Below are 57,671 nucleotides of genomic sequence, written 5' to 3' on the forward strand. Positions count from 1 at the left end.
CCTCGGTAGTCCGCAGCAACTGCCATTGACCGGACGATGCGAGAGGGGCAGGGCGCTCACCAGCGCCCACGGCGACGAAGACGGCTCCGGCCAGCGCGACAACGACAACGACAACGGTCGTGCGGATCTTTTTCATCAGAAGGCCCTGTAGTAATTCAAATCGAATCGGCGGAACATGCGGTAAGCGGTTACCGATGTTGCGATGGCAAACACGGCGCAACCGATCACCATTCCAGTTATTGGACCCAGCGTCGGGTTCCACGCCCGCGAGAGGCTGAGCCCTGATGCGAGGGAAGCTGCTGCCCCGATCCACACGAAGACCGCGGGCATGCGCGCCCTCCCCAGGCTGAACAATTGCCCAGCATTGAAGGCTCCGATCCCTAGCAGTATGTAACCGGTCAAGGCGCAAGTATAGACATCTCGGGCCGTATCGAGGCCCGCGGTGAGCAGGCTGGCGGTTGCGAGCCAATCTGTGGCAGCCAAGAGGACAGCTCCACTCACCAGTCCAACGGCCAAAGTGATCGCCAGCTGACGACAGTAAAAGTTGAGCAGTACCCTATTTATCAGCTCGTGTGCGGAGACACGGTTCCGAGTCATCGCACGCCGCACAGTCGCGGGCAACAGGTGACTGGCAGCGATCGCGTAAGTGAGCGTCGGGATGAGGACGAGCAGACCCGTGCCAACGCCGACCTGGTATACCCCGTTGTAATTGTAGAAACCGCGCCACAAACCTCCGGCGACCAGCTGATCCACCACAAGCAGGGCAAAGAAACCCGTTCCGTAGGCCCAGTAGGCACGCACGGAGCGCACCACAGGGCCGAGCCGGGGTGCGAGGACACACCGATTGTCCGCTGTGAAGTCGCCAACCGCGTCGACCGGTGGCGCGGCAAGCCTCTTCAGGACACGAACATCGAACAGCACGGCCACGATTATCACGGTCCAAATCGCCGCGACTTGAATAGATTGGGCGGCGTAGAGGTTGATGTAATTCCCCTCCGTGATCCACGATGCGCCCACCACGGCAACCAGCCCGCCGGCGCAGGCTGCGACCACCACTTCACCTAGCGCTCTGGCGAGGTACAGCGGGGAGAAGGCCAGCAGCAGGACGCCGACAGAGATCCCGAAGAGCAGGAACGACCTGTTCGAGGCTGGAGTGTAGGCCTGCAGCACGAACTCGAGGATCACATAGCCCGCACCTATCACCACGAGCACGACTGCAAGGCCTGCTCCCAGCGTCCGCCGCAGCGTCCAACGAAGCAAGGGTGCATTGTGCTGCAGGGCATAGAACAACCCCCTCCGGGCGAACGCTTGCATGAACCCCCCGGTCACGACCAACGCAGCGAACAATGCGAGGCTGGTGGCGCTGGAAAACGGTAGTGCAGTAAACGTGGACCAGAATGACACCCGAGCGACGACCAGGGCGACAACCGCGACGACCCATGGAGCCGAGTAGAGCATCGACTGTAAGAGCAGACCCAGGGACATCCGATCCGGTCCGGGCGGTCGTTGTGAAACGTGGGCTCCGGTGCCAACGGGAGGCTCGTCCGCTGGCCCGTCGAAGAGCGGCAGGAGTGGTTCTACCTTCTCCGAGAGATCGAAGACATCCCGGCAACCCAAGTCGCGCGCTCGCTGGTCGGTATACCCTAAGGTTCCGAGGATCACGGCCACCTCGAAAGCGTCCTGTGCATGGCGGGTGCGGCCGGCAACTGATCGTGCCTCGGCGTGAAGATCTGGTCCCCATTCGTCGAGCTCGGTGACAAAATCGGCAAGGACAGCGTCCTCAGGCAGCTGGCTCATGGACGACTCCCATGTAGAGGGACCGGTACTCCTCGAGGAAGCGCTGTTGGGAAAACAGCCGGACTGCGCGCTCCCGGAGATCCTCGCCGATGGCAGCGCGCTCGGCTGAGGTCTGCCGGAAGAGTGCGATGACGGCATTGGCCAGCGCCTGTGGGTTCTGTGGCTCGACGAGCAGCTGTGGAAGGTTCAATGCCTCCGGAACACCGCCCACCGCAGTCGCTACGACGGGACGACCGCTACACATCGCCTCCACTACGGTGTAAGGAAAGCCCTCGGACACGGAGCAGAGCACAACAACGTCCGAGTCTTGGTAGGCTTGCGCCGGGTCGCTCGTGGTCCCCTCGAATACCACATTCCGCTCCAGTCCCAACGCCCCGACGGTGGCGCGGCAGCGTTCGCCGTAGTGGGGGTCATCGACCGGGCCATAAATCCGACAGAGGATGTCAGGGAGCGCAAGACGGACGCGAGCGACGGCGGCGATGAGCCCCAGCACGTCTTAAGCGGCTCGATACGGCCGACATAGGCGATGGTTGGTCTGTTCAGCTCGACCACCCGCGGGAGGAACTCGTTCGGATCAACGCCGTTGTACACGACCCGGAGGCGGCTGGGATCGGCCTCCAGCCGATACTCCCACCTGGTGTTGTATTCACAAACCGGCAGGACGGTGTCGGCGTATGCGTAAGCACAACGGGCTACCGCTCCATAAAGATTGCCGAGCAGCGTCTTGCGTAGCAACGGAGTGTCGTCTCGAACCAGTTGAAGGACACGTTCGCGCACATAAACTCCGTGCTCTGTCAGGAGCATTGGGGTGCCCTTGCGAAATTTGGCGGCGATCGCCGGTAGAGCGCAGAGCGCAGCACCCGATGCATGGGCCAGATCAACGGCAGGGAGGGGAACGGCTAGAGGCGTCAGGTAGCGATAAAGGGAACGCGCGAAGTCAATGGCGTCGGCCATCGAGATGTCCCCAAGGACCGGGTGTGCACTGAACCGGGCGCGCACCAGCTGCCAACATCTGGGATCACGCAACGCGTCCCGCAGATCATTGTTCTCGCAGTACTCTGCGATGTGGGCAAGGGCAACCCCGAGCATTCGCGGTTGGCGGTGTTCCAACAGGTTACCGATCACCTCATCGTAGGCCGGCAGCAGCAGGTCGACGAAGGCCTTCTCCCGTGAGCGTCTCCCTAGCGCACCCCGTCGGATATGCCCTTGAGGCCGGACATACTCGTGGACCGTCTCGGTCCCCCAGAGGGGGATGGTCAATACTTGCGTGTTGGCTGGAACGTCGAAGGAAGGAACCACATGCGGATTGCCAACCACTGCCCCCACTACGAACTCGTGCTCGGGCATGCCGGTCACCAACGCGTGCGCCCACGTGGACACGCCCCCGTGAAAATAGGGGTACGTGCTCTCCGTCGTAAGCAGAATCTTCATGACGCCGCCCGGAGAGGGTCGGGATGAGGGGCGGTGCCTGGCTCGACGCGTCGAGCTTCCTCGATGCACGCTGCCGCCCGGTCCAGCTGCCGCAGCTGGAGGAAGCACTTGGCCGCCGAGATCCATGCCTGTTGGGCTGTGCCCGGGTTGAGCTGGTTGCGCTCGGCTGCATGGGTGTAGGCGACAGCAGCGCAGTCAAGCAACTGCTCGGCCTGCTCCGTTCGTCCCTGTAGCTGGGCCTGTTCCGCGGCCGTCCGGAACGCTATAGCCGCGCGGCCGTGGCTACCTTCGGCGGTCCGTGCCTCCGCTTCGCGGAGTAGACAGGTGATGGCTTTTTCGTGGTCTCCTGAACAGGCGGCCAGACGCCCCTCGTCCCACATGTCCTCTACCTGGCTCGTCAGTGGGGTGCTCTGATTAGTACCGGAAACGGGTGTCGCGGCACTCCCACCCCCGTTCCCCGATAGGCCCCGACCGGAGCGGCGGGAATCGTCTTCAAACCGCACTGTTGCGGCGTGGCGGGCCCTTCGATTCTCAGACAGCTGTGTCATTTGATTTCCCTATCTCATAGGAGATCGTCGTCATTGGCTTGGGGATCGGCGATTCCACACCAGAGGGGGTGCAAGCCGAGTTGCAACTAAAAATTGGGTTTGGGATTTGGGCGAGGCCCTGGGTCAAAAGCCTCTGCCGACGGCGGCGCCTGCTGCAAAACGCCAAAGCAAAATCAGGACAATCGGTCCGCCCCAGTTTGAGCTGGATATCCAACGATTTCAGAGGCATTGACCTGTCGCCTGCAGATATCATGGACTTTGAGTGCGCTCCAGAATGCTGTTTTAGCGTGGTTCTTGGAGTCACCGACCGCTGCCTGTGACCGCCGGGCTCCATCGCCCGCGGGAATAATCAACTCCACATCAACTCCCGATCGCCGTAAGGTTAGCGCCTGAAAACCTGCACGGATGTGGGAGAAACATTGATTGTGGTAATTGACGCTATGTGGGAGAGCCATTTCGGGCCTCCTCCGATTGAGGGACCATTCGGAATAGGTGTTCCAATCTACGGCTTCGTGCTAGTCAGTGACACGAGTAGTTTGTACTCGAATAAGGTGCGAGTAGCAAGAAGTCAAGGCCTCTGACTACCTGTTTTTGCTTTCACTTTGCTCACACGGATCACGCTAAAATCATTCCTAACAACGACTACTCAGTTTCCGTTTGTATCCTAATAATTTCAGCACTTGTTATGCGCCCACAGGCAATACTGCAAACAGCCGGAGCAGCGCGCAAGAGCTCCGCGGCCAAGCGCCTCGCCCGCAGGGAAGCGCGAACTAACACCTAAGCCCCCGCGGCCCGGCCACAACTGTCCGTTCGCGCTCGGCGGGGCCTAGCCGCTCAGGGGGCCGAGTCCTCGCGGTCGTAGTCGCGCGGCACAACCACCATCGGTACCGGCAGGGCCCGCAGCACTTTGTTGGCCGTGCTGCCCAGGAACATGCGGTTCCTCTCGGCCAGGCGTGAGGAGCCCACGATGAGTATCTCGCCGTCGTCCCATTCGAGTCCGTCGATGGCTTCCTCGATGGTGCGGCCATGTGCCACCGCGACGCCGACCTCGTGACCGGCGGGCACCTTCCCCGATGCGGCCGTCAGGACGGTGTTCGCGTGGATGTGCGCGGCATTGATGGCCTCCCCTGCGTCACCGGCGGCATCGAGCTCCACCAGTGACACCAACCGCAGCGGCACACCGCGCCGCTTCGCCGCCCTGATGGCGGTCTCGATTGCCGCCTCGGCCCCGGCACGCTGCCCCACGGCCAGCGTCAGGCGGGTAACGGGTGCCGTCCGCTGGTAGCCGCGCGGCGCGAGTGCCACGGGGACCGTTGAGGCGTGCAGCAGCGCGTTGGCCACGGACCCCACGGTGTAGCGCTTGAACAGGCCTGCGCTGGCGGCGCCCACCGCGATGAGTCCGGCTTCGAACTCCGCCGCCGCGTCGATGAGCCCGCCGGCGAAGGAATCGGCCTCCCGCACATGGAATTTCGCGGGCAACCCCCTCCGGAACGAGGGCCAGGCCCTGCCGTTCTGCCGTCAGCACCTGCTGCTCCGCGGCGCTGACCCGGCTGCCCTCCGGGTTCAGGGCCACGTACGGCGTGCCCGGCTTCACCACGTAGACCAGGTCCAGTTCCGCGCCCTGGGCCAGGGCCAGTGACGTGGCCAGGGCGACGGCGTCCGCGCCGCGCTCGGTGGGTGTGTAGCCGACTACGTATCGCATGCGAAACCCCTCTTTGGGTAGTGCAGACCGGCGCCCGGATCGCGGCGGCGCCCACCGGTCTGCGGCGTGAAGTGCAGTGGTGAGGATGACTCTACCTCGGCGACCGTGCCGGCGGGCGGGAACGCAACAGTGCGGAGGGAACGCAACGGGGAGGCGGGAACACAACGGTGAGTACGACGGCGGCGAGAACGACGGCGGGCCGGGCACCTTTTGGTACCCGGCCCGCCGTCGTCGTACGTCCCCGCGCGAACTGGCAGCTAATGCCCTGTTGCTAGAGGTTTGAAGGCATCAGCTGCCAGTTCGCGCTAAAAGGCTAAAAGAAGGAGGGAACTATGCGTTGGCCTTGATGGCCGCGGCGAGTACCTCCAGGCCGTCCAGCAGCAGCTCGTCGCTGATCACCAGCGGCGGCAGCAGGCGGATGACGTTTCCGTAGGTTCCGCAGGTCAGGATGATGAGGCCTTCCTTGAGGCAGGCGGCGGCAACGGCCTTGGTGAGCTCCGGGTTCGGCTCCTTCGAACCAGCCTGGACCAGCTCGATAGCCAGCATGGCGCCGCGGCCCCGGATGTCACCGATCACGGAAACTTCTTCGGCGAGCTCGCGCAGCTTGCCGAAGGACAGATCCTCGATGTGCTTGGCGCGGGCGTTGAGGTCGTACTCCTGCATGGAGCCGATGGAGGCCAGTGCGGCGGCGCAGGCCACCGGGTTGCCGCCGTAGGTGCCGCCGAGGCCGCCCGGGTGGACGGCGTCGAGCAGGTCGGCGCGGCCGGTGATGGCGGACAGCGGCATGCCGCCGGCAATGCCCTTGGCCATGGTGATGATGTCCGGAACGATGCCTTCGTGGTCCACGGCGAACCATTCGCCGGTGCGGCAGAAGCCGGACTGGACCTCGTCGGCGATGAAGACGATGCCCTTTTCCTTGGCCCATGCGGACAGCGCCGGCAGGAAGCCTTCGGCCGGGACGATGAAGCCACCCTCGCCCTGGATGGGCTCGATGATGATGGCGGCCACCTGGTCTCCGCCGATCTGCTTCTCGATCGCGGTGATGGCGCGCTTGGCGGCCTCGGCACCGGTGATCTCCGGGTTTTCCTCGCGGAACGGGTAGCTCATGGGCATGCGGTAGACCTCGGGCGCGAACGGGCCGAAGTTGGTCTTGTACGGCATGGCCTTGGCGGTCAGCGCCATGGTCAGGTTGGTGCGGCCGTGGTAGGCGTGGTCAAACGCGACGACGGCGTCCCGGCCGGTGGCCAGGCGGGCCACCTTGATGGCGTTTTCCACGGCCTCGGCGCCCGAGTTGAAGAGCACGGTGCGCTTCTCGTGCGTGCCCGGGGTGAGCTTGTTCAGCTGCTCGGCCACCGCGACGTAGCCCTCGTAGGGGGTGACCATGAAGCAGGTGTGGGTGAAGTGCTCCACGGCTTCCTTCACGGCACCGACGACGGCGGGATCGGACGCGCCGACGCTGGTCACGGCGATGCCGGAGCCGAGGTCGATGAAGGAGTTGCCGTCGACGTCGTGGATGATGCCGCCGTCGGCGTCTGCGACGAAAACGGGAACGCTGGAGGCGACGCCGGCGGCGACCACTGCCTTGCGGCGTTCGGTCAGGGCCACGGACTTGGGGCCCGGGAAGTCGGCCTGGACGCGGCGCTTCTGCTCAAGGCGGTAGGTGATTTCGTTGGCGGTGGTAGTCATGATGTTTCTTTCTTTGCTGCGGAGGGGGTGCCGGTGGTGGGCCCACGCCGGCAGGGTTCCTTGGCCGAGCGGAGCGAGGTGAGGGTGCCGGTGGTGGGCCCACGCCGGCAGGGTTCCCTGGCCGAGCGGAGCGAGGTGAGGGTGCCGGTGGGGACTATGCGTCGAGTGCGGACATGACGTGCTTGATGCGCGTGTAGTCCTCGACGCCGTACATGGAGAGGTCCTTGCCGTAGCCGGACTGTTTGAAGCCGCCGTGGGGCATTTCGGCGGTGAGGAGAATGTGCGTGTTGATCCAGACAGCACCGAAGTCAAGATCGCGGCTGAGGCGCATGGCCGTGCCGTGGTCGCTGGTCCAGACGCTGGAGGCCAGGGCGTATTCGACGTCGTTGGCCAGCTCCACGGCTTCGGCCTCCGTGCTGAACTTCTGCACGGTGATGACGGGGCCGAAGGTTTCCTTCTGCACGATGTCGTCCGTCTGCTTGGCGCCGGTGATGATGGTGGGCTCGAAGAAGAACCCCTTCTCGCCGGCGCGGTGGCCGCCGGTTTCGATCCGGCAGTGCACCGGCAGCGAATCGACGACGGAGCTGACCGCCTTGAAGTGGTTGACGTTGTTCAGCGGACCGAAGTAGTTGTCCTCGTCGTTCTGGGAGCCGGTGTGCAGGGTCTTGGTGTGTTCCACCATGGCCGCCACGACGTCGTCGTGCACGGAGTCCTCCACCAGGACACGGGTGATGGCCGTGCAGTCTTGGCCGGCGTTGAAGAACGCGAACTCGGCGATGGCCGCCGCGCTCTTCTTGATGTCGGCGTCCTTGAAGACGATGGCCGGGGCCTTGCCGCCCAGTTCAAGGTGGGCGCGCTTGAGGCCCTTCGCGGCGCCCGAGGCGACGGCGATGCCGGCGCGGACCGATCCGGTGATGGACACGAGGCCCGGGACCTTGTGCTCCACCATCAGCGCGCCGGTTTCGCCGGTGCCGAGGATGACGTTCAGGACGCCGGCCGGCAGGATGTCCGCGGCCAGGCGCGCCAGGACCAGGGTGGACTCGGGCGTCGTGTCGGAGGGCTTGAGGACCACCGTATTGCCGGCTGCGAGCGCGGGGCCGATCTTCCAGATGGCCATCAGGAACGGGTAGTTCCACGGCGCCACCTGGGCCACCACGCCGATCGGCTCGCGGCGGACGAAGGAGGTGTGGCCCTCGAAGTACTCGCCGGCGGACTTGCCTTCGAGGATGCGGGCGGCTCCGGCGAAGAAGCGCAGCTGGTCGGCGCCGGCCGCCACTTCTTCGGATGCGATCAGGGAGCGGACCTGCCCGGTGTTGCGGTGCTGGGCATCGACGAGTTCGTCGCTGTTGGCCTCGATGGCATCCGCGAGCTTGAGCAGCATGAGCTGCCGCTGCCCGGGGGTTACGTGCTTCCAGGTCTTGAAGGCGTCTTTGGCGGCGGCCATGGCGGCGTCGACGTCGGCCCCCACGGACACGGGCGACTTGGCCACGACGTCACCGGTCACGGGGTTCACGATGTCGATCAGGCCCGTGCCGGCAGGCGCGACGAACTCTCCGTTGATGAAGTTCTGCAAGGTTTGAACCACGGTGTACAACCTCTTTCGTCCTGAATAGTGTGATGCGGCTGACTCGAGCCTATTCCAGCCCGACACCGCGGGGAATAGCCACCTGCACACCCTCGGGCGGGCGCTTTAGTGCGATCGGCCAGCCTCCCGCTACCCTTGATCCATGGCAATTTCCCTCGCGGCGCTGCTGGCCGTGCAGTCTCTGGGACTCAAGAAATCCAGCCTCGCCGAGACCACGTCGCACCAGGACATCCGCTGGGTTGCGGTCACCGAACTGGAGGACCCGCAGCGCTTCCTCAACGGCGGTGAGCTGGTGCTGACCACCGGTCTGCGGATGAAAAGTGCGCCCGAACAGCGCCGCTTCGTCCGCCAGGTCCAGCGCGCCGGCGCCGTGGGGATCGGGTTCGGCGTGGGACTCTCGCACGACGCCGTTCCTCCGGCTCTGATCGCGGAAGCGAACCGCTGGGGGCTGCCGGTGGTCGAAGTGCCGTACGGCACTCCGTTTATTGCCATCAGCAAGCTTGTGGCGGACGCTCAGTCCGCTGACCACTACTCCAAGCTTGAGCGGCTGATCGCCGGGCACCAGATCCTGGCCCGCGCCCTGCTGACGGGCGGCGGCCTGGCCGAACTCCTACGCCATCTCGGCGGCATGCTCCGCACCGAGATTGCGCTGACCCAGTTCACCGCCCAGCTGTACAACAGCGGCAGCGAGCCGCCATCCGCCGATTCCTGGACCACGTACCCGATCCCCACGGGGCGCCGCGATGCGTGCACGCTCTGGGTGAAGCAGCCGTTCGAGGATTCCGGCATCATCGGCTACGCGCAGAACCTCATCAGCGTGGAGCTCAACAATATGGTCAAGCAGCGCCAGGCCGAGCGGGCTCTCTGCGGGCAGGTGCTCGAGGACGTGATCCACGGGACCCTGGACCCCAGCGAGGCACAGCGCCGTCTTGCCGGGACGGGCATCAACAGCACGCGCAAGAATGTGGTGATCCTGGCCGGCTCCGAAGCGCACCACAAGCAGCTGGTCAGCTCCTCCCTGCCGCAGGCGCTGGAGACGGCCGTGACCGCCGTCGTCGGAAAGGATCTGGTCACCGTGGTGCCCGACGACGGACGCGGCGCCACGGCCATGGCCATGAGCCTCAGCGACCACCTCGCCGAGGCCGGGATCCACGCCACCGTCGGCATCGGCGGCGCGTACACCAAGCCGAACGGCCTGCGCTGGAGCTACTTCGAGGCCCGCGACGCCGCCAGCCACGGGCTACCGGTAAATGAACCCGAGCGGCTCAGCCTGACCTCCCTGCTCCTGGCCAGCGAGGACGTTCCGCTCGCGGACATGGCCAACGAGTCACTCGACCCGCTCCGCAGCTTCGACGCCGCCCACGGCTCGGAGCTGATGGCCACGCTAGAGAGCTACCTGAACAGCAACGGCTCCGTTGCCGCCGTCGCTGAAGCCCTCACCCTCCACCGCAACACGGTCCGCTACCGGCTGGCGCAGATCACCGAACTCACCGGCTACGACCCCTCCATCACGGCTGACCGGGTGCAGCTCTGGCTGGCGCTGGCGGTCGCCCGGCTCGGGGCGCGGCACGCCGGCTGAGCCGGAACACCGGGCCACGTCACCGGTGCACCTAGACAGGTCAATTCGCTCCGCGCGCGTAGCCGTCCAGCCGTCTGGCGAGCTCGACCGGGTTGCTCAGGGCGACCAGGTGTCCGCCCGGGATTTCGTCAATCCCCAGGCCCAGCCGGGTGCGGACCACGCGGCGTTGAAAGTCCAGCGGGAAGAAGCGGTCGTCGCGTCCGACCAGCACCTTGGTGGGCACGTCTGGCCAGCGGTCCATCCCGCAGGGTTGCCCGAAGGGCGTGCCGGACGGGGCGCGCTGCTCGGCGGCGCCCGCGGCGACTACCTCCGGCGGAACGTCGTGCAGAAAGTGCACGCGCTCGTCGAATTCACCGCTGCGCCCGTTCCGCCGGTCATTGAGTTCCAGGGCCTGTGGCTGGCCGGTGGCCTCCCACCACTCACCGGGCGTCTCCCCCGGCAGAGGAACCATCGGATTCAGCAGGACAATGAGCTCCAGCGGCACCCGTGCCGCGACAACCGGCACCGTGAAGGCGCCCAGGGACTGGCCCACGAGGACCACATCGCGGTGATCACCGGCAGCCGCGACGACAGTGTCGGCGTAGTCCTGCAGTCCCAGGCGGGGGTCGTCCTCGCGGATGTCCACAGCAATGGCCTTGTGCCCCAGCCGTTCCAGCTCCGGCACCAGCCGGTGCCAGTACCAGCCCATTCCCCCGGCGCCCGGGACAAGGACGAAAGTGCTCACTGGTTCCTCCTGCCTTTCCCGCCGGCGCTGACACGCCTAGTCGAACCGCACGGCATCCCAGTCGAGGATCCGCGGGTCCGCCAGCCCCTCGGTGATGAACGGGTCGCCGGCGATGAAGCGTTCGGCGTCCTCGCGCGACGTGAAGATGCCCATCGATGAGCCGGCCGGGTCCGGGGCCTGGAACGGGCCGAGCGCGACGAGCCCGCCGCCACCGGCGCGGAACTCCTCGTAGTAGGCCCTGTGGCGGGGAAAGGTCTCAAGAAGGCGCGAGCGGTCGGCGCCCTCACGCAGGCTGTACAGCACGACGAATTCCATGGACGCGATCCTACCGGCCGCCGTCGGAAGCGCGGGAGAGGTCCACCACGACCGTCCCGGCTGCCCCATCCACGGTGACGGTGTCCCCGGTGCGAATCCGCGTGGTTGCGTCGGGGACTCCGACGACGGCGGGAATCCCGTATTCGCGGGCCACCACCGCTCCGTGGGAGATGGGTCCGCCCATTTCCATGACCAATGCCCCGGCGGTCATGAATAGCGGAGTCCACCCCGGGTCCGTCGACGGGGCGACGAGGATTTCGCCCGGCTCCAGGTGCGCCCCGCCCGGGTCGAGGATGACCCTGGCTTTGCCAGTGACGGTGCCGGCCGAGGCCGGCGCCCCGGCCAGGGTTCCCGGCCGCACCCGACCGTCGGCGGACGACACCGCCTGGGCCGCGGCCATGGCCGCTTCGACGTCGGTGCCATCGGACAGCAGCAGGCGGGGGATGCGCCGGCGCCGCATTTCACGGTGGTAGTTCTGGCGGCGTTCGGCGACAGGTCCGCGCAAGTCGGCGCCGCGCAGACCCACGCGGGCTTCGGTGAGGTCAAGGAAAAAGACGTCGTCCGGGACCTGAATCCGGCCCGCGCCTGCGAGTTCCTCACCCACCTGCTGGAGCTGGCGGCGGAGGACGGCGAACGCCACAGTGAGCCGGAACTTGGGGTACTCGCGCATGCCCGCGGTTGCCCGTGCGCGCCGCAGGCTGTGGGCAACAAGCCTGCCGACCAGCCTGCCCCTGGACCGGGCGGCGCGTGCGGCCAACTCGGCCACCTTGGCTTCCGCGTTTTCTGCGGCCCGCTGGAAGACGCGGTCCGGTGCGAGTTCCGGGTCCGCCGGCTTCAGGTAGTTGGCCAGGACGTTGATGATGTGGGCGGGGTCCTCACCCCAGCGGGGAACGCCGAGGTCAATTTCTGCCACGGCGCGGTGTCCGTACCTGGCGAGGAAGCCACGCAGCGCGCCCTGGCAGGCGGCAGGCAACGTCCCTTCCGCGTAGCGGCTGGCGAGTATCTCCGGATCCTCCCCGGTCAGGGCGCGGACCGACTCCGGGTCCTCCCGGATTGAAGTGGCGGTCCGCCAGAGCTCCAGATCCATCTCTGTGGTCACATTGTGCGGCAAGCCGCGCAGCACTGCCTGCAGCTCGCCGGCCTGCGCCAGCCGGCCCAGCAGCAGCCGGGCCAGCCCGAGCCAGACATACCCGGCAGCGGCAGGCGGCAGTACCCCCATCACGGCGGGCGTGATCTCCTTGGTGAGGAGGCCTTCTACGAAGTCCAGCCGCCGGACGCCAGAGGCCGGCTCCCGCAACACCAGCATCCGGTCCAACTCATCGTCCGCTTCCCTGACCCGCTTGAGCGCGGCGGGGGGATTGACCAGCGCGCGCAGGACCTGCCCAACCAGGCCAAAGGGCGGCGATGCCCGGAGCCCCGCCTTCAGAGACGCCAGCTTTGGCGCCCTGGTGAGGGCGAAGCGGGGGTCGGCCGCCAGATAGGCCAGCACATCCACCGACCTTGCATCGGCCACCTTCATGGCCCTCGTCAGGCCGCGCCTCCCGCCCTTGCTCCGCAGCAGGGGCGTGACATCCACGTACATGCGCATCCCGATCCGGGCGGAACGGTATGGCGCCGGTCCGTTGCCTGACGACCGGGCGCTGTCGCTCATCAGGGTGAAGGATGCCAGTCCCATGGGGGTCAGCGGCCGGGTCAGCCCCTGCAGCAGGCTGGCGCACAGGTAGGCGCGGGCGCCGCCGTCGTGGTTGTCAGGCTCAGGCAGGGGAAACAGCGTGGTGATCGGACGGGATTGCACCACCTGGATCCCGCCGTCCGGCGCGATGGCCCACTCCAGATCCTGCGGCTCGCCGTAGAGTTCTTCCACACGGGTCCCTACCCTTGCCAGCGAACGGACCTGCTCATCCGTCAGGCACGCCTTCCGGTCACCGTCCTGCCGGTCACCGTCCTGCTGGTCACCGTCCTGCCGGCGCAGCAGCCGTGTCCCGCCGGCGGGCACGGGCCGGCTTTCGGTGCGTTTGTCGCCCAGGCTGCGCCGGAGGATCTGCCCGGTGGCGGCGTCAACCGTGAACTGGTCCGGGTTCACAGCCCCGCTGACCAGCGCCTCGCCGAGTCCGGGCGCCGCGTCGATGACGGTTTCCCTCCTCCGGCCGGTCAGCGGGTTTGCCGTGAACATCACCCCGGCCACGTCGGCGTCGACCATTTCCTGGACAACGACGGCGATGCTGACCAAGTGCTGACCGATCCCGTGGTCTGCCCGGTAGGCCACTGCCCGGTCGGTCCAGAGGGAGGCCCAGCAGCGGCGGACTGCGTCCAGCAGCGGGTCGGTGCCGATGACGTTGAGGTACGTGTCCAGCTGGCCGGCGAAGCTTGCTTCGGGAAGATCCTCGGCGGTGGCGGAAGAGCGCACGGCCACCGGGAGGTCCTCGCCCAGGCCGGCGTAGGCGGCAAGGATGGCCTCGGTGATGTCCCCGGGTATGGGAGCGGATTCCAGCCTCCTGCGCGTCTGCTCCGCGGGCTCGGAAGGGTGCACTCCTGCCGCGGCCGACGCCCGCCGGTAGGCCCCGGTGGTGACGCAGAAGCCGGGCGGGACCGGCATACCGGCGGCCAGAAGGACACCGAGGTTGGCAGCCTTGCCGCCCACCTCAGGCACCATGTCCGCATCCACGCGGGCCAGGCTGATGACGGTCCCCGGCGGCCGTGGTGTGCGCGGCTCTGCCTGCTCAGCCACCGGCCGCCGCTATCCCACTCCGTGCCGGATCAGCTTCCGGGACTTCCGGTGCGCCTTGCGGTACTTGGCTTCGGCTTTGGCGGCGCTCTTCCGCTCCCGCTTCAGAAGCGAGCCGTAGGCCGCCGCCACGGGTTCCGGCAGGTCCGGGCCGCCGGCGAGCTTTCCCAGGAAGATCCGGGCCATCACACTGTCGTGGTGGTCGCCAAGGATCTTCTGCTGCTTGTGCGCCGCTTTGGCCAGCTTGCCGGCTGGCTTGCCGAAGACGGGATCCACGGTCTCGGCCGCGTGCCGCAGCCGCTTGGCGTCCTTCCGCACCTGGTGCAGCGCGGTTTCGTGCGCGGTGGCATCCTTGAGCTCCATGCCGGGCTTTTCGCCGGCGTCGTCTTTGACCCGCAGAGCCGCCTTGTGGGCGCGGCGCAGCCGTTTTGCCGACCTGCCCACCAGCTTGCGGGCGGCCTTGCGTGCCGGTGCCGCAGCGACCGGGCGGACGGGCGGGTGGTCACGGAAGTCTTCGAGGTCGTCGAGGAGGCGGAAGTAACGGTCGGTCAGGAGCACCTCCTGCGTCTTGCGGTAACCGGCCTCCAGCCTGGTGACCAGCTCCCGCTCGATGCGCCGCTTCACGTCGTCGGCCGCTTCACCCGGCGGGAGCTTCCCGGCGTGGGTCCGCAGCCGGTCCAGCATGACCTCAGCGTCACGCGGAGTGCCGAGGATGCGGCCCAGCCACTTGAGCTCGTCGCGCAGCCTGCCCACCGCTCCCCCGCCGTAGAGCTTCCGGTAGACAGCGAGGGCAGACCGCACGCGGCGCGTGGCCGAGCGCATCGCGTGGACCGCGTCCGGTTCCTCCAGCCGCACGCGGGGGTCGTTGCCCAGGATTTCGCTGATCTGCCCGTCCAGGTACGCTGTGACGACGGCGGACGCCGGCCACTTCTTGCCCGGTTTCGTTCCGCCGGGCTGCTTTACGCCGCCTTCAAATTCCTTGACTTGGGCTTCCGGCGCCCCCTCGCCCAGTGCCCGCCGGAGCTTGGACGCGTGCACTGACGGCCGGGCACCTGCCGCGGACAAGACCGCTGCGGCTGCCTTGAACACCTCCGGCTGGCCGTGGACCAGCTCGAGTTCCCATTCGCGCCACTGCTGCTCCCGACCGGCGGACGCACCTGCCGGTTTCTGGTCCGCGCCCCGAAGAAGCTTGGCGTCCACGGTGTCATCGGCAAAGTCGGCGAGGTGCACGCCGTCGTCCCCGTACAGGGCAAGCGTGGTGCGCCGCGTGCTAAGGCGGGCCACGGGCACGGGATCCGATCCGCGGAGGTAGGCGTGCAGGTGGGCCAGCAGTTTCCCCGGAACGACGTCGGCCTGGCCCAGCGGGGCGTGGATCTCCCGGCGGGCTTCCGGTCCCTCTTCCGGTGCCGGTCCGGAGCCAGCCGTCGGCTCCGGTGGCAGCTTTACATGCCAGCCGGCGTCGGCTCCGCCGCTCCTGCGCCGAAGCGTGATGCGGCGGGAGGCGAGAACCAGATCTTCAGTGTCGAAGTAGACGGCTTCCAGTTCAGCATCGTGCGGCTCACCCACTCGGCCCACACCCGGGATGGCGGCGAGGTCGGGCAGCCCGGTGCCGGCGTCGACGTCGTACTTCTTCTCCGTTTCAAGGCCTTCGGCGGTCATGGCCGGACGGCGTCCTTTCCCCTTGCCAATCGCTGCGCATACGCGCCTGCTGGCCCGAGTCTATGCCCGCGTCTGAACGGCCCGCGAGAGTTTCCCCACAAAACTCTAGACATCAAACGTCAAACGTCTAACGTTAAGGGATGGCGACCACTTCCTCAGCACCCGCGACCACGGCCACGTATTCGACCAAGCCGCGCACCGCCGTCGTCGCCGCCGTTGTTGCCCTGGTCCTCATCGGCCTGAACCTCAGGGCCGGCATCACCGGCGCCTCGGCGCTGCTGCACGACTTGCAGCAGGTCCTGGGCTACGGGCCGCTGGTCGCCTCGCTCATCCCCTCCATTCCCACGCTGTGCTTCGCCGTGGCCGGTGCCGCGACGTCGTGGCTGACCGGGAAGCTCGGCGTCGAGAAAGCCATCCTCCTCTCGCTCGGCATGCTGGCAGGCGGGCTGCTGCTCCGGGGCATTCCCACCACCGGAATGCTGGTGGCGGGCACTGTGGTTGGGATGTCCGGACTTGCTGTCTGCAACGTGTCCATGCCGTCCTTCATCCGGGAGCATTTCGCCGCGCGCACCTCGCTCATGACGGCCGTCTACACGGTGACCATGACCAGCGGCGCCACGGTCATGGCCGTACTCGTTGTTCCGCTGTCGCAGGCGCTGGGGTCGCCGTCGGCCGGGCTGGGCACCATCGGGCTCCTCGCCCTGTCCGCATTCCTCGGCTTCTTGCCCGTGACGCTGCACGCCCACCGCAACACTGCCCGGAAAACAGCAGGACACATCTCCCCGTGGCCGCTGCTGCGGACCAAGACCGGGCGGCTGCTCACCGGCATCTTCACCCTGCAGGCGCTGCTGGCCTACGCGCTGCTCAGCTGGTTCCCGTACATGCTCACGACCATGGGCCTCAGCGCGGCGGACAGCGCCATCATGTTCGGCGCCATGCAGCTGGTGTCCGTACCTGCCGGAATGGTGCTGATCGCTATCGGATCCCGGCCGCGAATGCTGCGCCCCGCCGTCTACCTTGCCACCCTCACCATGACGGCCGGTATCGCCGCGCTCCTCTTCCTCCCTGTGTCGCTGGCCATCATCCCGGCGGTGCTGCTGGGCTTCGGGCTGGGCATCTTCCCCCTGGTGATGGTGATCATCAGCCGCAGCGGGCGGAGCACCGCCGAGACCACGGCGCTGTCCACGCTGGCCCAGTCCAGCGGTTATCTCCTTGCCACCGTCGGGCCGTTCGGCATGGGCCTGCTGCACAGCGCGACGGGCAGCTGGACCCTGCCGATCGCCCTGCTCCTGGTCATCGCCGTGGTGCAGATCTTCGTGGCGCACCTGCTCAGCAGCGGCCGGGCTGCCGGAGTGAGCGCCACGGGCCCTGCCGCGGGGGCCAACGCTGCCGGAATGAAAGAATAGGACGCCATGACCCTGAGCACGTCGCACCGCCCGCCGCTGGCGGAGGAAGTCACTGCCAAACTCCGCGACATGATCCAGACGGGCGAGTGGCCGCTGCAGCAGCGCATCCCGTCCGAAACCGAGCTCATGACCGGACTGGGCGTCTCCCGCGGAACGCTCCGGGAGGCAGTCAAGGCGCTGGCCCACAGCGGGATGCTCGAGGTCCGCCGCGGAGACGGGACCTACGTCCGTGCCACCAGCGAAATCTCGGGGGCCGCGCGCCGGCTGTACAAGGAACACACGGACGAACACGTCCTCGAGGTCCGCGTGGGGCTGGACACGCAAGCGGCGCGCCTTGCCGCCCGGCATGCAACGGCCGGCGACGTCGCCGCCATGCGCGTGCTGCTCACAGAGGGCGAGGAGGCCTGGCGGGCTGAGGACTTCGCACGCTGGGCCCGCGCGGACTGGGGCTTCCACGAGCGGGTGGCACAGGCCTCCGGCAATCCCCTGCTGCACGAGCTGTATGTCAGCTTCGGCGACGTGTTCCACGCCGACCTGCTGAAGCAGCACCGGCGCCCCGGCTTCAATGGACTGCCGCAGGCGGGCCACGGTGAGCTCGTGGATGCCATCGAAGCGCACGACGGCGAGGCGGCCGTGGCCAGCGTGCACCGGAACCTCAATTCCTGCGCAGAGTGGCTGCGGGAGTAACGGGCTTTCACCCCCACGGGGAACATCAGTAGGCTTACTAATCAAGCCGGTTGGCTGATTGCCCTGATGAGTAGGAGTTCCAATGGCCCGTACAGCCCGACTGTCCGAGCAAGATCCACCCCAAGAGCTCACGTCCGGTCTGCTCCTGCGTCGTAGGGCACCCGGGCAGCCGGACCGCAAACCGCCCCGGGAGCTGTGGTCCGACAACCTCGGCAGGGTCGGCATCCGGTGCGCCCAGATCCTGCTGGTCCTTGCCGTGGCTGCCGTGTCCGTGTACGGGCTCCTGCAGGTCCGGCTGCTCGTCATTCCCGTGCTGATCGCGCTGATCCTCGCCGCCGCCATCGGGCCGTTCGTCAACCTGCTGCGGCGCCGGGGGCTGCCCGGCGGGGCCGCCACGGCCGTGGCCTTTGTGGCCCTGCTGATCCTGCTGGCCGGCGTCGGCACCGTGATCTACTTCTCCGTCCGCAGCCAGTGGGGCGACCTGGTCCAGCAGGCCTCCGGGGGGCTCGACGAACTCGAAAGCTTCCTCCTCTCCGGCCCGGTCCCCATTGACCGCGAGCAGCTGAACCAGGCCCGGGAAGGCGCCGTCCAGTTCGCCACGAGCAGCCAGGTGCGGTCAGGAGCCATCACCGGCCTGTCGGTGGTGACGGAGTTCCTGGCCGGTGCGAGCCTCATGGTGGTGATCCTCTTCTTCTTCCTCAAGGACGGCGCGAAGATCTGGAACTTCCTCCTGCGCCCCTTCTCCGGGAACCGGGAAGCCAGGCTGCGGCGTGTGGGCAAGAAGACCCTCGAGGTTTTGGGCGGCTACGTCCGGGGCACGGCCATTGTGGCACTGGTGGACACCGTGGCCATCGGCGCAGCGCTGCTCATCATGCAGGTGCCGCTGGCCATTCCCCTGGCCATCATCGTGTTCATCGGCGCCTTTGTTCCGCTCGTGGGAGCCACCGTGGCCGGCATCCTGGCAGCCCTGGTGGCCCTCGTCGCCAACGGCCCGGTGGTGGCACTGGTGGTGGTGGCAGTGGTCATCGCCGTCAACCAGCTCGAAGGCGACCTGCTGCAGCCGGTCGTCATGGGCAAGTCCCTGCAGCTCCACGCCCTCGTCATCCTCATGGCCCTAACGGCGGGCACCATCCTGGCGGGCATCATCGGCGCCGTCCTGTCCGTGCCGCTCGCGGCCGTGGCGTGGGCGATCATCCAGGTGTGGACGGCCGAGGACCCCCACCTCCAGGACATGAACCCGGACCTGCCGCCGGTGGACAGCCAGCCGACGTAAAGCATTCCGCCTCAGTGGAACTGATCCGCGCACGACGGCGGCCGGGCACCTGAGGTGCCCAGCCGCCGTCGTGCGTTACTGCCTTAGAGTCCTTTACCGCCTCTGAGGCGGACGCCGTCAGCGCAGCCCCTTGAAGACATTCTTGGGCCTCTGCATCTCACCGTGCTTGGCGCCAAGGACAATGACAGAGGCGGCGAAGGCGGGGATGGTCCACTGCAACACCTTCAGCTGCTTCTGCGCCGACTGCAGTTTCGCGGACGAGCCGGGCCGCGGTTCGGTGGCACCTTCGGCACCCTCATCGGCCAGCTTGTCCACCTTCTTCCCCAGCACACCCGCGTACAGGGTGACCGCGGCCCCCGCCACCGTGACAGCCGTCTTGTAGATGGTGTCCCGGGCCACGCCCTCCTGGCTTGCGATCCTGTCCTTGTTTTCCAGCGCAATGAACAGGTCCGCGAGCAGGTGGGTTGCGAAGGCGGCCGTCTGGACCGGTGCCCATTTCATCCAGCCGCGGCTCGAGAGGCGCGTGCGCTCGGCGGGGTCCTTCGCCTCAGCAGCGGCTCCGTTGAGACCCACCGCCCCCATCAGGGAGCCGCCAAACCAGGCCGCTGCCGTGAGGTCATGAACAGACCGTGCAAAGAGATTTCCAGCCATGATGTCCTTCCTAATACGAGAGGTTCAATCCGGAACAGTGGCTGCCGCGGGCCCTGGGTCCAGGTGCCCGGCAGCCGCACCAAAGACATGGTCCCCACATGGTAAGCACACTTACTAAGGTTACGATAGCCCGTAATATCAATGGTTCTGTGCGTAAAATCAGGCCATGGGATCAACAGGAACACTGTTCGGCTGGGCATTCGGCGACTCCGAACGCGAGGACGACCAGGTGTACGTGGACGGGCTGAAGGGCGAGGCTCTGGCGAACGCGACGCAGGCCGCCAAAAGCAAGGGCTTCGATGTTGAGGCGGGCTCGGAAGTATTCACCGTCCTCAGCGCCGGCGACGCCCTCGTCGACATCGACACGGCGCCCGACGACCTCGTGGTGCGCTGCACGGTGAAACTCGTGGGTGAGGGCGCCGAACGCATCCACGCAGAAGGGCCGATGAACGGCTAATCGCCGTAAGGCAACACGCAGCACGGCTGAACGCCGGGCAGGACGCAGGACGGCTAAGGGGAAACGGCTACCGGAGGGCACCACGGACAACGACTCGACGATCAGCGAGGCGGCCGACGCCGCGGAGGCTGCATCGAACACCAAGGCGCTCGACGTCGTCGCGCGTTCCGGTTTCGCTGTGATGGCCCTGCTGCACATCATTCTCGGCGCCATCGCGATTGCCCTGGCCTTCGGCCATCCCGGGGAGGCCGAGCCCACCGGCGCCATCGAACAGCTGGCCGCCAATCCCTGGGGCCCGGCAGTCATGTGGGCGTGCCTGATCGGATGCTGGGGGCTCGCCCTCTGGCAGCTGAGCGAGGCCACGCTCCGGGCCCGCCATCTGCCGCGCAAGGAACGGATCGGGAAGCTGATCTCCTCCGGCTTCCTCGCGATCGCTTATGCCAGCGTCGGGCTCAGCTTCGGCGGTTTCGCGGTGGGGCTGCGCGGCGACTCCGGCGAATCAACACGGGACGTGAGCGCGGCCCTCCTCAGCAACCCCTTTGGCGGCGTGATCCTCAGCGCCCTCGGCCTGACCGTCATCGGGGTGGGCATCTACTTCGTGACCAAGGGCTTCCGGCGCGGCTTCAAGGAGGAACTCTTCCACTTCGACGGCACCCGGCGGGGCAAACTCATCGACACCTTGGGTGTGACCGGACACGTCGCCAAAGGCATCGCACTGTTCCTTGCCGGGCTGCTCTTCGCCATCGCGGCCGCCAAACACACCCCCGAAGAATCCACCGGCCTCGACGGCAGCCTGAAGGCCCTGCGCGACCATGTGTACGGCCCGTACCTGCTGTTTGCCATCGGTGCGGGCTTCATTTGCTACGGAATCTTCGCCCTGGTCCGGTCAAAGTTCGGCAGGATGTAGCCATGGGGACGGTCCAATCATGGGAAGGCGACGCATGAAAAGACGATTCAGCGGCGATCCGGCGGGGGCACCGCATCGGACGTACGGCCTTGCCCCCGAGCGGGCGGCCGACCTCGCCGGGCGCGGTTTCGCCGCCGTGTTCCGGGCGATCAAGGCAGTGCGCCCTGTTCGCCCCATCCATCCGCGGGGCATCAGCCTGGTGGGGGAACTGAACCTCACGGGCGCCGCGGGCCGAGCAGCTGCCGGACTTCCGGCCGCCAGCGGGATCGCCTGGCTCGACGACGCCGGGACCCGCCAGGTGCGCGGCCGGTTCTCCCGTTCGGTGGGCCTTCCCGAGTCGCTGCCGGACATTCTGGGTTTGGCGCTGCGGACTTCGGGTGCATCCGGCGCTGCCGGCGCCGGTGACGCTTCCGGCGCTGCCGGCGCGGGCGACGTCCCCGGCCCCGGTGACAGTGCCGACGTCGGGGATGTCCTGTTTGCTTCGACCGGCTGGGGCGTGCCAGGCCGTTTCATGCTGCTGCCCAAGCTGGATGTTGGCACCGCCAGGTTCACCACGCTGATGCCGTATAAGGGTGCCAACGGCCCGGTCCTTTTAGGGCTGCGCACCCTGTCGCTGCCCGGGCGTGCCACCGGCAGGGCGGACACCGGGGGCAATTTCAAGGAGTCGCTGGGTACCGGAGACTGGACCTTGGCGCTGCACTACGCCACCCCGGCAGGCCGGTGGGTGCAGGCCGGTGTGCTGCACCTAAGAGCCGCTGCTCCCGACGCCGGGCACACTGACGGCACGGACAGGGACGGCGGGGACAGGGCCAGCGCGGACACAGGCAGCGCCGACACGGCGATCCGGTTCGATCCGCTGGAGCATCCCCTGCCTGGCGCCGGGACCTATCCCTGGGCCCGCCGGCTCCGGGAGCGCTCGTACCGGGCCGCCCGGCGCCCCTCCCGCATTATTGGCGCCCCGGAACCCGCCGGGTTCGCAGCTGCAGACCGGAACTCCGCCATCCGGCGTGAGGGTTCGGCCGACGAAAGGAACACCATGTCAACCGTCACGCAGGTCTTCAATTCACCGGCATCGGCAGTCTGGAGAGTAATCGCGGACGGCTGGCTCTACTCCGGCTGGGTGGTGGGCGCCTCGAGAATCCGTTCTGTGGATGCGCAATGGCCGGAGGTCGGTGCCCTGCTCCACCATTCCGTGGGCGCGTGGCCGCTGCTCATCAACGATTCAACCAAGGTCACGGCGGCCGACCCGGGGCGGCAGCTGGAACTGATCGCGCGCGGCTGGCCCATCGGCGAGGCCAAGGTGGTCATTACGCTCGAGGAACTCGGCGAGCAGTGCCGCGTCACGATGAGCGAGGACGCGGTCCGCGGCCCCGGCCTGGCAGTTCCCAAGGCGCTGCGGGATCCGATGATCACAGTGCGCAACCGGGAAACCCTTCAGCGCCTCGAGCTCATGGCCGCCGGCGGCGCGGGCAACTGACGCTGCGGGCTTAACAAACAAGCGCGGCGGGCTTAACAAGCGAACGCGCGAACCGGCAGATAATGACGTCAAACCAAGGGTTTGGGGTCATTAGCTGCCAGTTCGCGCGCTGGAAAAGAGGACGTTAGACGCTGGCGGCGATCCCGTCGCGGGAGATGGAGACCATGTCCTCGCGCGGCACCACCTTGATGCGCTCACGCACAACCTCAACGCCGTGCGAGCCGCCGGCAGCGGTGGCCTCGGCGCCGAGAGCGAGCTCGTGGGCGTCCAGTGCCAGCCAGCCTTCCCAGGTGGTGTATTCCACGCCGCGGCTTTCGAGCAGGTCGACGACGGCGCTGGCGGCAGGTGCCTCGGCAACCGGCAGGTTTTCGCGGTCTTCCAGCAGGAAGGTCACGGTCTCGAGGGCGTCGCCCTTGGTGTGGCCGATCAGGCCGACGGGACCGCGCTTGATCCAGCCGGTGGCGTAGATGCCCGGGACGTGCTCGCCGGAGGCGTCCAGGACGCGGCCGCCGGCGTTCGGGACAACGCCCTTCTTGTGGTCGAACTCGATCTCCGGAAGGGCGGAACCGAAGTAGCCGATGGCGCGGTAAACGGCCTGGACCGGGTAATCGACGAATTCGCCGGTGCCACGGGCATTGCCCGTGCCGTCCAGTTCGGTGCGTTCAAACTTCATGCCGCTGACGCGCCCGGGGTTCTCGGCGTCGTCGTAAATTTCCACCGGGCTGTGCAGGAAGTGCAGGTGCAGTCGGCGGGAGGCCTTGAGCTCGGAGACATCCTCGGGCTGCTCGGCGATCCAGTTGGTCAGCGTTCCAACCATGGTCTTGATCTGGTTGTTGCTCTGGATCTGGCGGTCCGATTCCTCGTCGAACTCGAAGTCCTCCGGGTACAGGATGATGTCCACGTCCTTGGAGTGGGACAGCTCGCGCAGCTCCAGCGGGGTGAACTTGACCTGGGCGGGGCCGCGGCGGCCGAAGACGTGGACGTCCGTGACCGGCGACGCCTTCAGGCCGGCGTAGACGTTGTCCGGGATTTCTGAGACCAGCAGGTCGTCGGCGTGCTTGGAGAGGACGCGGGCCACGTCGAGGGCCACGTTGCCGTTGCCGATCACGGCGATTTCCTTGGCGTCCAGCGGCCATTCGCGGGACACGTCCGGGTGGCCGTCGTACCAAGACACGAAGTCGGCGCCGCCAAAGGAGCCCTCGAGTTCGATGCCCGGAATGTTCAGGTCGGCGTCCTTGATGGCGCCGGTGGCGAAGATGACGGCGTCGTAGTGCGTCTGCAGGTCCTCGATGGAGAGGTCCGTGCCGTAGTCAACGTTGCCGAAGAAGCGGATGTCGCCGCGGTCCAGGACCTTGTGCAGGGCGTTGACGATTCCCTTGATGCGCGGGTGGTCCGGGGCCACTCCGTAGCGGATCAGGCCGTAGGGCGCCGGGTAGCGGTCAAAGAGGTCGATGCTCACTGTCAGCTCGCCGCTCTTGACGGCCTCGCTCTTGGTGAGGATGTCCGCTGCGTAGACGCCGGCCGGGCCGGATCCGATGACGGCCACGCGCAACGGGCGGGCGGCGGTTCCTACGGGGGTGTTGGTTGACACGGCTGTGTTCCTTTTCTTCTGCATCGATTGCTCCGTAGGCGCCCTTTTGAACCTTCATAAGGGCAGTTATGGAGCAATCGATGGGTTTCAGGGGGTGAGAACGCGGGTGGTGCTTGTGCGGGGCTTGTTGGGGCTGGTGGTGCTGTAGTCAGCGGTTTTGAAGTGCGACGGCGCGAAGGGGCTGACGCGGACAACGTCACCGATGACGATCACTGCAGGATTGGCGACGCCGGCGGCTTCGGCCTGGTCGGCGATGGAGCCGAGGGTGCCGATGGTGACGCGCTGGTCCGGCAGGTAGCCGTTTTCCACAATACCAACTGGTGTGTCCTCGGGCAGACCGGCTCTGCCGAGGGCGGACGCGGATTCGCGCAGCTGGCCCACGCCCATGAGGAGCACCACGGTGTGGTCGGCGCGGACCGGGACCTCGGACAGTTCCTCGTGGCCGGTGACAACGCTGAAGCCCTTGGCCAGGCCCCGGTGCGTGACCGGGATGCCGGCGGCGGCGGGAACGGAGATCGCGGAGGTCACGCCGGAAACCACTTCAACTTCGACGCCGTGCCTGCGGCAGTATTCTGCTTCCTCGCCGCCGCGGCCCAGGACATAGGGGTCGCCGCCCTTGAGGCGCACCACGCGGTGGCCCTGAAGTGCCTCTTCGACGAGGATCCGGTTTATGTCGGCCTGCGGCACGGGGTGGTGACCGGGGGTCTTGCCCACCTCAATGACGCGGACGTCCGGGGCAAGCTCGTTGAGCAGTTCACGGGGGCCGAGGCGGTCGGCGACGACGACGTCAGCCTGCCCGAGCAGCCGGCGGCCGCGGACGGTGATAAGGCCGCTGTCGCCGGGGCCGCCACCGACAAGGGCGACCGATCCCCGGTGTGCCCGGCGGCGGCGCAGCGGCAGGTCACCGGATTCCAGCGCGGTGGCGACGGCGTCACGCAGGGCCATGGCACGGCGCGGGTCTCCCCCCGCGTTGACGGCGATCTTGACGTCGTCCACTTCGGCGACGGCGGGTGTCCAGGCGGCTGAAGATTCGTGGTCGGAGGCGTTGACGCACCAGACGCGCTGCGCCTCGGCGTCGGAAGCTACAAGCGTGTCGACGGCGGGATCGCCGGTGGCGGTCTGGACGAACCAGACGCCGTCGACGTCTTCGGAGCGGTAGGCGCGGGGCTCCCAGGTGAGAAGGCCGGCGTCAGCGAGTTCGCGGAGCGCGGCGATGGCCTCGGGGGCAACCACGGTGACGCGGGCACCGGCGTCGAGCAGGCCCTTCGCGCGGCGCGCAGCAACGCGTCCGCCGCCCACCACCAGTACGGGGCGGCCGAGGAGGCGCAGCGCCGTGGGGTAAATGTCCTGAATTGCCATGAATCAACGGTAGGGCTGTGTTACGGGCCCGACCAACGGCACGGAAACACCAGTTCACGCAAGGTAACGCTGCGTCACATTGCGACTGTTTGCTGGACGAACGCCGTCGTGGGGCACTTTGGCGGCCAGATCAGCCTGAACCCACCCAAACACGGGGTGTTCCGCGTCAATGTGCCCCAGTTTGGTCGCGGAGAAGGCGTCACCGGGCCAATGGACAGCAGAAAGCCCGACGGCGGGAGTCGCCGTCGGGCTTTCGGGTTCACACTGCGGAGGTGCTTAGCGGGTGCTGCCTGCCAGGAGGCCGCGGCGCTGGAGCAGGCGCTTCTCGATCGGCGCGAACACCAGCAGCTCGATCAGGATGCCCACGGCCAGGATCAGGAGGATCGCGGACATCACGATGGTCATGTCGGCGAGGTCGCGGCCCTGGTTCAGCATAGAGCCGAGGCCGAAGCCGATGGTGCCGCCCACCGCGATGATTTCCGCGGCCATGAGCGAGCGCCAGGAGAAGGCCCAGCCCTGCTTGAGGCCGCTGAGGTAGCCGGGAAGTGCCGCGGGGAGGATGATCTGCACGGCCATCTGCAGCCGGGACGCGCCCAGGACAGTGCCCACGCTGCGGTATTGAGGCGGGATCTGGTCAACGCCGGAGATCAGGCCGTTGATGATGGACGGGATGGCGCCCATGAACACCACGAAGTACACCGTGGCGTCGGTGAGGCCGAACCAGATGATGGCGGCCGGTACCCAGGCCACTGACGGCAGAACCTGCAGGCCGGAAATCAGCGGCCCGAACGCCCTGCGCAGCGGCGCCACCTGGGCCAGGAGCAGCCCGACGGGTGTGGCGATCGCAACGCTGATCAGGAACCCCAGGAGGCCACGCTGCAGCGATGTCCAGACGGCCTCCTGCAGCGACCCCTCAGCCCACAGCGTGGCGAACTGCTCCAGCACGTCCATGGGGCCGGGCACCTGGTCGCGGCGCTTGAGGCCCAGCGAGACGTAGAACTGCCAGATGATGATCAACACCACGACGGCGGCGATCGGCAGCAGGATCCGGCTCCAGTCGATCCGGGCCTTGCGGACCGCATCCGACTGCAGCGAGTCCAGCCCGGATTCGAGTTCGCGCAGGTCCGCCGAGCCAGTGGAAGACCGGGTCAACGCGGCGTGCACCTTCTCAACGGTGGAGGACGCAGCGACGGCTGAGCTCTTGGTTTCGGCAGGCTCAGCCAGCGGGGACTCAGTCTCAACTAGCGGGGTTTCGGTCGCCTCGGGCGTCTCGGCCACGGGAGATGAGTTACTTGGCATGGCGGCGGATCTCCTCTCGCAGCCGGGCGGTGATGACCCCGGTCAGCTGTCCGGCAAGACCGGCGTCGGTACGATGTTCTTCGGTGACTTCCCATTCCTGCACCACGCGGCCGGGCCGGGAGGACAGCAGCAGGACGCGCTGGCCCAGGCGGACCGCCTCACGGACGTTGTGGGTCACAAAGACGATGGTGCGTCCGGTTTCCTTCCAGATGCGCTCAAGTTCGTCGTGCAACAGGTCGCGGGTGATGGCGTCGAGCGCCGCGAACGGCTCATCCATGAGGAGCAGCTGGCGGTCCTGCGCGAGCGAGCGGGCCAGAGCCACGCGCTGGCGCATGCCGCCGGACAGCTCGTGCGGACGCCGGTCGGCGGCCTCGGCCAGGTGAACCAGTTCCAACAGCTCAGCCGCCTTGACGCGCCGTTCGGCCTTGCCCACACCGCGAAGCTTCAGCGCCAGCTCGATGTTCTCGCGGGCGGTGAGCCACGGAAATAGGGCAGAGTCCTGGAACATGAAGGCGGCGCCGTCGCTGGGCACCTCAAGGGCGCCCGACGTCGGGAGCTCCAGTCCCGCCATGATGTTCAGCAAGGTGGACTTGCCACAGCCGGACGCACCGAGGAGTGCGACGAACTCGCCTCTGCCGATTGTGGCGTTGACGTCGTCCAGCACCGGGGCGCCTTCGCCGAAGCGCTTGCCCAGGTTCTCCAGTACGACTGGCATGGTTCCGTCCTTTGTTCGTGGTGCGTTAAATGCAGCGGCGCAGATGCGCGGCGGGGCTAATCCTGGCCCAGCCCTGCAGCTGTGATTTTTTCCGTGGCCACTGAATTCAGCGCCCGGAGATCGAAGAGGCCGTTGAGGTCGGCCTGCTTGGTGGTGCCGGCATCGACGCCGTCCTGCAGCAGCTTCTTGTACGTTCCCGCCAGCGGGTCCACCGTAAACACGATGTTCTTCAGCGAGCGGTCAATGACGTTCTGCGCCAGCGCCTTGCCGGCGTCCTGTTTGAGGGCGGCATTGACGACGGCGGCCTTCTCGGCGGAGGGGGTGTCGTTGAGCCACTTCACGGCCTGGACGTGGCCCTTAAGCAACGCCTCCACGGTCTGCGGGTGCTCTGCGGCGAACTTCTTGTTCACGATGAGGATAGTGGTGGGGAACTCGCCCGGCTTGCCGGTCAGCGACCCGTCCCACAGGTCCTTCTCATCCACCAGGACCTTCGCCCCGGCCTGGAGCACCAGACGGGAGGCCCACGGCTCAGGCACCCACGCGCCGTCGAGCTTGCCGTCCTGGAACAGCTTCAGGGTCTGCGCGTTCTCGGTGGGATTGATCGCAACGTCCCCGCCGCCGTCGGGAGTCGTCTTGTAGCCCTGCTTACCCAGCCAGGCGCGCAGCGCCACGTCCTGGGTGCCGCCCAGCTGCGGGGAGGCCAGGGTCTTGCCCTTGAGGTCAGCGGCGGTCTTGATCTCCGGCTTGACCACCAGCTGGGCGCCCCCGGAGGCTGCCCCGGCGATGATGCTGACGGACTCGCCCTTGCTCTTGACGAAAGAATTGATGGCCGGATTCGGGCCGATGTAGGTGGCATCGATAGCGCCTGCGTTCAGCGCCTCGATCGCGGCCGGGCCGGCGTTAAACACCTGAGTGCTGAGCTTGGTGTCGCCCAGGTTCTTGGCAATGAGGCCTTGTTTGACTCCGACGAGTGCCGGGGCGTGAGTGATGTTTCCGAAGTAGCCCAGCTTTAGCTCGGCCGCCGGGCTTGTGGGAGCGTTGGGGGCGGCCGAAGCATTGGAATCCCGGGCCACTGCCGACGCAACAACCGCTCCAACACTGATCAGCAGGACCAGGCCTACGGCCAGCGCCACTTCCAAGGCGCGGCGGCGCTTGGGCGTCTGGCTTTCGCCGGCCACAATGCGGGTCATGCCCGGCCTGGAAGTACTCATGGATTCACCATAGGGATTGGCGTAAACACGGTTCAACGGCGCGGAAACCGGGGGTCACGCACGTTCATGCAACGTCACATTCAGCCACATAAATGCGCCTGTGCGCGGGCCTTAACATTTCAGGGGCTAATCCCCCTTGACATTGACGAGCTGGCGCAGCCGGTGCCGTACCTTCACGAGGTCAGCGGCGTCGTGCATGACCTGGTCGATGGGCTTGTAGGCGGCCGGGATCTCGTCGATAAACGCCTCGGTGGCCCGGAACTCGATGCCGTGCATGGCCTCCTTGAGCTGGGCGAGCGAGAACGCCTTGCGCGCCGCATTACGCGAATACTCCCGGCCTGCCCCGTGCGGTGAGGAGTTCAGGGAGGCGGCATTGCCGAGCCCCTCCACGACGTAGGACGCCGTCCCCATGGAGCCAGGGATCAGGCCGGGGTCACCTGCTTCGGCCTTGATGGCCCCTTTGCGCGACACCCAGACCGACTTTCCGTAATGCGTTTCCTGCTGGGTGAAGTTGTGGTGGCAGTTGATCCGCTCCGTCTCCTTAACTGTTCCGCCGACCCAGTCACTGAACTGCCGGATGACGCGGTCCATCATCTCCTCGCGGTTCAGCAGGGCGAAGTGCTGGGCCCAGCGCAGCTCCTTGATGTACCGCGTGAACTCCTTCGTGCCCTCCTCCAGGTACGCGAGGTCCGGGTCCTCCAGGGTGATGCGCTTGTCCCTTGCGACTCCCTGCGCCACCCTGATGTGGTGCTGGGCAATCTTGTTGCCGATGCCGCGTGAGCCGGAGTGCAGGAACAGCCAGACGGCGTCCGTCTCGTCGGTGCACACCTCAATGAAGTGGTTGCCGGAGCCGAGCGAGCCGAGCTGCAGGTCCCATTTCGCCACATACTGCCCCGGGTTGAACCCGGCCTTTTCGGCCCGCCGGTGCAGCTCCGCGACTCGCGGCTCCGCGGTGGCCGTCACCTTGCGGTTGTTGTGGCCCGCGGACAACGGAACGGCGCGCTCGATGTTCTCGCGCAGCGGCTTCCGGTCCCGCGGCAGTTCTTTGAGGGTGTACTGCGTCCGCACTGCGATCATTCCGCAGCCGATGTCCACCCCGACGGCGGCCGGAATGATTGCCCCGAGCGTCGGGATGACGGACCCCACCGTTGCGCCCTTGCCCAGGTGCGCGTCCGGCATCAGTGCCAGATGCGGGTAGATGAAGGGCAGGCGGGAGGTGGTCAGTGCCTGCTCGCGGGTCTTGTCGTCCAGGATCGATGCCCAGTTGATGAGCCTGCTGGTGATGGATTCCATGCTTCGCCTCCCCTGGCCAGGCCGCATTGACCCGACCGCTGAACGACAGGCAGCAACTATTGCCCACCGGCAAGCCAGCGTCAAGGGAAGCTGGCACAGGGCTAGGGCTTGACCGGCCCTCGGGCAGAGCCGGTCAGGAGGCTCAGGGCCGGTCGTGGGCGTTGGCGCGCGCAAACTACGGCAGTGCGCGGACTGAGCTTCGGGCCCAAGCGTCGGGTCGTCGCGATCGCGGGGCTGTCCATGGTGTCGATGACCTACAGGAGGACGCACCAGGACATGCAGGACTTTGAGTCGTTCCTCGAAACCGGTTCCTGGAGTAGCCCGCGCCAAACCGGCCCTAGCCCGCTTGACTGCCCTCGGGCAGGGCCGGTCATGAGGCGCAGGGCCGGTCGTGCGGCTCAGTGAGTGTCAGACCCCCATGCCAGAGTCAAGCCCGCAAGTCCGGACAAATAACTACCCTGGGAGATTGTGCAGATGTATATATGCGATTGGGGACGGACGCCGCCTGAGGACTACGAGTTTTGCGGATGCGGACGGGCGACAGGAACGACGGCAAACGCGCAGATCCAAGCATCGGAGTCGACACGGCAGGGGAACAATAGCGGTGGAGTTCAAGCCGGTCGTGATGTCACTGCTCATCAAATAATCATTGGTAATGAGTCCTCGGACCCCTACACATACCGGATGGAGATTTCACGATCTTCCCAGAAGCGGAGCATTCTTCCCGATAATTGGGTGGCCGCTGCGGCAGGCTTCTGCACAGTTGCTTCCTTCGTCATGATGCTGACCTCCAATCTCAAGACTGTAGGCAGTGGATACTTTGCGCTTCTCGGCCTGTCCGGCGCAGTTGGTCTCTCGGTTCTGGCGTCATCGCTGTACTTGCGTTTCGGACTGAAGCCCGGAGACTCCATCATGAAGCCCTTCGGAAACCCGAGATCTGTATACGAAAAATTGGAAGACGGCAGTGTCTGTACGGCACGGTTCGTCGCTGCCTGTCCTTGGTGCACGTCTAACGGGCAGACCGGAAATATGGTCCCGCGGACGAGGAACAACTCAAACCATTGGGTTTGCCGACGTAATCCAGTCCAGCACACGTTGGGCTTTGATCCCGTAACCATCGGATTAGGGTGCTCCATCGCAGCCAGCGTAGATGGTTTGGGGCACTCGCAACCGGCTTGACCGGCCCTCATCCGCTTGACCGGCCTCGGGCAGGGCCGGTCATGAGGCTCAGGGCCGGTCGTGCAACAAGACGCGGACACGACGAGGGCCCCGATCCGGATGAACTCCGAATCAGGGCCCCTGCACAGCGAAAGCGATCAGATCGAGTAGCGCTCGTCCTCGTGGTCGCCCGGGTGGTCCTTGACCAGGCCGGCGGCGAGGGTGTTTCCGTCGAGCGGGTCGATCACCAGGAACGCGCCCGTGCGGCGGTGGTGCAGGTAGTTCTCGAGCGGCAGCGGGGCGGCGAGCCGGAGCTGCGCGTGGCCGATGTCGTTGAGCTCCAGGCTGGAGGCACCTTCGAGGTTGAACGTGGCCAGGTCCAGCTTGCCGCTGACGCTGCGGACCAGGGCCTGCACGGTGCGGGTGCCGTGCTTGACCAGAACCTTGGCGCCCTCGCGGAGCGGCTTCGGGGACAGCCAGCACAGCTGGGCGTACAGGTCGGCGGTGCTTTCGCGGACAGTGCCGGCAGCGGCGATGGTGTCACCGCGGGCGACGTCGAACTCGTCCGCCAGGCGGATCGCCACGGACTGCGGGGCCACGGCTTCTTCCAGTGAAGCGCCGGCGAAGTCGATGCCCGTCACCGTGGTGGTGCGCGGGGCCTGGCCGGGGGTCAGCACGCTGACCTTGTCCCCCACCTTCACGGAGCCCTCGGTGATCTGCCCGGCGTAGGCGCGGTAGTCGCGGTATTTCTCGACGTCGAGCCCGCCGGCCACGGCGTCCGGTGCCAGCGCGCCCTGCGGCCGGATGACCAGCTGCACGGGGAAGCGGAAGCTCTCCAGGTGGCTTTCGAGTTCATCGGCGGCGGGCAGCGTTTCGAGCACCTCGAGCAGCGCGGGCCCGGTGTACCAGGGGGTGCGCTCCGAGCGCTCCACCACGTTGTCGCCGTCGAGCGCGGAAACGGGGACCACCAGCAGATCCGTGATGCCGTCGGACCCGAGGCCCAGCTCACGGCCAACCTTCTGAACGTCGGCCTCAATCTCGCGGAACACGGACTCGCTGAAGTCCACGAGGTCGATCTTGTTCACGGCCACGATCACGTGCGCCACGCGCAGCAACTGCAGCACGGACAGGTGCCGGCGGGTCTGCTCCAGGACACCCTTGCGGGCGTCAATGAGTACGACGACGGCATCCGCGGTGGACGCGCCGGTCACCGTGTTCTTGGTGTACTGCACGTGCCCGGGGCAGTCCGCGAGGATGAAGCTGCGGCGGTCCGTGGCGAAGTAGCGGTAGGCGACGTCGATGGTGATGCCCTGCTCGCGCTCGGCACGCAGGCCGTCGGTCAGCAGCGCAAGGTCGATGCCGCCGGCTGAACCGCCGAAGCCGCGGTCCGCGGACGTGCGGGCAACGGCGTCGAGCTGGTCGGCAAGGATCGCCTTGGAGTCGTGCAGGAGGCGGCCCACCAGAGTGGACTTCCCGTCGTCGACCGATCCTGCAGTGGCGAAGCGGAACAGCGAGGCGGACGCGAGGGGGGCCTCGTCCAGGAGCGCCGCGGCGCGGGCGGTGTCAATGTCGGTAGTCATTAGAAGTAGCCGTCCTTCTTGCGGTCTTCCATGGCAGCCTCGGAGATGCGGTCATCCGCACGGGTGGCGCCACGTTCAGTGATGGTGGAGGCGGCAACTTCGATCACGACGTCGCGCACGGTGGCGGCAGCCGATTCGACGGCGCCAGTGCAGGACATGTCACCGACGGTCCGGTAGCGGACGGTCTTGGTGATGACTTCCTCATGCGGCAGTGGCTGGGACACCTCGCCCACTGCGCGCCACATGCCGTCGCGGGCGAAGACCTCGCGGTCGTGGGCGTAGTACAGGCCCGGAAGTTCGATGTTTTCGCGCTCGATGTAGCGCCACACGTCCAGCTCGGTCCAGTTGCTGATGGGGAACGCACGGACGTGCTGGCCCACGGTGTGGCGGCCGTTGTACAGGTTCCACAGCTCTGGGCGCTGGTTGCGCGGGTCCCACTGCCCAAACTCGTCGCGCAGGCTCAGGATGCGCTCCTTGGCGCGGGCCTTGTCCTCGTCGCGGCGGCCGCCGCCGAAGACGGCGTCGAACTTGTTGGACTGGATGGCGTCCAGCAGCGGGACGGTCTGCAGCGGGTTGCGGGTGCCGTCGGCACGCTCGGCCAGCTCGCCGCGGTCGATGAACTCCTGCACGGAGCCGACGACGAGCTTCAGCCCCAGCCGCTCAACGGTCCGGTCGCGGAAGTCGATGACCTCGGGGAAGTTGTGGCCGGTGTCCACGTGCAGCACGGGGAAGGGGACCTTGCCCGGCCAGAACGCCTTGGTGGCCAGGTGCAGCATGACTACGGAGTCCTTACCGCCGGAGAACAGCAGGGCCGGCTTCTCGAACTCGGCGACAACCTCGCGGATGATGTGGATCGCTTCGGATTCGAGGGTGTCCAGGCTGGAGAGGCGCGTGGATTCAGCGGCGTCGGTCACCAGGGTGGGCTCCTCAGTAATGAAAGTGCTCATACGTGTAGTCCGCATTCTGTCTTGTTGGTTCCTGCCCAGCGGCCGGCGCGGGGGTCCTCGCCGGCGGCCACCTTGCGGGTGCAGGGCTGGCAACCGATGGACGGGTAGCCCTGGGACAGGAGCGGGTTGACGGGCAGGAGGTTGTCGTCGGAGTACTGGACCAGCTGGTCGAACGTCCATGCGGCCATCGGGTTGACCTTGACCAGGCCATTGGCTTCGTCCCAGGTCACCAGCGGCGTGTTGGTGCGGGTGGGGGCCTCGTCGCGGCGGACGCCGGTGAACCAGAGTTCGTAGCCGGCGAGGGTGCGGCGCAGCGGGGCCACCTTGCGGAGGGCGCAGCACTGGGCGGCGTCGCGGGCGAACAGGTCCTTGCCCAGGAGCCGGTCCTGCTGCTCCACGGTGTTCTCCGGGAGTACCTCAACCACGTTGACGCGGAGGTTTGCGGCCACCTCGTCGCGCGTGGCGTAGGTTTCCGGGAAGTGGTAGCCGGTCTCCAGAAACAGGACGTCGACGCCGGGAAGCTGGTCGGCGACCAGTGCCGGCAGGACGGCGTCGGCCATAGAGCAGGCGACGGCAACGGCGGGCATGTCGAAGTTGCGCTCCACCCAGGCGATGACGTCGCGGGCCGGGGCGTCCCAGCCGAGCTCGGCGGCGCCGGCTTCGGCGAGGGCCTTCAGCTCCTCATGGGAGCGGAGTCCGGTGGCCGGGGTTTCGACGGGCTCAACCACGGGGTCGATTCCCAATGCGTGCTTGCTCACTGGAGTGCCTCCTCGTCAGCTGCGTGGGCCCACTCCGCGAAGGTCTGGCCCTCGGCGCGGTCGGCGACGAACTTGCGGACAACCCGTTCGACATAGTCGGGCAGGTCGGCGACGTAGACCTTCAGGCCGCGGACGGTGCGTCCCAGGCCGGCCTCGTCGCGTTCAACGGAAGCCAGCCCGCCGCCCAGGTGGACCTGGAAACCCGGGGTGGGGTCGCCGTCGGGCGTGGGGAGCATCATGCCCTTGAGCCCGATGTCCGCGGTCTGGATGCGGGCGCAGGAGTTGGGGCAGCCGTTGATGTGCAGCGACAGTGCCTGCGGGAGCTGGCCGCTGTCCGCGAGGTCCGCGAGGCGGCGTTCCAGCTCGGCGACGGCAGTGGCCGCGGTGACCTTGGTTTCAACAATGGCCAGCTTGCAGTATTCGATGCCGGTGCAGGCGATGGTGCCGCGGCGGAACACGGACGGGCGGGCGGACAGGCCCAGGGCGTCCAGCTCGGCCACGAGCGGCTCCACCTCATCCTTGGGAACGTCCAGCACCACGATCTTCTGGTGCGGGGTGGTGCGCAGGCGGTAGGAGCCGCGGGCTTCGAGGGTGTCCGCGAGCTTGACCAGCTGCGCGCCGGAGAGGCGGCCGGCGATGGGGGTGGCGCCGATGAAGAACTTGCCGTCCTTCTGTTCGTGCACGCCCACGTGGTCGCCCGGGGTGGAGGGCTTGGGCGCGGCAGGGCCATCAGCCAGCTTGTAGCCGAGGTATTCGTCCTCAAGGATCTGGCGGAACTTCTCCGGACCCCAGTCGGCCATGAGGAACTTCAGGCGGGCCTTGGTGCGCATGCGGCGGTAGCCGTAGTCACGGAAGATGCTGGTGACGCCGAGCCACACGTCCGCGGCCTGCTCCGGCTTCACGAAGGCGCCGAGGCGCTTGCCGAGCATCGGGTTGGTGGAGAGGGCGCCGCCGGCCCAGAGGTCGTAGCCGATGCCGAGCTCGGGGTGCTTGACGCCAACGAGGGCGAAGTCGTTGATCTCGTGCACCACGTCCTGGCTGGGGTGGCCGGTGATGGCGGTCTTGTACTTGCGCGGGAGGTTGGACAGCAGCGGGTTGCCGATGAACCGCTCGCCCAGCTCTTCGATGAGCGGGGTGGGGTCGATGATCTCGTCCTTGGCGATGCCGGCCACGGGTGAGCCCAGGATGACGCGGGGAACGTCGCCGCAGGCCTCGGTGGTGGAGAGGCCGTTGCTCTCGAGGCGGCGCCAGATCTCGGGGATGTCCTCCACGCGGATCCAGTGCAGCTGGATGTTCTGGCGGTCCGTGAGGTCCGCGGAATCGCGGGCGAAGTCCACGGAAATCTGGCCGATGACGCGCAGCTGCTCGGTGGTCAGCGCACCGCCGTCGATCCGGACGCGGAGCATGAAGTACTTGTCCTCGAGCTCGTGCGGCTCCAGCGTGGCGGTCTTGCCGCCGTCGATCCCGGGCTTGCGCTGCGTGTACAGGCCCCACCAGCGGAAGCGGCCGTGCAGGTCCTGGCCGGGGATGGCGTCGAAGCCTTCCTTGGCGTAGATGGACTCGATACGCTCGCGGACGTTGAGGCCGTCGTCTTCCTGCTTCCAGGTTTCGTTGGCGTTCAGCGGGGTGGTTCCGTCCACCTTCCACTGGCCGTGAGGCTTGGCGGCGGGTCGGGAGGCACGGGCCGGGCGCGCGGGCTTGTCCGTGGCCGCTCCGGCTACAGCTGTATCAGTCATGCATCGACTGTAGGGCCGCCCCGAAACACGTCACAAAGGCCCGGAAATGCTAAGTCACCTAAGGAAACATTTCGTCATGACTCGCCGGGAGGCCTTGAACGGCGCGGCCGGCTGTGCTTTCCGGGGCTGTGCTTCTCGATGCTTTTCAGGACCTGACGGCGTGGGCCGCCAGCGCGGCGTCGTACCGTTCCAGCGCGATCTCCGCGAGCACCGGCGAGGGCAGCAGCGGCTCGGTCACGAGGTCCGCTCCGGCCTTGGCGAGCTGATCGTGGAAGAAGCCCGGCGCCAAAAGGTACGAGGCCACCAGCACGCGCCCGCCAACGCTCACGCCCCCGGCCGACTCCCCCGCCCCGGCGCCGCCCGCGGCTTCCTCACGGAGCATGGCCACGGCTTCGGGCACCGAAGGCTTGGCCGAGGCACCGTACGCGGGGACGATCCGGTTGGAGCGCAGAGCCCTCAGCTGGTCAGCCAGTTCCTCGACGCTGACCGCCGCGTTCGGGTTGGACGAGCCCGCGGCGGCGAGCACGATCGCGTCGTTGTCCGTAACCCCGGCCTCCCGCAGCCGCTGGTCCAGCAGGGCGGCGAGGCGGGGGTCGGGTCCCAGCGGCGCCGCGGCCGCCGTGCCCGGCCGGCTCTTAACGGCCTTCGCGATGTCCACCTTCACGTGGTATCCCACGCTGAGCAGCAAGGGAACGACGACGGCGGACGGGCCGGCGGTGCCAGGCCCGCCGGCGGCAGCACCGCCGTCGGCCGTTGCAACGGAGCCGGGGTCCGCGGGGAGCCCGGCCACGACGTCCACCAGATCGGGCTGCTGGACGTCCACGTAGGCTTCGCGGACGTCGAGCCCCGGACGCAGCGCGGCGATGGCGTCGCGGAGGGCGTTGACCTCGGCGGCTCCTTGCGCGTTGGAGGTCCCATGGGCACAGGCGATCAGGATCGGGCTATTCATAGGGGCTAGCGTAACGTTGGAGCTGCACTGTCCGCCCCTTGAAATATGCCGGGACGCTCCATGACATTCTCTTTTGACATCGCCCTGGCATGGCTGGACCTGGCCGGCATCTTCTTTTTCGCGGTGTCCGGATCGCTGCTGGCCGCGCGGAAGCAGTTCGACCTACTCGGATCTCTCCTGCTCGCCTCCCTGGTCTCGCTCGGCGGCGGCGTAATCCGCGACATCATCCTGAACGCCGGCCCGCCCGCCGCGTTCAGCAACCCGGCCTACCTGGTGCCGCCGTTGCTGGCCACCGGGCTGGTGTACTTCCTGTTCTCCAGCGTGCAGCGCTACACCTCACTCCTCACCCTGTTCGACGCCGCGGGGCTGGCCCTGTTCTGCATCACGGGGACGCTCAAGGCGCTGTCCTTTGGAATGAACCCCGTCGCCGCCGTGCTGCTCGGGGTCACGACGGCGGTGGGCGGCGGCCTGCTGCGGGACATCACCGCCAACGTGGTGCCCCAGCTGTTCGACGCCCGGGATCTTTACGCGCTGCCTGCCTTCCTGGGCTCCGGACTTACCACAGTCCTCTGGCTGCTGGGTGCGTTCAACGCCCTCTCCGCAGTGACCGTGGCGGCCTTGGTCTTCGCGTTCCGGGTGGTCGCCTGGCGCCGGTCATGGCGCATCCCGCTGGCTGTGCGCGGGTGGCACCGGCTGGGCTTGGAACCCGGCAATTCGAGGGGCCGGGATTAGCTAGGATAAGAGCCATGACTGACATGTTCCTCGAGAAGTTCCGTGCGCTTGTTCCGAAGTATCTCGAAGACGAATGGCAGGAAGAGGACGGGCTGTCCGCCGAGGAACTGGACGCAGAGCTCGCCGATCACAAGTTCACCATCCCCCTGGTGCTGCGCGAGTTCTACCTGGCACTCGGCGGGTGTGAGGACCTCATGGAGGCATACCACTACTTCTGGGACCCCGAGGAACTCGAGGTGGACGACGAAGGCTTCCTTATGTTCCTTGAGGACGAGGAAGAAAACTTCACCTGGGGCTTCCGCACCGGCGACCTGAGCGTCCCGGACCCCATCGTCTACCGCCGGAACAACGCCCGCGGCCAGTGGAAGAGCGAGGAAGGCACCTTCTCGGAGTTCGTCTTCGACATGTTCGACTGGGCCTTCAACGACGAGGATTAGTTTTTCCGGCGCCGTCCTGACCCTGTTTCGTCTCGGCCGGCCGCGACTCGCCGCTTTCCTCGGCGTGTCGTGGTGCCCGCGGGGGCAAAGTAGGTCAGGACGGCGTCACTGAGGAGCAAACCTGCCAAGTGTTCGCAGACGGAGCACCGCCAGGACCTCTTCCACCATGGCCTCGGGGTGATAGACCACGTCGTCGTAGTAATAGCGCAGTGTAAGGAAGCCCCCGCGCATGCCGGCGTTGTTTCTCCGGTGGTCCTTCTTGACCTGCCGGGGTTCAAAGTGCGTGGACCCGTCCAACTCCACCACCAGGCATTCCTCAACCAGGCAGTCAACCTCGCCCACCCCAGGCAGGGGAACATGCATGCGGACCGTGAGTCCGGCCCGGACAAAGTGGGTATGGGCGAGGACCTCCAGCACGGAATCTGCCCGCGGTATCAGCAGACCCAGCACCGCGCGGGCGCGCCCATTCCTGTTCCCGATGAGTTTGCTCCTCAGGAAGTCGGCGGACGTTTCGCCCCGGCCGGTGGCTGACTGCACCAGCGCGAGCGCTTCAAGCTCCGGCAGGCACTTGAGTGCGTGCAGGAGCACGTCGGCCAGGCCCGCCACCGGATAGCCCGGTTCGGATGCGTGCACACATGGAGCGTGGTCTATCACGCCGGCCTTGGGCACCCCGTTGCCGCAACTCAGGTGCACTTCCCGCGGGGGATGCAGGGCCCACAGGCTGTAGAAGCGGGCCGCCGACACGCACGTTAGCCGGCCATTCGCCTTGAAGGCTGCCAGGACGCCGTCGTCCGCTGTGTGCAGCGCGTAAACTCCCCGCATCGGCCGGTACAACCGGCCGGAATCGACGGCGGCTTCGAGAGCGGGACGGCGAAACCCAGCGCGAAACAGGTCACCCCTTTTGGCCGCTCCCCCACGGCGAACCAGATATTTCTCAAGGTCCATCGCTCCACTGTCCGCGCGACTAGGGGCTGCTGGGGAGCAGCGGGTTTGCCTATGTGCACAAAACAGACGCGATCCGTCGTGACCCGGTTTCACGCCCAGCTCCCCAGAACGCGCCATGCCAACCGTGTTGTCTTCACTGCGGGCGGCCAAACAGGGTGACGACGGCGCGGCCCGAAAGGAGTGGCCTGTGTGACACGCGGCTTAACAAAGGATTTGGAAGATGTGACAAACCTGTCATAAAGTATTTCTCGGATCCACTGAATGCCTCCGGTGGATCTGATGCGAACGGAGAGACGGCCCCGGTTCCGCGCAGCGTTTGACTCGTAACGCTGCAGGGAAACGGGGCCGTTCCGTTTAGCGATTAGCCAGAGGGGCCCGGCACCTCACGGATACCGGGCCCAAAACTATGGCCTGGCTAGCTGGCGCGGTCCACCACAGCGTGCGCGAAGCTGGTCAGCGAGGCCTTCACAACGCCCTCGGGCAGCGGGGCCAGCGCGGCGATGGCCTCAGCCGACCACGCACGGGCCACCACCCAGGATTCCGCCGTGACGGGGTGCTCGCGCAGCCCGGCGACGGCTTCGGCGAGGGCCTCATCCGAGGAGAGGTCGCCGTCGATCAGCTTGAGAAGTTCGACGGCGGACTGGTCACCGTCCGCCGCGGCTTTGCGGAGCAGCAGCACAGGTAGGGTGGGAACGCCTTCGCGCAGGTCCGTGCCCGGGGATTTGCCGGACTTGACCTTGACACCCGTGACGTCGATGACGTCGTCGGCGAGCTGGAAGGCTACGCCCACCTTCTCGCCGTACTCCACCAGGACGTTCTCGTAGGCCTCGTCGGCGCCCGAGAAGATGGCACCGAACTGGCCGGAGGCCGCCACCAGCGAGCCGGTCTTGTCCGCGATCACGGACAGGTAGTGCTCCACCGGGTCCTCGTCCGGGCGCGGCCCGACGGTTTCGTGCAGCTGGCCCAGGCACAGCCGCTCGAAGGTCCGGGCCTGGATGCCGAGCGCGCGGCCGCCCAGCTCGGACACGAGGATGGACGCGCGGGCGAAGATCAGGTCACCAGTGAGGACGGCCACTGAGTTGCCCCAGACCTCGTGGGCCGTGGGCGCACCGCGGCGGAAGGGCGCGGAGTCCATAACGTCGTCGTGGTACAGCGTGGCCAGGTGAGTCAGCTCAACCACGACGGCGGCCTGCACCACGGAGGGCAGCGACGCGTCACCCAGGTGGGCGCAGAGCAGGGTCAGCAGGGGGCGGATGCGCTTGCCGCCGGCCTCCACGAGGTGACGCGACGTTGCGTCAGCCAGGGGGTCGGAGTTGGCGATCGCTTCGCGGAGTTTCTTCTCCACCCGGGCCAGGTTGGTGGTGAGGGCAGGACCCAGGTCGGGGTCTTCCGCGATGGCCGCGAAGCCTGCCGGCAGCTGCAGTCCGGTGGCGATGGCAGTGGTGTTGAGGCTGGGTTCGGAGTCCGGCAGGCCATGCCCGGCGTGCGTCCAGCTGTGGTTCGCGGAGTTGGTCACGGGTTAACCCTAACTTTTTGTTGCGGAAACCGCTGATTTGGAGCCGGAGGGGGCAAGGGCGGACGAGTTGGAAGTGGCCGGGACCAGCAGTTCGAGGAGGCGGATCACGCGGTCTTCGAAGCCCTTGGCCGACGGGTCGGTCAGGTTGGCCAGCAGCCGGACCACGAAGCGCATCAGCACGGGAATGGGCATCCCCGTCCGCAGCGCGAGCTTCATGACAGCGGGCTTGCCGATCAGCGCTGCGAAGGCTCGCCCCAGCGTGAAGTGGGATCCCCACTGTTCCCGCACATAGTCCGCGTACCCCGTGAGCCGCGTGTCGGCGTCGGACGTATTCCAACCCCCTGAAGCGGCACGGGAGCTGGCGTCAATGATGAACTCGGCCGCGAAGCGGGCAGACTCCATGGCGTAGGAGATGCCCTCGCCGTTGAACGGGGACACCATACCGCCGGCGTCGCCGAGGAGCAGCAGGCCGGGCGAGTAGTGCGGGGTGCGGTTGAAGCCCATGGGCAGGGCGGCGCCACGGATCTCCCCCACCTGGTTCTCCGGGGTGAAGCCCCATTCGGAGGGCATGCCGGCGGTCCATTCGCGGAGCACCTGCTTGTAGTCCAGCTTGCCGAATTCCTTGGACGAGTTGAGGATGCCCAGGCCTACGTTGGACGTGCCGTCGCCGACGCCGAACACCCAGCCGTATCCGGGCAGGAGTTTACCGTCGCGGCCGGGAAGTTCCAGCCAGCCTTCCATCCAGTCGTCGTCGTGCCGCGGCGATGTGAAATAGGTGCGGACGGCGACGCCCAGGGGCCGGTCATCACGCTTCTGGATGCCGAGGGAGACGGCGGTGCGGGTGGAGTTGCCGTCGGCAGCAAGCACGACGTCGGCACTGAAGTCGAGCGTCTCCCCCGTCTTCCGTCCGGTCTCGTCCAGGATCGCTGCGCGCACGCCGGTCACGCGGCCGTCACCGTTGCGGAACGCCTCCGTCACGCTGTGGCGTTCCAGGACAGTGGCGCCGGCGGCCTGCGCGTGCCGGGCGAGTTCCTCGTCGAAGCCCAGGCGGGTGCGGATCAGGCCGTACTGCGGAAAATCGGACACCTCGGGCCACGGCAGTTCAATGCTGCGGCCGCCGGCGAGCAGGCGCAGCCCCTTGTTCTGGCGCCAGCCGTCCTGTTCGGGGTGCGGCAGGCCGAGCTTCTGGATCTCGCGGACAGCGCGCGGAGTGAGCCCGTCGCCGCACACTTTTTCGCGCGGGAAGCTGGTCTTTTCCAGGACCGTGACGTCGATGCCGGCTTTGGCGAGGTAATACGCGGCGGTGGATCCGGCGGGACCCGCGCCAACAATCAGTACTTTCACAGTGTCAGCGGGCGGTCCGCGGGAGGTTGCGGCGCAGCTTGGCCACCGGGCCTGTGTGGGCTGCGATGGCTTCCGCCGAGCCGTTGCCCGTGAGGGGCTTGTGGGCGCGGTGGACGGCAACGATGCCGCCGCTCAGGTTGCGGTAGGTGACATCCTCCCAGCCGGCGTCCTGCAACCACGCGGCGAGGTTGTCCTGGTCGGGCCAGGCGCGGATGGACTCCGCCAGGTAGACGTACGCATCCGGGTTGGAGGACACCTTGGTGGCGATGGCCGGCAGGGCGCGCATGAGGTACTCGGTGTACATGGTGCGCCACAGCGGAACGACGGGCTGGGAGAACTCGGCGATGACCAGCTTGCCGCCCGGTTTGGTCACCCGGAGCATCTCGGCCAGGGCCTTCTTGGGCTCGTTGACGTTGCGTAGGCCGAAGGAGATGGTGCTGGCGTCAAAGGTGTTGTCGGCGAAGGGCAGGTTGGTGGCGTCACCGGCGATGAAGTCGATGTCGGGGCGGCGGCGCTTGCCTACCTTGAGCATGCCGAGGGAGAAATCGCAGGCCACCACGTCTATGCCTGCATCGGCATATGGCTCGCTGGAGGTTCCTGTCCCGGCGGCCAGGTCCAGCACCCGCTGGCCGGCCCGTACATCCATGGCTTCGACCACAACCTTGCGCCAGCGGCGAGTCTGCCCCATCGAGAGGACATCGTTGACGACGTCGTATTTGGGTGCGACGTCGTCAAACATCGTTGCTACTTCGTCCGGACGCTTATCCAAGGATGCTCGGTTCACCATGTCATTGTCTCAAAAGTTCCGCAGGCTCCGTGACACGGCCGCCGCCGGGCGTGGTGGCCCGGCCGATCCGCGGGGAAACGCCCCCAACTTGCTGCGCGGAGTACTGTTGACCCATCATGACCAGCACGCTCCGCACCCTGACAGTCCCTTTGGATGGAGAATCGGCTCCCGAGGGGCTGCCGTCGTATCTGGTCCGCGATGACGTCCTGTGCTGGACCCGCCGCGAAGCCGGTCTGGTTGGCTTCGGTGAGGCTGCGCGGTTCACCGCCACGGGCCCCGAGCGGTTCCTTGAGGCGGACATCTGGTGGCGCCACCTGGTCATTGAGGCAGACATCACCGACCATGTGGAATGCCCCGGCACCGGCCCGGTGGCGTTCGGATCCTTCGCGTTCTCCAAGGCGTCAGACCACGAATCCCGCCTGATCGTGCCGGAGATCGTGGTGGGCGTCCGGGACGGCCGCGCCTGGCTCACCCAGATAACGGCCGACGACGGCGAACTCACCGAGGCGGGCGCGTTCGCCGCACTGAAGGGGTGGCTGGCGCCGGACCCGGGTGCCGCCGTCGTACTTCCGGACCCGGCCGCGGTCCCAAACCAGGCCACTCTGAAGACCGGTTCCCTCAGCGAAGAGGACTGGATGGACGCGGTCACCGCCGGCGTCGCCGAGATCCGCACCGGGAAACTGGAGAAGCTGGTCCTGGCCCGGGACATCGTGGCCACGGTTCCCGAGGGCGTGAACGCCGCCGAGGTGTTGCGTCAGCTGGCCGAACGGTACCGGGAATGCTGGACCTACGGCGTCGACGGGCTCGTGGGCGCCACACCGGAAATGCTCATCCAAGTGGAGGGCCGCACCGCCCAGGCCAGGGTGCTCGCCGGGACACTGGACCGCCGCGACGCCGTCGGCGAGGCCGGGCTGCCGCTTGACTACGCTGAGCGGGTCCTGGCGGGGTCGGAGAAGCAGCGGCACGAGCACGAGATCGCCATCCAGTCGCTGACCACCCAGCTCGCACCTTTCTCCGAGGCCATGAACGCCCACGACGAGCCGTTCATCCTGGAGCTGCCCAACGTGTGGCACCTCGCGTCCGACGTCAAGGCCGAGCTCACCGAGGTGGAGGGCCACGTCCCCACCTGTCTTGCTCTCATCAACGCGCTGCACCCCACCGCCGCCGTATGCGGGACCCCGACGCAGGTTGCGGGGGCTCTGATCCGGGAACTCGAACACATGGACCGGGGCCCGTACGCGGGCCCCGTGGGCTGGCTCGACGCCGCAGGGAACGGGGAGTGGGGCATCGCGCTGCGCGGCGCCGTCATCGAGTCCCCCACTACCGTTCGGCTATATGCCGGGTGCGGAATTGTCGAGGGTTCGCAGCCGGAGGCAGAGCTCGCGGAGACGTGGGCTAAGTTCCGGCCGATGCTGGAGTCGCTAGGGATCAGCAACTGACCTGATCCAGCCATCCGCGCCGTCCTACCGAGGCAGTGTGCGTCCGGGATCCCGGACAGACCTAAGATTAAAGCCCTTGAAAAACGCTGTGGTTTAGTTATCAAATAGTGAAACTTAGTTTTCTGTGATGCACATCTCCTCTTCGGCGTTACACTATGAACCGATTTAGTTCCGCATACCCCTGCAACAAAAGGTAAAGAAATGCAGCTCAAGTCCCGTGCCACGGCCACTTTCAGCGCCAAGGCAGCCGCAATCCTCGCCGTCGGGGCCATCAGCCTCACCGCTTGCGGCGGCGGCGGCTCCACCCCGGCTGCCACCAGCAGCAGCGGCGTGCAGCTGATCAATGCCGGAAAGCTCACCATCTGCTCCGACGTCCCCTACGAGCCCTTCGAATTCCAGAAGGACGGCAAGATCGTGGGCTTCGACATGGACATCGCCGGCGAGCTGGCCAAGGACATGAAGGCTGAAGTCAACGTGGTGGACAGCTCCTTCGAGGCCATCGAGACCGGCACCGCACTCACCGGCTGCGACGTCTCCATCTCCTCCATTTCCATCACGGATACCCGTAAGGCCGTTATGGACTTCTCCGACCCCTACCTGAACGACGACCTGACGCTCGTGGCATCCGAGGCCTCCGGCATCACGAACGTCGAGGGCGCCAAGGGCAAGAAGGTGGGCGTCCAGCAGGCCACCACGGGTGCCAAGTACGCGAAGGACAAGGGCATCGACGCGCAGCAGTTTGAGGACACCGGCCTCCTGGTCCAGGCACTCAAGGCGGGCACCATCGAAGCGGCCCTGGGCAACCAGTCGGTCCTCGGCTACGCCATCAAGGATGACTCCAAGTTCAAGCGTGTCGAGAACTACGCCACGGGGGAAAAGCTCGGTATCGCGGTCAAGAAGGGCAACACCGCCATGCTCGAGCAGGTCAACACGACGCTGAAGCGCCTGACCGACGACGGAAGCCTCAAGAAGTTCGAGACCAGCTGGTTCGGCGAAGCCACCAAGTAACCGGCGCGCCTGACACCTACGCGGCAGGGGCCTCGTCCGGGATCTGTTCAACAGTCCGTGCGGGGCCTCCACTGCGCAAAACGAATGTGAGTACACCATGGCAATGACCGCACGACAGCGGGCCAGAGTAAGCCTGTACGTCCAGGCCGGGATTTTCGTTGTGGCTGTGGCCGCACTGATCCTGGCCACCGACTGGAAGACCCTCACCACCAACGTCTTCAACTTCGGCAAGATCGGCCCGATGTTCCCGGACATCTTCTTCTCAGGCCTGAAAAACACCCTGATCTACACGTTCCTGGGGTTCATCGTGGGCCTGTCCGGGGGCCTGCTGCTGGCCCTCATGAAGCTCTCCAGCTTCCCGTTGTACCGCTGGATCGCCACCGGCTACATTGAATTCTTCCGCGGCATCCCGGCGCTGCTGGTCTTCATCGCTTTCGGCTACGGCGTTCCGCTGGCGTTCGGTGTCCAGTGGAACGTGGCCGTCGTGGTGATGGTGTCGCTGGGCATGGTGGCGGCAGCCTACATCGCCGAGACGCTTCGTGCCGGGCTGCAGGCCGTGCCCAAGGGCCAGACGGAAGCCGCGCGGTCGCTGGGCATGCCGCAGTGGCGGGCCATGGTCACGATCGTCATCCCGCAGGCCTTCAGGATTGTCCTCCCCCCGCTGACCAACGAGGTCATCCTGCTGACCAAGGACTCCTCGCTGATCTACGTTCTGGGCCTCACGGCGGCGCAGTACGAACTCACCAAGTTTGGCCGCGACGGTATCTCCAGCCTCGGCGCGGGACTCACTCCGCTCCTCGTGGCGGGTGCGTTCTACCTCGTGGTCACCATCCCCCTGAGCCTCCTGGCCCGGAAGTTCGAAAGCCGCTCCGCGCGGACCAAGCGTTAGGCAGGGAAGTCATGAACGACGTCGAAATTCACTCCCGCACCCAAAGCGGGCGCGTCCACGCCGCCGGTGTGGCCATCAAGGACCTGCGCAAATCGTACGGCTCCAACGAGGTCCTCAAAGGCATCAGCCTGGACGTCGCACCGGGCGAAGTGGTGTGCCTGATCGGCCCGTCCGGTTCCGGCAAGTCCACCCTGCTGCGGTGCGTCAACCTGTTGGAGCAGCCCAATGAAGGCAGCATCCACGTGGGCGGCTTCGACGCCACGGACGCCGACGTGGACATCGACAAGATGCGCCGCAAGGTGGGCATGGTGTTCCAGCAATTCAACCTGTTTCCGCACCTGAACGCGCTGCGCAACTGCACGATCGCCCAGACCAAGGTGCTGAAGCGCCCCCAGGCCGAAGCAGACAAGATCGCCCATGCCAACCTTGAGCGAGTGGGACTCGGCCACCTTGCCGACCGGTTCCCGGACCAGCTCTCCGGCGGCCAGCAGCAGCGTGTGGCGATCGCCCGCGCGCTGAGCATGGACCCCGAGCTGATGCTCTTCGACGAGCCCACCTCCGCCCTCGACCCTGAGACTGTCGGCGACGTCCTCTCGGTCATGCGAAACCTGGCCAAGGAAGGCATGACCATGCTGGTGGTCACGCACGAGATGGGCTTCGCCCGGGAAGTCGCGGACCGCGTGGTGTTCATGGACGGCGGCGTGGTGGTCGAGGAGGGCGTGGCCGAGCAGGTCATCGGCTCCCCCACCCAAGGACGCACCAAGGAATTCCTCCGCCGCGTGCTGGACCCGACCCACATCGAGATCGCCGAGTAGGTTCTTTCCCACGGGCAATGCCCTGGCGCTGCAGGATTCCCGCAGCTCCAGGGCATTTGCGCGTCAGGACTCAGGGCGCCGGCACGTCAGTTGCCAGCGGCGCGCACCACCACCACGTTAAAGTCCAGGTCAAAGTAGCGGCCCACCCATCCTTTTGCCCCCGTGACACCGAACGAATAGCGGTCCAGGTGGTCCGCCCGGGCCAGCACTTGGATGCGGTCGGGATTTCGGACTTCCCAGGACGAGACCGGCAATTGCACGGGAGTGACAACCCCATGCATGGCCACCGTCCCGACGAGCACAATCCCGCGTTCGTCCTCCCGCACCCCGGTGGAAGCGAACTCGATGTCCGGAAAACTGGCCACGTCCAACAGTCTCGGACCGCGGACATCACCATCCCGCTTCGCATTGTTTGACATAAAGCTTGCTGCGGCGATGGTGGCGGTGGCGCGGCAGTCCGCAAGCAATTCGCCGATCTCCAGCCGCCCGGACGCAATGCTGAATTTGGCGCGCACCTTGCCCAAGCCGAACATGTGCCGGCTGGTGTAGGTGATGCCCGAGCGGACACCGTCGATGCGGTAGGTTCCGGCGCTAGGGATGGAAAGGACTTTTGTCTCTGGCTGGCTGGTCATGGCCGTATTCCTTTGGACTTTTGCCGGTATCCCCCATGCCGGTGAATTGCTGATGTATCATCAAGTCTGGCTGATATCATGCTGATACGTCAACAACTTTTGCTCACCTCGTACGAAAGGACCGCCCGTGCCAAAGCCTCGCTGGTTGAGCAAGGACGAGGAGGAGGCGTGGCTCGCTTACATCCTTTTCAGCCGTCAACTGGCCGCCGGGATGGAGCGGCAGCTGGCCGGGAGCGGTGTCTCCGGCGCTGATTACCAGATGCTCGCTCCGCTCGCTGAAGCCGGAGCCGCAGGCATGCGCCCCCGGGACCTGGGATACAGTGCAGGCTGGGACCGCAGCCGGCTTGCGCACCAGTTGGGACGCATGGAGAAGCGGGGACTTGTCACCCGCGAGCCGGCTGCCGACGATGGGCGCGGCACGCTGGTCCGACTCACCGAGGCCGGGCGGGCTGCCTTGAGAGCGGCATCACCGGGCCACGTCGAATGGGTCCGGGAGAACTTTCTCTCGCTCATGACTCCCGAGGACCGTCGGATGCTCGTGGCCCTTTCCGAACGGGTGATGGCCAAACTCGAACCCGAGTCACATGCCCCCTAACCCGCGAGGACTCCCGCCGCCGCTTCCGCCACCGCAGCCTTGATCCTGCCGTGCAGGGCGCGGAGTTCATGCCGGCCCGTGCGCACCTCGATGATGGTGCGTCCCGTGAACGGTGCGGCCAGCGCCTCGGCGAGACCCGCCGTCGTACTCACCGAACAATGCCCGACGCCGTACGCCGCGGCAAGTGCCGCGAGGTCCACTGAGTGCGGGGTGCCGAAGAGGCGTTCGACGGCGTCCCCGTAGCCGCCGGCCTCGGCGACCGCGCCGTGCTCGAGGAGGCTGAAGATGGCCCCGCCGGAGTCGTTGAGGACCACGATGCGCAGCTGCGGCTGTTCCTCGCCGGCACCGAGGAAGAGCCCGCCGGCGTCGTGCAGGAAGGTGACGTCGCCGAGCAGCAGGGTGGTCTCCTGGTGTCCGCCGAGGGCGATGCCGCTGGCGGTGGAAATGGTGCCGTCGATCCCGGCCAGGCCCCGGCTGGCGAAGACCGTGGTGGCCGGTTCCGGTGCGGGCTGGCCGGCGAGGTCGACGTCGCGGATGCCGTTGGATGAGCCGAGGACCAGCTGGCCGCGGGCGTTCTGCCAGACGAGCGAGCCGACGGCTGGACCGGTCGCCGCCTCCGCCGTGGCAAGTATGCCGTCGACGGCATGCTGGGCAGCGGCGCCCGCGAGCAGCCAGGCGTCAAGCCACGCAGCCGAGCCCCGGCCAGCGAACTCCGCGAGTTCAGCGAGGCTAGCGATCGGCGTTTCCCGGCGCCGACCCGGCTCGTACCAGGCAACCGGCACCGGTTCATACAGTGCTGCCGGGACGTCCGTCCGGGCCAGCAGCGCTGACACCGGCCGGGACAGCGTGGGGCGCCCGAACACCACGGCACGCTCGATCGGCAGCGCCGAGTCCGGGCCGAAGTGCTCCAGCAGCAGGCGGTACGGTCCCACGGCGTTGGGGCCGAAACGGGAGTTGGACGACGGCTCGGCCAGCAGCGGCAGTCCGTGCGCGCGGGCGAAGGCCTCGGCGACTGGACCGGCGTCGTGCCCGGCAAGGACCACGGTCCGCCGTTCCGGAAGCTCAGCCGGGGCGGGGTCGAGGGTCATGGTGAGCGGTTCGGTGCCGATCCGGAAGGTCCCGTGGCCGCGCTGTTCCGGCAGCCGCTCCCCCGCCGCGGGCACCAGCGGATCACGGAAAGCGAGATTGAGCTGGACCGGTCCCGGCGGTGTGTCCTCGAAGGCCCCGGTGGCTGCGGCAAGCGATGTTTCCACCGCACGCTGCGGGCTCTCGCCGGCGGGCACATCGACGGCGAAGCGGACGTGCTCGCCGAACAGGTCAAGCTGGATGGTGGTCTGGTTCGCGCCCGTGCCGCGCAGCTCTTCCGGCCGGTCCGCGGAGACCACTACCAGCGGGACGGCGGCGTGGTTGGCCTCCATCACTGCGGGGAGGAGATTCCCGACGGCGGTTCCCGACGTCGTCAGCACAGCTACCGGCGCGCCGGTGGCCAGGGCCAGGCCAAGCGCGGTGAACCCCGCCGAACGCTCATCGATGCGCACCAGCAGTTCAACTTTTCCTGCTGCCGAGGCCTCTGCCAGCGCGTAGGCCATGGGGGCGGACCGCGAGCCCGGGGCTACAACGACGTAGCGGATGCCGCCGCCGAGCAGCGTGGCAACGGCAATCCGTGCGGAAGCCATCGACGTCAGGGCGGGCTCGGGGTTGGCCGGGGAAGCTGCGGGTTGCTGGTCCTGCTCCGCAGTGCCAGCAGGGTCTGCAGGCGCGCCGATGGTATAGGCAGAAGGCTCGGTGGGATCCGGTGAAGTCACCAAACCAGTCTGCCACCAACCGACGCTCCATCACGTCCTGCCGCTTATCCACCAACGCGTCCTCACGTCCTGCCGTCTCACACGAGTTAGGTAAACTACAGCACAACAGAGAGTTTTCCACCGCGAGGATCAGCCCATGAACCGCAAGGCCACCGCACTGGACGTCGCCAAGCTGGCGGGCGTCTCCCGCAGCGCCGTGTCACTGGTGCTCAATGGGCGGGGTGACGGCAACGTCGCCTTCGAAAGCCAGCAGCGCATCCGGGAAGCCGCCGTGGCGCTCAACTACTCCCCCAACAAGATTGCCCTGAGTCTGCGGAACCAGCAGTCGCGGGTCATCGGGATCGTATCGGACCAGGTGGTCACCAGCCCGTTCGACGGCAACATCATCGCCGGGGCCGACGCCGTCGCCCGGGAACACGGCTTCGTCACCATCGTGATGGACACGGAGCTGGACGAATCCCGGGACGAGAGCGCCGTCGAAACCCTGCTCGACCGGCAGGTGGACGGGCTGATGTACGTCACCGTGGGTCTGCGCCCCCTGCACGTGCCGCCTAACATGGCCCGAGTCCCGTCGATCCTGGCCAACTGCTTCGATGACCGCCCCGACTCGCGCCTCCCCGCGGTCATCCCGGACGAGGTCAGGGGCGGCCGGGAAGCCGCCGAGCACGTCATGGCCCTCGGCCACCTGGATATCGCGTTCCTCGCCGGCGACTCCCTGACGCCCGCGGCCCCCCGCCGCATTGAGGGCTACCGCGAGGCCTTTGGCGCGGCAGGCGTGCCGGTGAACGAGGACCGGATCCTCCAAGTGGGCTGGGACATCGACGCCGGATTCCACGGCGCCATGAAATTCCTCGACGGTGTCGAGCCGGCCGTGCGGCCCACCGCGATCCTGTGCGCCAACGACCGCCTCGCCATCGGCGTCGTCCTCGCCTGCTACCGGCTCGGCCTCAACGTCCCGCAGGATGTGTCCGTCATGGGCTATGACGACGAATTCCGCGTCGCCCAGGCCATGGTCCCGGCCCTCACCACCATGGCCCTCCCGCTCCGCGAGATGGGCGCCGCCGCCATGACAGCGCTGCTCGCCGAGGTGGAAGCGGCCCCGGACAAAACGGACGACGGCGGCAAGGCCGCTGACGCTCTGGCGGCCGGTACCAGCGCCGAGGCCACCGTTCCCTGCCGGCTGGTGATCCGTGATTCCACCGGGCCCGTCCCGGCCGGGCGTTAATTCCCGGCCGGGCATAAGTCCCGACTGCCGTCAGCCCTGGACCGGCGGCTGCTCCAGTGCCCGGACATCCGCCACCGCGCCGGCTGGAAGGTGCAGCTCCCATTCCTCCCCGGCAGCAGGGTAGGCGCGCAGGGTGGTGGCCACGGAACCTGACCGGTAAACCTCTACCAGCGAGGCATCCACGAAGATCCGCAGCTCCTCCCCGGGCTCGAGGGCCCCGCGGAAGACCATCTGGCTGCTGCCCTTCCCGACGAGCAGGAGTTCGACGGCGGCGTCCCCGCCGGTCGCCCCAGCCGTCACCACAGCTTCAGCGAACGGAGGCACCACAACGGTGCACCGGGCCGCGCTGGCGACTGGCACACCGCGGTAGCCCGCGATCTCGGGGGCGGGGCTGACGGCCAGCGCACCGTCCACTACGGAGAGTTCACGCGGGAAGGTCAGGACGCCGGCCCAGCCAGCGGCGTCGATCTCGTCCTGGCTGCGCCCCCGGCGTCCGTCGCGTCCCGGCCCTTCATTGGCCCAGCCCCAAAGCAATACCCGGTCCTCGAGGGCAACAATCTGCGGAGCGTAGAAGTCGCGGCCAAGATCGGACTTGCCGCCGCTGCGCGGAGTGAACACCGGCAGGCCGGTGGCCGGGTCCGCGGTCAGCGAGCCGATCAGGTGGCCCACTCCGTTGGCGTGCTCGTGTGCGTCCCCGGAGAGCCAGAGCGAGAACATCATCAGCCACGTCCCGGAGTCAGTCCCGGAGTCAGAGGAAGTGGCGCTATCCGGCACCCGCACCAGCTGCGGGCACTCCCAGATCTCGGCAGGCGTGGATTCGGCGGCCACGGGATTTTCCGAAGTCAGCCAGACGCCCTGGTACTTCCAGTCGGACATGTCCTCCACCGTGTACAGCAGCAATGCGGCGTGACCGTTGGCGAGGCCTGCGCCCTGCATCGCGTACCGCTTGCCGTTGAACCGGAAAATGAACGGGTCGCGCACCGCGGTGACCTGCCCCCCGGGCATAGAAGCCGCCACGTGGCCGGTCTGATCCCAATTGACCAGGTCCTCCGATCCCCGGGCGATGACCACCTGTGAGTGGCCCCCGTCCCCGCGGACGCCGGAGTACGCCGCGGTGGGAACACCGCCGTCGTCCGTTACCACGCCGGTCCAGCAGCCGTATTCGTCCGGGCCGCCGGGCTGGGGCCGCAGCGCCACGGGGTGTTCCTCCCAGCGCACCAGGTCGGCTGAGCTCACGTGGCCCCAGGCGATCCTGTGGTGCCGGGCCGAGTCCGGGTTGTACTGGAAGAACACGTGGTAGCGGCCGTTGATGTGGCTGATGCCGTTGGGGTCGTTGATCCAGCCCTGCGCCGGGCGGGGATGGAACCGCGGGAAGGCGGGGTCGGTGTGGGCGGCGGCGACGTCTTCGAAACGGACGGCGGCGAGGTCCGGGGAGGGCATGGTGGGCCTTTCGGTGAGTAGGTTATTTTCCGGTGCCGGCCGTGAGGCCGTCCTGGAGGGCGCGCTGGCCGAACATGAAGACCACCAGCGCCGGGATCATGGACAGCACCACGCCTGCCAGCACCACAGAGATGCTGCCGGTGCCAAGGTTGCCTTGAAGTGACACAAGCCCCAGCGGGAGGGTGAAGTTCTGCTCGGAAATGGTGAGGATGAGCGGACGGAAGAATTCGTTCCAGTGGTAGTTGAACGCGAGGATTCCGACGATCGCCATGCCGGGCATGGCCAGCGGCGCATAGATGGAACGGAATGTCCGCCACGGGGAGGCGCCGTCGATCGAGGCGGCTTCCGCCAGCTCGGCCGGGAGCCCCATGAAGTACTGGCGCATCAGGAACGTGCCGAACGCCGTAGGAATGGCCGGCAGGATCAGCGCCAGCAGCGTGTCCGAGAGGCCCATTCCGCGGATCAGCATGAAGACGGGGACGATCGTGACCTGCACGGGCACCATCATGGTGGCCAGCACGATCGAGAACAGCGCTCCGCGGCCGCGGAACTTCAAGTGCGCGAACGCGTAGCCCGCCAGCGCTGCGGAGATCATCTGGCCCACCGCGATCAGTCCGGTCACCAGGGCGCTGTTGAGCACCAGCAGGAGAATATTCAGTTTCTGGAACACTTCACCGTAGGACGTGAAGTCGGGATCCCACGGAATGAACGACGGTGGCAGCTTGAAGGATTCCGACGGCGACCGCAGCGACGTGGACAGGGTCCACAGCACCGGGCCCAGCGTCAGAGCGGCGGCGAGCAAAAGCAGGACGATGCGCAACGCGAAGTTCCAGCTGAACCTGCGCCGGCTGGGCGATGTTCCGGGGAGGCCCTGCGACAGCTTCGGGGAATGCCCGGCGGCCAGAACGTGATCTGTTGAGGTTGTCATGGCTGGCCTTACTGGTAGAAGACGAATCGTTTGCTTAGCCGGAACTGCGCGGCCGTGATGGCCATGATGATCAGGGTGAGCAGCACGCCGATGGCCGATGCCTGGCCGAATTCGAGGCGCTGGAATGCCGATTCGAAGATCACCATGACGGCGGTGCGGGTGGAATCGCCGGGGCCGCCGCGGGTCAGGACGTACGGCTGGTCGAACACCTGCAGTGCGTTGATGATGGCCATCACCGAAGCCACGAGCGTGGTGGGGCTCAGCAGGGGCAGCGTGACGTGCAGGTGCTTGCGCCAGCCGGTGGCGCCGTCGATGGACGCCGCCTCGTAGGTCTCCACCGGAATGGAGGCCAGGCCGCCGATGAACAGCAGGAAGGAGAACCCGAAGTTCTGCCACACGTACACCAGGACCACGACGGCGGCGGACCCTCCCGGTGTGGTCAGCCACGGCACCGCGGGAATGCCCACGAGTGACAGGAACCAGTTGACCACGCCGAACTGCTCGTTGAAGAGGTACCGCATGAAGATGGAGACGGACGCCGCGGACAGGATCAGCGGGAAGAAGAACGCCGAGCGGAAGAACACGCGGAGCCAGGCCGGCATTTTCTCCTGCACCATGACGGCGAGTGCAAGGGCGAGGCCCAGCTGGAGGGCCACGGCCACCACAACGAAAACGATGGTGTTCAGAAAGGACACCCGGACGGTGGGGTCCTGGACCACCTCCGAGAAGTTGTCGAAGCCCACGAACGACGGCGCCGAAATGATGTCCCACCGGAAGAACGCCAGGACCACGGAGGCCACGATCGGTACCAGGGTGAACAGACCCATGCCGAGGACGGTGGGCGCCAGGAAGATCCATGGCAGCCAGCGCTGCCCCTGCTTTCCGGTGGACGCGTGTGTTGCCGGCGCAGCGGCTGCGGTGCCCGGCCTGCCCCGACGGGCTTCCTGGTCTGGCCGCGGCGGTGTGGTGGTGCTCATGACTGCCTCCTCAGGGCCAGTTCAAGGTCGCGCTGCATTGAGCCGAGGGCCTGTTTCAGCCGCTGTTCGTCGCCGCTGACAGCCAGCGAGACGTTCTTCATCAGGGCCGTTTCGACGGCGGCCTGCTGCGGCGGTGCGGGGATGGGTCCGGTGGTGGGGAACTTGTCCAGGGTGTCGTAGAAGACCTTCCAGTGGGCGGGTCCCTTGCCGGCGTAAAGCCGCTCGTTAACCATGGAACGCCGGGCCGGCGTCGTAACGGGGTTAGGGAAGATCAGCTCCATCGCCTCGCGGCTGGCACTGAACTTGATCCATTCCCAGGCCGCGTCCTTGTCCTTGGCGGTCTTCATGATGGCGTAACCCGCGGTGCCGAACTGGTGGCGCTGGGTCTTCCAGCGCGGGAAGAACTGGACGTCGAAGCCGTTGGCGCCCATGCCGGCCTCGTGCAGGCCCTGCACCCAGTAGCCGCCGGCCGGGGTGGTGCCGATCCGGTTGGAGGCGAACAGGCCCACGAGGGAACTGCCGCCGCCTTCCTCAGGCCTGACCCCGAGCCCGTCCTTGACCAGCCCTCGAAGGTAGTCGAATGACTCAAAGACGCGGTCGTCGTCGGCATTGGGTTCCAGCCACTGGTAGCCGCCCGAGCGGAGGCTGCGGGAGGGGTCCTGGGCGTAGAAGCCGTCCCAGAGCCATTCCCCGCCGGTGGAGCGGGTCTCCTTCAGGAAGCTGGTGTCATTGGCGTAAAGCCACGGAACCACGCCGCCGAAGAGCCGGTTGGTCCAGTAGTAGGGGGTGAAGTCCGAGGTGCGCGCCTTCCGCATGGCGGCGAGGCTGTTGCGGAAGTCCACGTGCGTCCAGTCATCCGCCGGGCGCCCCAGCCCTGCCTGGCTGAAAGCGGTGGTGTTGTAGTACATGTTGGCCGCGTTCCAGTCCATGGGGAGCTGGTACAGGCTGCCCTTGTACATGAAGGCCTCGACCAGGCTGGGGTGCACATCGTCGAAGAACTCCCGCATGTGCGCGGCGTCGCGGCGCACGAACTCGTCCAGCGGATGGGCGAGCTTCTCGGCGAACAGCTGGGCTCCTTCGGTGGCCACGTAGACCACGTCCGGCGGCGTGCCCGCCGCCACCATGGTGAGGATCTTAGTGAAGAAGTCCTTCCAGTCCACGGCCTGGATGGCCTGGACCTTGACCCTAATCTCGGGGTGAAGCCGGGTGAAGGCATCGATGGCGCGCTGCCGCGCGGCGGCGTCCGCGGCGGTGCCCATGATGGCGATGCTGAGGCTGTTGTCCCCGCGGCCCGGAATATCTGTCCCCGTGAGCCGCGGCCACGATGCCACTGTCGCTCCGATTATTCCCGCGCCGAGGGCACCGAGGGCTGTTCGGCGGGTGATTTCCCGCAGGTGCCCATTTGTGGCTCCGGTCATGTCAATTCCCTTCCTAACACGTGTTAGGAACTGTAGGCGACCGACCTAACACGTGTCAAGCGTCACAGAATCACCTTCACCTGCCGCGACTTAACCCCAACGCTCCCTCACCTCCTGCTGCTTAACGCCAAACGCGTCATCAGATCCTGCCGCCCAACGCCAAACGCGTCCTCACTTTCCCAAGGAAAGTGAGGACGCGTTGGCCTAAGAGCGGCAGGATCTGACGGGGCGTCGGGAAAAACCCGACCCGATGTGAGGAAGCGTCTGGTGCAGAACGAGGCGGAGCCTAGGAGCGGAACACCTGGATCACGGCCGGGCGGGGAGCCCTGACCTGGCCAGGGCGGGGAGTCGCGCCGGCGGCAACGTAATCCGGGAAGTACGAGTTCGGTGCCTGGAAGGTGCCTTCCTCGCCCGGGTGCTGCACGGAGACGAAAACGCTGCGTTCGGTGTCGTGGACGATCGGGCCGCAGGTTTCGGCGTCGCGGGGCACTGCCAGGAACTGCTCCACTCGGCCGCGCTCGGGGCCCTCCAGGGTGACCTTGAACAGACCGTCGGCCTTGCCGATGCCGGAGGGGGCGCCGTCGGTGGAGATCCAGAGATTGCCCACAGAGTCGAAGGCCAGGTTGTCCGGGCAGGAAATCGGCGAGACCTGGTCGGCCGGGAAGCCGGAGAAATAGGTGATGTCGCCGGTGGATGGATCCCCGCAGACCATCAGCAGGTTCCACGTGAACTTCCGGGAGGTCTGGTCGCCGGTCTCCGTGATTTCAACGATGTGGCCGTCGCGGTTCTCGTTGCGCGGGTTGATCTCGGTGGCGCCTTCCTTGCCCGCCTTGCCGCGGTCCGAGTTGTTCGTGCACGCAACGTAGACCTTGCCGGTGTGCAGGCTGGGCTGGACGTCCTCGCAGCGGTCCATCTTGGTGGGGCCCACCTTGTCCGCAGCCAGCCGCGTGTACACGAGGACTTCCTCGACGGACATGCCGGCCACCATGGACTTGCCGCCGACCACCAGGGGCAGCCATTCGCCGGTGCCGTCGAAGGAGCCGTCCGAAGGCACGGAGCCCTTGCCGTCGATCTCAGCGGCCGGGGCGCTGCCGGTGAACTTGGCAACGTACAGGTCGCCCTCGGAGAGGAGCGTCATGTTGTGATTGCGGTCGCCTTCGCGGTACTTGGCCCTGGAGACGAACTTGTAGAGGTAGTCGAAGCGCTCGTCATCGCCGGAGTAGGCAACCACGTGGCCGGACTTGGCCACGATCACGTTCGCGCCCTCGTGCTTGAAGCGGCCCAAGGAAGAGTGCTTCTTGGGTGTGGACGTCGGGTCAAACGGGTCCACCTCCACAATCCATCCGAACCGGTTGGTTTCGTTTTCGTAGCCAGCGTTAGTGGCGTTGAAACGCGGGTCGTCCAGCTCCCACTGCCGCGCCGTGGCCTTGTTGGTGAGCCCGTAGCGCTTGTCCGAGGCGGACGTGCCCGGAGCAACGAAGTAACCGTTGAAGTTTTCCTCGCCCGAGAGGATGGTGCCCCACGGGGTGGTTCC

The 57,671-nt window shown here is 66.9% G+C and carries 49 protein-coding genes and 1 pseudogene (2 of these 50 only partly in view); 15 read left to right on the forward strand and 35 right to left on the reverse strand.

Features of this window, described 5'->3' with window-relative positions; genetic code table 11:
• The 8 genes and pseudogenes from ACHMXB_RS11460 to ACHMXB_RS11495 all read right to left on the reverse strand — a co-directional run.
• Positions 1–136, reverse strand: the start of a protein-coding gene (locus tag ACHMXB_RS11460; protein WP_395398448.1) for a hypothetical protein. Its footprint begins 869 nt before the window's first position; 136 of the gene's 1,005 nt are visible here — the first part of the coding sequence; the start codon lies at positions 134–136; the stop codon falls past the left edge of the window.
• Entirely contained in the window at positions 136–1,797 is a 1,662-nt protein-coding gene (locus ACHMXB_RS11465; protein ID WP_395398449.1) for a hypothetical protein, read from the reverse strand. The genes ACHMXB_RS11460 and ACHMXB_RS11465 overlap by 1 nt, the downstream gene beginning before the upstream one ends.
• Positions 1,781–2,290, reverse strand: a complete 510-nt coding sequence (locus ACHMXB_RS11470; protein ID WP_395398450.1) for a glycosyltransferase — start codon at positions 2,288–2,290, stop codon at positions 1,781–1,783. Before ACHMXB_RS11470 ends, ACHMXB_RS11465 begins: the two co-directional genes overlap by 17 nt.
• Positions 2,291–2,376: 86 nt before the next feature.
• Positions 2,377–3,228 (reverse strand): annotated as a pseudogene (locus ACHMXB_RS11475) (DUF3492 domain-containing protein); the annotation flags it as partial.
• Positions 3,225–3,608, reverse strand: a complete 384-nt coding sequence (locus tag ACHMXB_RS11480; RefSeq protein ID WP_395398451.1) for a hypothetical protein — start codon at positions 3,606–3,608, stop codon at positions 3,225–3,227. The pseudogene ACHMXB_RS11475 and the gene ACHMXB_RS11480, both read right to left, overlap by 4 nt.
• Positions 3,609–4,610: 1,002 nt before the next feature.
• Positions 4,611–5,255, reverse strand: coding sequence for a universal stress protein (locus tag ACHMXB_RS11485; protein WP_395398452.1), 645 nt, complete (start codon positions 5,253–5,255; stop codon positions 4,611–4,613).
• A gap of 553 nt (positions 5,256–5,808) precedes the next feature.
• Entirely contained in the window at positions 5,809–7,164 is a 1,356-nt protein-coding gene (gabT, locus tag ACHMXB_RS11490; RefSeq protein WP_395398453.1) for a 4-aminobutyrate--2-oxoglutarate transaminase, read from the reverse strand.
• Positions 7,165–7,318: 154 nt separating this feature from the next.
• Entirely contained in the window at positions 7,319–8,749 is a 1,431-nt protein-coding gene (locus ACHMXB_RS11495) for an aminobutyraldehyde dehydrogenase (RefSeq protein WP_395398454.1), read from the reverse strand.
• 142 nt (positions 8,750–8,891) lie between these two features.
• On the opposite strand from ACHMXB_RS11495, the gene ACHMXB_RS11500 reads away from it, so the two are divergent.
• The gene (locus ACHMXB_RS11500; RefSeq protein ID WP_395398455.1) at positions 8,892–10,328 is read left to right on the forward strand and encodes a PucR family transcriptional regulator; all 1,437 of its coding nucleotides are present in this window, start codon (positions 8,892–8,894) and stop codon (positions 10,326–10,328) included.
• Between the two features lie 40 nt (positions 10,329–10,368).
• On the opposite strand, the gene ACHMXB_RS11505 is transcribed toward ACHMXB_RS11500, so the two are convergent.
• Genes ACHMXB_RS11505 through ACHMXB_RS11520 form a run of 4 tightly spaced genes read right to left on the reverse strand, consistent with a single transcriptional unit; the run spans position 10,369 to position 15,751 of the window.
• Positions 10,369–11,052, reverse strand: a complete 684-nt coding sequence (locus ACHMXB_RS11505) for an alpha/beta fold hydrolase (protein ID WP_395398456.1) — start codon at positions 11,050–11,052, stop codon at positions 10,369–10,371.
• Between the two features lie 36 nt (positions 11,053–11,088).
• Positions 11,089–11,367: a YciI family protein gene (locus ACHMXB_RS11510; RefSeq protein WP_395398457.1), complete on the reverse strand. Its 279-nt coding sequence runs from the start codon at positions 11,365–11,367 to the stop codon at positions 11,089–11,091.
• Positions 11,368–11,377: 10 nt separating this feature from the next.
• Positions 11,378–14,095, reverse strand: a complete 2,718-nt coding sequence (locus tag ACHMXB_RS11515) for a PEP/pyruvate-binding domain-containing protein (RefSeq protein WP_395398458.1) — start codon at positions 14,093–14,095, stop codon at positions 11,378–11,380.
• A 9-nt stretch (positions 14,096–14,104) separates the two neighbouring features.
• Complete coding sequence (locus ACHMXB_RS11520) at positions 14,105–15,751, reverse strand: CHAD domain-containing protein (protein ID WP_395398459.1); 1,647 nt, start codon at positions 15,749–15,751, stop codon at positions 14,105–14,107.
• A 140-nt stretch (positions 15,752–15,891) separates the two neighbouring features.
• On the opposite strand from ACHMXB_RS11520, the gene ACHMXB_RS11525 reads away from it, so the two are divergent.
• The 3 genes from ACHMXB_RS11525 (at position 15,892) to ACHMXB_RS11535 (ending at position 19,117) form a co-directional block, all read left to right on the forward strand.
• Complete coding sequence (locus tag ACHMXB_RS11525) at positions 15,892–17,157, forward strand: CynX/NimT family MFS transporter (RefSeq protein WP_395398460.1); 1,266 nt, start codon at positions 15,892–15,894, stop codon at positions 17,155–17,157.
• Between the two features lie 6 nt (positions 17,158–17,163).
• A complete protein-coding gene (locus ACHMXB_RS11530; protein ID WP_395398461.1) occupies positions 17,164–17,844 on the forward strand; it encodes a FadR/GntR family transcriptional regulator in 681 nt (226 codons plus the stop codon).
• An 82-nt stretch (positions 17,845–17,926) separates the two neighbouring features.
• Positions 17,927–19,117, forward strand: coding sequence for an AI-2E family transporter (locus tag ACHMXB_RS11535; protein WP_395398462.1), 1,191 nt, complete (start codon positions 17,927–17,929; stop codon positions 19,115–19,117).
• 117 nt (positions 19,118–19,234) lie between these two features.
• Here the strand turns inward: ACHMXB_RS11535 and ACHMXB_RS11540 are convergent, their stop codons facing one another.
• Entirely contained in the window at positions 19,235–19,768 is a 534-nt protein-coding gene (locus ACHMXB_RS11540; protein WP_395398463.1) for a hypothetical protein, read from the reverse strand.
• A 166-nt stretch (positions 19,769–19,934) separates the two neighbouring features.
• Here ACHMXB_RS11540 and ACHMXB_RS11545 point away from each other — a divergent pair, with 166 nt between their 5' ends.
• The 3 genes from ACHMXB_RS11545 to ACHMXB_RS11555 all read left to right on the forward strand — a co-directional run bounded on the left by ACHMXB_RS11545 (position 19,935) and on the right by ACHMXB_RS11555 (position 22,609).
• Positions 19,935–20,225, forward strand: a complete 291-nt coding sequence (locus ACHMXB_RS11545) for a hypothetical protein (RefSeq protein WP_395398464.1) — start codon at positions 19,935–19,937, stop codon at positions 20,223–20,225.
• Positions 20,226–20,406: 181 nt separating this feature from the next.
• Positions 20,407–21,132, forward strand: a complete 726-nt coding sequence (locus ACHMXB_RS11550) for a DUF1206 domain-containing protein (protein ID WP_395405240.1) — start codon at positions 20,407–20,409, stop codon at positions 21,130–21,132.
• Positions 21,133–21,166: 34 nt separating this feature from the next.
• Positions 21,167–22,609 (forward strand): SRPBCC family protein, encoded by a 1,443-nt coding sequence (locus ACHMXB_RS11555; protein ID WP_395398465.1) that lies wholly within the window; start codon positions 21,167–21,169, stop codon positions 22,607–22,609.
• Positions 22,610–22,733: 124 nt separating this feature from the next.
• Here ACHMXB_RS11555 and ACHMXB_RS11560 read toward each other — a convergent pair whose 3' ends face one another.
• The 11 genes from ACHMXB_RS11560 to ACHMXB_RS11610 form a co-directional block, all read right to left on the reverse strand.
• Positions 22,734–24,200, reverse strand: coding sequence for an FAD-dependent oxidoreductase (locus tag ACHMXB_RS11560; protein ID WP_395398466.1), 1,467 nt, complete (start codon positions 24,198–24,200; stop codon positions 22,734–22,736).
• Positions 24,201–24,287: 87 nt separating this feature from the next.
• Positions 24,288–25,559: a uroporphyrinogen-III C-methyltransferase gene (gene cobA / locus ACHMXB_RS11565; protein ID WP_395398467.1), complete on the reverse strand. Its 1,272-nt coding sequence runs from the start codon at positions 25,557–25,559 to the stop codon at positions 24,288–24,290.
• A gap of 276 nt (positions 25,560–25,835) precedes the next feature.
• Entirely contained in the window at positions 25,836–26,858 is a 1,023-nt protein-coding gene (locus ACHMXB_RS11570) for an ABC transporter permease (RefSeq protein ID WP_395398468.1), read from the reverse strand.
• A complete protein-coding gene (locus ACHMXB_RS11575; RefSeq protein WP_395398469.1) occupies positions 26,848–27,573 on the reverse strand; it encodes an ABC transporter ATP-binding protein in 726 nt (241 codons plus the stop codon). The genes ACHMXB_RS11570 and ACHMXB_RS11575 overlap by 11 nt, the downstream gene beginning before the upstream one ends.
• Before the next feature lie 56 nt (positions 27,574–27,629).
• On the reverse strand, positions 27,630–28,784 hold the full coding sequence (locus tag ACHMXB_RS11580) for an ABC transporter substrate-binding protein (RefSeq protein WP_395398470.1): 1,155 nt from the start codon (positions 28,782–28,784) through the stop codon (positions 27,630–27,632).
• Positions 28,785–28,910: 126 nt separating this feature from the next.
• Positions 28,911–30,077, reverse strand: a complete 1,167-nt coding sequence (locus ACHMXB_RS11585; protein ID WP_395398471.1) for an RtcB family protein — start codon at positions 30,075–30,077, stop codon at positions 28,911–28,913.
• A gap of 1,316 nt (positions 30,078–31,393) precedes the next feature.
• Positions 31,394–32,815 (reverse strand): sulfate adenylyltransferase subunit 1, encoded by a 1,422-nt coding sequence (locus ACHMXB_RS11590; protein ID WP_395398472.1) that lies wholly within the window; start codon positions 32,813–32,815, stop codon positions 31,394–31,396.
• Positions 32,815–33,762 (reverse strand): sulfate adenylyltransferase subunit CysD, encoded by a 948-nt coding sequence (cysD, locus tag ACHMXB_RS11595; RefSeq protein WP_102971351.1) that lies wholly within the window; start codon positions 33,760–33,762, stop codon positions 32,815–32,817. The genes ACHMXB_RS11590 and cysD overlap by 1 nt, the downstream gene beginning before the upstream one ends.
• Positions 33,759–34,505, reverse strand: coding sequence for a phosphoadenylyl-sulfate reductase (locus ACHMXB_RS11600; RefSeq protein WP_395405242.1), 747 nt, complete (start codon positions 34,503–34,505; stop codon positions 33,759–33,761). The genes cysD and ACHMXB_RS11600 overlap by 4 nt, the downstream gene beginning before the upstream one ends.
• 11 nt (positions 34,506–34,516) lie before the next feature.
• Positions 34,517–36,256 (reverse strand): nitrite/sulfite reductase, encoded by a 1,740-nt coding sequence (locus ACHMXB_RS11605; RefSeq protein WP_395398473.1) that lies wholly within the window; start codon positions 36,254–36,256, stop codon positions 34,517–34,519.
• Positions 36,257–36,401: 145 nt separating this feature from the next.
• Positions 36,402–37,205: a sirohydrochlorin chelatase gene (locus ACHMXB_RS11610; RefSeq protein WP_395398474.1), complete on the reverse strand. Its 804-nt coding sequence runs from the start codon at positions 37,203–37,205 to the stop codon at positions 36,402–36,404.
• Between the two features lie 60 nt (positions 37,206–37,265).
• On the opposite strand from ACHMXB_RS11610, the gene ACHMXB_RS11615 reads away from it, so the two are divergent.
• Together ACHMXB_RS11615 and ACHMXB_RS11620 are read left to right on the forward strand one after the other, a co-directional pair.
• Entirely contained in the window at positions 37,266–37,937 is a 672-nt protein-coding gene (locus ACHMXB_RS11615) for a trimeric intracellular cation channel family protein (RefSeq protein ID WP_395398475.1), read from the forward strand.
• A gap of 14 nt (positions 37,938–37,951) precedes the next feature.
• Complete coding sequence (locus ACHMXB_RS11620) at positions 37,952–38,374, forward strand: hypothetical protein (protein WP_236804680.1); 423 nt, start codon at positions 37,952–37,954, stop codon at positions 38,372–38,374.
• A gap of 105 nt (positions 38,375–38,479) precedes the next feature.
• Here ACHMXB_RS11620 and ACHMXB_RS11625 read toward each other — a convergent pair whose 3' ends face one another.
• From ACHMXB_RS11625 to ACHMXB_RS11640, 4 genes are all read right to left on the reverse strand, one after another.
• Positions 38,480–39,007, reverse strand: coding sequence for an endonuclease domain-containing protein (locus ACHMXB_RS11625; protein ID WP_395398476.1), 528 nt, complete (start codon positions 39,005–39,007; stop codon positions 38,480–38,482).
• A gap of 727 nt (positions 39,008–39,734) precedes the next feature.
• A complete protein-coding gene (locus ACHMXB_RS11630; protein WP_395398477.1) occupies positions 39,735–40,835 on the reverse strand; it encodes a polyprenyl synthetase family protein in 1,101 nt (366 codons plus the stop codon).
• 9 nt (positions 40,836–40,844) lie between these two features.
• A complete protein-coding gene (locus tag ACHMXB_RS11635; protein WP_395398478.1) occupies positions 40,845–42,179 on the reverse strand; it encodes a geranylgeranyl reductase family protein in 1,335 nt (444 codons plus the stop codon).
• Between the two features lie 4 nt (positions 42,180–42,183).
• Entirely contained in the window at positions 42,184–42,963 is a 780-nt protein-coding gene (locus ACHMXB_RS11640; RefSeq protein ID WP_190603703.1) for a demethylmenaquinone methyltransferase, read from the reverse strand.
• A 119-nt stretch (positions 42,964–43,082) separates the two neighbouring features.
• On the opposite strand from ACHMXB_RS11640, the gene ACHMXB_RS11645 reads away from it, so the two are divergent.
• The 4 genes from ACHMXB_RS11645 (at position 43,083) to ACHMXB_RS11660 (ending at position 47,117) form a co-directional block, all read left to right on the forward strand.
• Positions 43,083–44,405 (forward strand): isochorismate synthase MenF, encoded by a 1,323-nt coding sequence (locus ACHMXB_RS11645; RefSeq protein WP_395398479.1) that lies wholly within the window; start codon positions 43,083–43,085, stop codon positions 44,403–44,405.
• A gap of 201 nt (positions 44,406–44,606) precedes the next feature.
• Positions 44,607–45,413 carry an ABC transporter substrate-binding protein gene (locus tag ACHMXB_RS11650; protein WP_395398480.1) on the forward strand — a complete coding sequence of 269 codons (807 nt, stop codon included), beginning with the start codon at positions 44,607–44,609 and terminating at the stop codon, positions 45,411–45,413.
• 97 nt (positions 45,414–45,510) lie between these two features.
• Positions 45,511–46,302 (forward strand): amino acid ABC transporter permease, encoded by a 792-nt coding sequence (locus ACHMXB_RS11655; protein WP_111905073.1) that lies wholly within the window; start codon positions 45,511–45,513, stop codon positions 46,300–46,302.
• An 11-nt stretch (positions 46,303–46,313) separates the two neighbouring features.
• Positions 46,314–47,117 (forward strand): amino acid ABC transporter ATP-binding protein, encoded by an 804-nt coding sequence (locus ACHMXB_RS11660; RefSeq protein WP_395398481.1) that lies wholly within the window; start codon positions 46,314–46,316, stop codon positions 47,115–47,117.
• A gap of 86 nt (positions 47,118–47,203) precedes the next feature.
• On the opposite strand, the gene ACHMXB_RS11665 is transcribed toward ACHMXB_RS11660, so the two are convergent.
• Positions 47,204–47,749, reverse strand: a complete 546-nt coding sequence (locus ACHMXB_RS11665) for a YceI family protein (protein WP_395398482.1) — start codon at positions 47,747–47,749, stop codon at positions 47,204–47,206.
• Between the two features lie 145 nt (positions 47,750–47,894).
• On the opposite strand from ACHMXB_RS11665, the gene ACHMXB_RS11670 reads away from it, so the two are divergent.
• On the forward strand, positions 47,895–48,344 hold the full coding sequence (locus ACHMXB_RS11670) for a MarR family winged helix-turn-helix transcriptional regulator (protein WP_395398483.1): 450 nt from the start codon (positions 47,895–47,897) through the stop codon (positions 48,342–48,344).
• Here the strand turns inward: ACHMXB_RS11670 and menD are convergent.
• A complete protein-coding gene (menD, locus tag ACHMXB_RS11675) occupies positions 48,341–50,020 on the reverse strand; it encodes a 2-succinyl-5-enolpyruvyl-6-hydroxy-3-cyclohexene-1-carboxylic-acid synthase (RefSeq protein WP_395405244.1) in 1,680 nt (559 codons plus the stop codon). The two genes, ACHMXB_RS11670 and menD, sit on opposite strands and share 4 nt — an antisense overlap.
• 265 nt (positions 50,021–50,285) lie before the next feature.
• Between menD and ACHMXB_RS11680 the strand changes: the two genes are divergently transcribed.
• Positions 50,286–51,374, forward strand: coding sequence for a LacI family DNA-binding transcriptional regulator (locus tag ACHMXB_RS11680; RefSeq protein WP_395398484.1), 1,089 nt, complete (start codon positions 50,286–50,288; stop codon positions 51,372–51,374).
• Between the two features lie 30 nt (positions 51,375–51,404).
• Here ACHMXB_RS11680 and ACHMXB_RS11685 read toward each other — a convergent pair whose 3' ends face one another.
• From ACHMXB_RS11685 to ACHMXB_RS11705, 5 genes are all read right to left on the reverse strand, one after another.
• Complete coding sequence (locus ACHMXB_RS11685; RefSeq protein WP_395398485.1) at positions 51,405–52,814, reverse strand: glycoside hydrolase family 32 protein; 1,410 nt, start codon at positions 52,812–52,814, stop codon at positions 51,405–51,407.
• Between the two features lie 22 nt (positions 52,815–52,836).
• Entirely contained in the window at positions 52,837–53,742 is a 906-nt protein-coding gene (locus ACHMXB_RS11690) for a carbohydrate ABC transporter permease (protein ID WP_395398486.1), read from the reverse strand.
• 8 nt (positions 53,743–53,750) lie between these two features.
• A complete protein-coding gene (locus ACHMXB_RS11695; protein WP_395398487.1) occupies positions 53,751–54,719 on the reverse strand; it encodes a carbohydrate ABC transporter permease in 969 nt (322 codons plus the stop codon).
• Positions 54,716–56,137: an extracellular solute-binding protein gene (locus ACHMXB_RS11700; protein WP_395398488.1), complete on the reverse strand. Its 1,422-nt coding sequence runs from the start codon at positions 56,135–56,137 to the stop codon at positions 54,716–54,718. The genes ACHMXB_RS11695 and ACHMXB_RS11700 overlap by 4 nt, the downstream gene beginning before the upstream one ends.
• A gap of 286 nt (positions 56,138–56,423) precedes the next feature.
• On the reverse strand, positions 56,424–57,671 hold the 3' portion of the coding sequence (locus tag ACHMXB_RS11705; RefSeq protein ID WP_395398489.1) for a PhoX family protein. The gene runs 837 nt beyond the window's last position; the window shows 1,248 of its 2,085 coding nt (coding positions 838–2,085); its start codon lies beyond the right edge, outside the window — the gene reads right to left on this strand; it ends in the stop codon at positions 56,424–56,426.

Source organism: Arthrobacter sp. UC242_113, from assembly GCF_044054585.1.
GTDB lineage: Bacteria > Actinomycetota > Actinomycetes > Actinomycetales > Micrococcaceae > Arthrobacter.

Bases quoted from the DNA above. Each gene is read 5' to 3' on its own strand.
- ACHMXB_RS11465 (WP_395398449.1), bottom strand. From the start codon at position 1,797: ATGAGCCAGCTGCCTGAGGACGCTGTCCTTGCCGATTTTGTCACCGAG.
- ACHMXB_RS11480 (WP_395398451.1), bottom strand. From the start codon at position 3,608: ATGTGGGACGAGGGGCGTCTGGCCGCCTGTTCAGGAGACCACGAAAAA.
- gabT (WP_395398453.1), bottom strand. From the start codon at position 7,164: ATGACTACCACCGCCAACGAAATCACCTACCGCCTTGAGCAGAAGCGC.
- ACHMXB_RS11500 (WP_395398455.1), top strand. From the start codon at position 8,892: ATGGCAATTTCCCTCGCGGCGCTGCTGGCCGTGCAGTCTCTGGGACTC.
- ACHMXB_RS11510 (WP_395398457.1), bottom strand. From the start codon at position 11,367: ATGGAATTCGTCGTGCTGTACAGCCTGCGTGAGGGCGCCGACCGCTCG.
- ACHMXB_RS11520 (WP_395398459.1), bottom strand. From the start codon at position 15,751: ATGACCGCCGAAGGCCTTGAAACGGAGAAGAAGTACGACGTCGACGCC.
- ACHMXB_RS11525 (WP_395398460.1), top strand. From the start codon at position 15,892: ATGGCGACCACTTCCTCAGCACCCGCGACCACGGCCACGTATTCGACC.
- ACHMXB_RS11530 (WP_395398461.1), top strand. From the start codon at position 17,164: ATGACCCTGAGCACGTCGCACCGCCCGCCGCTGGCGGAGGAAGTCACT.
- ACHMXB_RS11535 (WP_395398462.1), top strand. From the start codon at position 17,927: ATGGCCCGTACAGCCCGACTGTCCGAGCAAGATCCACCCCAAGAGCTC.
- ACHMXB_RS11540 (WP_395398463.1), bottom strand. From the start codon at position 19,768: ATGGCTGGAAATCTCTTTGCACGGTCTGTTCATGACCTCACGGCAGCG.
- ACHMXB_RS11545 (WP_395398464.1), top strand. From the start codon at position 19,935: ATGGGATCAACAGGAACACTGTTCGGCTGGGCATTCGGCGACTCCGAA.
- ACHMXB_RS11550 (WP_395405240.1), top strand. From the start codon at position 20,407: ATGGCCCTGCTGCACATCATTCTCGGCGCCATCGCGATTGCCCTGGCC.
- ACHMXB_RS11555 (WP_395398465.1), top strand. From the start codon at position 21,167: ATGAAAAGACGATTCAGCGGCGATCCGGCGGGGGCACCGCATCGGACG.
- cobA (WP_395398467.1), bottom strand. From the start codon at position 25,559: ATGGCAATTCAGGACATTTACCCCACGGCGCTGCGCCTCCTCGGCCGC.
- ACHMXB_RS11570 (WP_395398468.1), bottom strand. From the start codon at position 26,858: ATGCCAAGTAACTCATCTCCCGTGGCCGAGACGCCCGAGGCGACCGAA.
- ACHMXB_RS11575 (WP_395398469.1), bottom strand. From the start codon at position 27,573: ATGCCAGTCGTACTGGAGAACCTGGGCAAGCGCTTCGGCGAAGGCGCC.
- ACHMXB_RS11580 (WP_395398470.1), bottom strand. From the start codon at position 28,784: ATGAGTACTTCCAGGCCGGGCATGACCCGCATTGTGGCCGGCGAAAGC.
- ACHMXB_RS11585 (WP_395398471.1), bottom strand. From the start codon at position 30,077: ATGGAATCCATCACCAGCAGGCTCATCAACTGGGCATCGATCCTGGAC.
- ACHMXB_RS11590 (WP_395398472.1), bottom strand. From the start codon at position 32,815: ATGACTACCGACATTGACACCGCCCGCGCCGCGGCGCTCCTGGACGAG.
- cysD (WP_102971351.1), bottom strand. From the start codon at position 33,762: ATGAGCACTTTCATTACTGAGGAGCCCACCCTGGTGACCGACGCCGCT.
- ACHMXB_RS11605 (WP_395398473.1), bottom strand. From the start codon at position 36,256: ATGACTGATACAGCTGTAGCCGGAGCGGCCACGGACAAGCCCGCGCGC.
- ACHMXB_RS11610 (WP_395398474.1), bottom strand. From the start codon at position 37,205: ATGAATAGCCCGATCCTGATCGCCTGTGCCCATGGGACCTCCAACGCG.
- ACHMXB_RS11615 (WP_395398475.1), top strand. From the start codon at position 37,266: ATGACATTCTCTTTTGACATCGCCCTGGCATGGCTGGACCTGGCCGGC.
- ACHMXB_RS11620 (WP_236804680.1), top strand. From the start codon at position 37,952: ATGACTGACATGTTCCTCGAGAAGTTCCGTGCGCTTGTTCCGAAGTAT.
- ACHMXB_RS11645 (WP_395398479.1), top strand. From the start codon at position 43,083: ATGACCAGCACGCTCCGCACCCTGACAGTCCCTTTGGATGGAGAATCG.
- ACHMXB_RS11650 (WP_395398480.1), top strand. From the start codon at position 44,607: ATGCAGCTCAAGTCCCGTGCCACGGCCACTTTCAGCGCCAAGGCAGCC.
- ACHMXB_RS11655 (WP_111905073.1), top strand. From the start codon at position 45,511: ATGGCAATGACCGCACGACAGCGGGCCAGAGTAAGCCTGTACGTCCAG.
- ACHMXB_RS11660 (WP_395398481.1), top strand. From the start codon at position 46,314: ATGAACGACGTCGAAATTCACTCCCGCACCCAAAGCGGGCGCGTCCAC.
- ACHMXB_RS11665 (WP_395398482.1), bottom strand. From the start codon at position 47,749: ATGACCAGCCAGCCAGAGACAAAAGTCCTTTCCATCCCTAGCGCCGGA.
- menD (WP_395405244.1), bottom strand. From the start codon at position 50,020: ATGGCTTCCGCACGGATTGCCGTTGCCACGCTGCTCGGCGGCGGCATC.
- ACHMXB_RS11680 (WP_395398484.1), top strand. From the start codon at position 50,286: ATGAACCGCAAGGCCACCGCACTGGACGTCGCCAAGCTGGCGGGCGTC.
- ACHMXB_RS11685 (WP_395398485.1), bottom strand. From the start codon at position 52,814: ATGCCCTCCCCGGACCTCGCCGCCGTCCGTTTCGAAGACGTCGCCGCC.
- ACHMXB_RS11690 (WP_395398486.1), bottom strand. From the start codon at position 53,742: ATGACAACCTCAACAGATCACGTTCTGGCCGCCGGGCATTCCCCGAAG.
- ACHMXB_RS11695 (WP_395398487.1), bottom strand. From the start codon at position 54,719: ATGAGCACCACCACACCGCCGCGGCCAGACCAGGAAGCCCGTCGGGGC.
- ACHMXB_RS11700 (WP_395398488.1), bottom strand. From the start codon at position 56,137: ATGACCGGAGCCACAAATGGGCACCTGCGGGAAATCACCCGCCGAACA.